Origin of the sequence: Yoonia sp., from assembly GCF_046498525.1 — a bacterium.
Classification (GTDB): domain Bacteria; phylum Pseudomonadota; class Alphaproteobacteria; order Rhodobacterales; family Rhodobacteraceae; genus Yoonia.
Window position 1 is genome coordinate 1 of record NZ_JAWOAN010000287.1, and the last position, 42,845, is coordinate 42,845.

Consider the following 42,845-nt stretch of genomic DNA (forward strand, 5'->3'; position numbering starts at 1 on the left):
TAATCAACTGTGTTCCAGTCAATTGCGTCTAACCTCGTGTTACTAGACCTTGACCAGGCATGTGTAAGCCCAGCGATTTCTCAGGCAGGATAACCCACTAGGAGGAATGGCTGCACACCTTGATACTGGCGAGTGCACGGGGCGTCCCTTGCGAAGTCCTAGAGGGGGTAGTTGGACGCGATGGGGATGCGTTGGTCCGCGCAGAACTGTCTGACGCCGAAGTCCACCACTATTTGCAGACTAAGTGACAGCACACTTGCTAATCGACCTGATACCGCGGCATTTGTTCGATCACCCGTTGTTTGGCAATCACACCAATGTTGCAGCAATCATCTCCTGTAGCGCGTGCTGTATGTCCACATATCGCTTCAAACACACGCTGCGAAACCCCCTGTTCACGTGCCACAGTCTTGAACCAATATCGCCAACCGTGTGGACCGCGGCAGCCGATGCAACAAGTGTTTCGCTGATCAGCATAACGGAACACACTTTAGATGTTCTGTGAATCCAGCAAAAGAACGGTCACAAGAGTTTATTTCATACTGATAGATCGTAGGCAGGTAACTTGGTGATTGCTGCAATGCGCGTTGCCGTAGTCACGTCGCCATAGGCATCACCAGCGGTCCGGCCCGCATGACCCTGTATTGCATCCATTACCCGATCAGATATTCCAAGCTCCATGCACTGCGTCTTGAGCCGATGCCGCCAAGCATGGTTTGGAGGCAATCCCTCTGGGCTTAACCCTTCTTTGCGTAACCAAGTCGCAAGTTGATTTGAGATTTGTTTGGACTTGCGCACATAGCTTTCTGGCGTTTTACCATTATGAAACAACGGCCCCTGCCCCGATGCGTTCAACAGATCCACAAAACCCTCTTCGATGATTTGTGGGTGCAACGGCACATCCCGAAAACCGCCGGTCTTCACGCTTCCTGCATCTGGTGTAATCCTAGCTACCCAAATACCATCTATCTGCCGAATGTCCTCTTTGCGTAGCTGCGTGATTTCTGTGACCCTTGCACCTGAAAACGCGCAGATCATTGGAACCCATCGTTTTGCGGTCACAAGTGCTGGCGTTTCGCGAATGTATCCATTTTCATCGGCGTGGGGCTGATAGGATCGTGAAGTCTTCAAGACCTTTACCGCTTCCGCGTTTGTGTAACCACGTTCGCGACTATAGACCTTTTTCGGTTTCGGTTGCTTCTCATTGCGCGCCGGATTTTCCGGTATGTGATCGTTATCAACGGCCCATTCAAAAAGGGTTCGCGCAGTGGAAAGGTAAACGTCGCTAATGGTTTTGGCTTGATACGATTTGAGCAGGTGATCACGCCATTCCAGCATGTTCTTCTTTGTCACTTTCAGCGCATCATCATGACGTAAGAATTTGCGCAAGTTTTCGATGACAGGCGTCTGCCGCTTGGCACCATCTTTCATGAAACCAGCTTGCTGGCGCGATGACACATAATCTGTCCACAGTTTTTTTATGCTCACTCGCTTCTGCGGCGTTTCAAGCGGTGTAGCGTTCAAAATGATAGGCGCTGTAGGCTGTCCAGCAAAATCACCTTCGTCGCGCTCTGCGGCCCTGGCTAGTGCTTCCAGCTCAGCACTGCACAATGCACGCGCAACCACCCGCCATTCATCCGTTCCAATTGCAGCGTCAAAATTTCCAGCGGTCCGAAACCGATGAAGTTGATCACCCGTCAAGTCATGCAGTTCAGCATCGGCTGCACGGCCTGCAATTGCATCGCGCAGCCTTTGAACAAGATGATCGTCAATGCCAGTGTTGGCGTATCGAGGGTCATTTCGCAGTTCGTCGTCAAAGGCCAACCTGCGCATATATTGCGCAAAAGCAATCTGATCGGCAGCAAGCGGATAGCGGGGCGTAGGGCCAACTTGCCCAACCCGCCGTTCAGCTTCGGCAATTTGATTTTGAAGGCCAGCCAAGGCGCCGGGCTGCATTTTGAGTGCCTCACGATAGTCAGCACCTAACGCGGTGCGCAATTCGCTCTTGCCGACGATTCCCCGCAAGTCTTTCGGCACAACCAACCTCGCGTGGTAGCGACCATTGCGGTTAACTAGATACCTAACTTTTCCGGCCATTTCAAAATCCATTTGTAACCAAAGTTGTAACCTTCAAACGGCCTACAGCCCTTTAATGCAAGGGTTTACTTTCTTATCAATAGGATAGAATGGTGGGTGATGAGAGGCTCGAACTCCCGACATCTTCCGTGTAAAGGAAGCGCTCTACCAACTGAGCTAATCACCCGATGCGGCATCGTTTAGACCAGCCGTGCGGGTTGTGCAAGCCTCATTCCAACAGGTTTTGTGCGCCATCTTTCAGATGATAGACGCACCCCTGCCCGCCATGGATCGTACGCACCGCATTGGCCTTTTCACCGACGACAAGACCCCGGATCATGCTGCTTGTGATGCCATGCGTTACAATGACCGCAGGCCCTCTCAAATCGGCCAAAAACGCGTGGCAACGCAGTTTGAGCCGTGCAAACCCCTCACCGTTCGGGGCAATCTCGTATTGTGCCATGAAAGGGTCTTTGCCCTTGGGCATCGGCAATTCGTCGCGTAACCGCCCCGACCAGTCACCCACGCCGATTTCACGCAGCCGGTCATCCGTCCGGATGTGGTCCGCGATCCCCGCCAGTGCGATCGCCGCCGTTTGAAAGGCGCGGCCCTGCGGACTGGTCAGAAAGGAAAATCCGCTCAGGTCCAAGGCTGCAAGGATGTTGCGCTGATGCGCCGCATCGCGCAATCCCTTCTCCGTCAGAGGCGAGTTCAACGCGCCCTGCATCCGGTTTTCGGCGTTCCACGTCGTTTCGCCGTGGCGCAGGATATACAATTCTGGATGCGACATGATTGGCTTCAGGCGGTCAACTGCAGTTCACGATATGGCTAGGCATCGTCGGCAATGACGATGGCGTGCGTCGCGTTATTCGGCGTCCGCAATTTCAACGTCATTACCAACGCACCACCATCCAATGCCTTTGTTTTCACGACACGCAGCTTTCCCAGTGGCGGCATGTTCACTTCCGCCCCTTCACGCAAGGCATCACCCAGCACGGCCAGAGCCGCCTCGACCGCCGGTTTGACATCGCGCTTCTTAAGGCCGGTGCGGGCGACGACCTCTTCCAGCAATTCCGGCTTCTTGATCAACCGGGGTTCATCGGCCGTTACGGGCTCTGTCTGGGTCGACGTGCGTTGCATAGTTAATTCCTTATCTGCTCCGCGCCATTACGCCCCCTGCAACAGCCAAGGTCAAGCAGTTAGCCAAAGCAAAAGGCGCCCCCCGAAGGGAGGCGCCCTTCATTTGATTACAGGCCGCCGGCTTAATGTGTGCGGGCAGTTGCTCCGCCGTTTTCAGCCTTGAGTGCTGCGGCGGCGGCTTCTTCTGCCGCCTCGTCCCACTCGATCGGCTCCGGCTTGCGCACCAGCGCACGTTCCAGCACCTCGGACACGTGACGTACGGGGATGATGGTCAGCCCCTCTTTCACGTTATCGGGGATTTCCGGCAGATCCTTGGCGTTGTCCTGCGGGATCAGCACCGTGGTGATGCCGCCGCGCAAGGCGGCGAGCAGCTTTTCCTTCAAGCCCCCGATTTGCATCGCGTTGCCGCGCAACGACACTTCGCCCGTCATGGCGATATCCTTGCGTACGGGAATACCCGTCAGGACCGAAACGATCGAGGTGACCATCGCAAGACCGGCACTCGGGCCATCCTTTGGCGTTGCACCGTCCGGCACGTGAACGTGAATATCCAGCGTGTCGAACTGGGGCGGCTTCACCCCGATTTCCGGTGCGATGGACCGCACATAGGACGATGCGGCATCAATCGATTCCTTCATGACATCGCCCAGTTTGCCGGTGGTTTTCATCCGGCCTTTGCCCGGCAGGCGCAGCGCTTCGATATTCAAAAGCTCACCACCTACAGAGGTCCATGCCAAACCGGTCACGACACCGACCTGATCTTCTTCCTCGGCCAGACCAAAGCGGAACTTTTCCACACCAAGGAAGTCGGAAAGATTGTCGGCTGTGACAGTGATCACATCCGCCTCTTTCTTGACGATCTGGGTCACCGCCTTGCGGGCGATCTTGGCCAGTTCACGTTCAAAGTTCCGCACACCTGCTTCGCGGGTGTAATACCGCGCGATCCCCGTCAGCGCCTCGTCGGAGACAGAGAATTCCTTATCCTTCAGACCATGGTTCTTCATCACCTTGGGCAGCAGGTGTTGGCGTGCAATCTCGCGCTTTTCATCTTCGGTGTAGCCGGCGAGCGAAATGATCTCCATCCGGTCCAGCAACGGCCCGGGCATGTTGTAGGAGTTCGCAGTCGTCAGGAACATCACGTTCGACAGGTCATATTCGATCTCCAGATAGTGATCGACGAATGTGCTGTTCTGTTCAGGATCAAGCACTTCGAGCATTGCCGACGCGGGATCGCCACGAAAATCCTGGCCCATCTTGTCGATCTCGTCGAGAAGGATCAGCGGGTTCGTGGTTTTCGCTTTTTTCAACGCCTGAATGATCTTGCCGGGCATCGAACCGATATAGGTCCGGCGGTGACCGCGAATTTCGCTCTCGTCACGCACGCCACCCAGCGAGATGCGAATGAACTCGCGCCCCGTGGCCTTGGCAACCGATTTGCCCAAGCTCGTTTTACCCACACCCGGAGGCCCCACAAGGCACATGATCGGACCTTTGAGCTTCCTCGAGCGCTGTTGGACGGCGAGGTATTCGACAATCCGTTCCTTGACCCTTTCCAGTCCGAAGTGGTCGTCATCCAGGACGGATTGCGCACGGTTCAGGTCTTTCTTGGTGCGCGATTTGACGCCCCATGGCACAGCCAGAATCCAGTCCAGATAATTGCGGATAACTGTGGCTTCGGCTGACATCGGTGACATGTTCTTGAGCTTTTTCAGCTCTGCATCCACCTTTTCGCGGGCCTCTTTGGACAGCTTGGTTTCGGCGATCTTCGCCTCAAGCTCCTCGACCTCGTTCTGGCCCTCTTCGCCATCGCCAAGTTCCTTCTGAATGGCTTTCATCTGCTCATTCAGATAGTACTCCCGCTGGGTCCGCTCCATCTGCGATTTCACGCGTGTCTTGATCTTTTTTTCGACCTGCAGCACGGACATTTCGCCCTGCATCATGCCAAATACCTTTTCCAGACGCTCGGACACCGAAAGCGTCTCCAGAAGCCCCTGCTTCTGGTCGACTTCAATGCCCAGATGTCCGGCAACCAGATCAGCCAGTTTTGCAGGTTCGGTCGCATCACCGACAGCGGCCATCGCCTCTTCGGGGATGTTCTTCTTGACCTTTGCATAACGCTCGAACTCGGCCGACACATTGCGCACCAGTGCCTCGATCTCGGCGGGGTCGCCGTCGGTTTCGGGCAGGTAAACACAAGCCGCTTCAAAGAAGCTGTCGTTCGGGACAAAATCAGTAATCTCGACACGCGCACGGCCTTCGACAAGCACCTTCACGGTGCCATCGGGAAGCTTCAGCAGTTGCAGCACATTGGCCAACACGCCTGTCTTGTAGATGCCGTCCTCTTTGGGGTCGTCCTCACCGGGATCGACCTGACTGGACAGCAGAATTTGCTTGTCGTCCTGCATCACCTCTTCAAGGGCGCGGACGGATTTATCACGGCCTACAAACAGTGGCACGATCATATGCGGAAAAACCACAATGTCGCGCAGCGGCAGGACGGGGTAAGATGAACTCAACGGTTCTTGCATGCTCTTTTCCTTTTTTGGCAAGACGCGCCGGTCCCGCTTGGCGGCAACATGGAGCGTCTCCTCTCGCGATCAATATGTGGGGTAAGGCGAAACGGGTTTCAACCAAACAAAATCATCAAGTGGCGGCAGATTGCCTGTCACGTTCCAGAGTCGCAAGGCGCGAATCCGCAAATGGCATCTCTATCGCGGCAATATGGATGTGTGTGTTGCGCCGAACGCGGCAAACATTTGATCACACCGGCTCTATATCACCCAAGGCACGTACCGCATGAAAATCCGCTTCCCAATCCGCAAAGCACCCTGCGGCAATCGCATCGCGCATACACTGCATGATCTCTTGAAAATAATGCAGGTTATGCCACGTCAGCAACATGCCGGAGATCATTTCCTGAGCGCGGAACACATGGTGTAGATAGGCGCGCGAATAATTGGAACAAGCCGGGCAAGTGCATTGCTCGTCCAAGGGTCGCGGATCATCGGCGTGGCGTGCGTTCTTGATATTCACGACACCGCGCCGTGTGAACAATTGCCCCGTCCGTCCCGACCGGCTGGGCAGCACACAATCCATCATATCAATGCCGCGCTTGACGGCACCGACGATATCATCCGGCTTGCCCACCCCCATCAGATAGCGCGGCTTGTCGGCGGGCAGTTGATCGGGGGCAAAGTCCAGCACGCTGAACATGGCCTCCTGTCCCTCGCCCACGGCAAGACCGCCGACAGCATAGCCTTCAAATTCGACCGCCTTCAGCGCCTCGGCACTTTGCGCGCGCAAATCCTGTTCCAGTCCGCCCTGCTGGATGCCGAACAGCGCGTGGCCGGGTCGGTCGCCAAAAGCGTCACGTGAGCGTTGCGCCCAGCGCATTGACAGTTCCATGCTTTCCTGGATCCGTTTGCGATCCGCCGGCAGTGCGGGACACTCGTCAAAACACATCACGATGTCAGAGCCGAGCAGCTTTTGAATTTCCATCGACCGTTCCGGGGTGAGCGTATGTTTTGACCCGTCTATGTGGCTTTTGAAGGTCACGCCCTGCTCTGACAGCTTGCGCAAATCCGCCAGACTCATCACCTGAAATCCGCCGCTGTCGGTCAGGATCGGTTTTTGCCAGTTCATGAACTTGTGCAGGCCACCCAAGCGGGCAATCCGCTCGGCTGTCGGGCGCAGCATCAGATGATAGGTATTGCCCAGCAAGATATCGGCACCTGTCGCGGCGACGCTTTCAGGCATCATCGCCTTGACGGTGGCGGCTGTGCCGACGGGCATAAAGGCAGGCGTGCGGATTTCCCCGCGCGGGGTCGAGATTACACCGGTGCGGGCCTTGCCGTCCGTGGCGTTGAGGGCGAATGAAAAGCGTTGGGTCATGTCCTCTCTTTCCCTGATCTGCGGTCGTTTGCCAAGGGGAGATCGGGGTCCGGCCATCCTTGTATCTTGCGACATCACGCCCGGCGCTTTGCCACTACAAAGTTACCCCCCCTTTACGGCACAATCCCTAAACCCTATATGTTTGCTCAGGAATAGCAGGGAACGACGCCATGACCGACAGCAACGCTCAGCTTGAAGGCGCACCAATGATTGCGCCTTCCACCACGGACCATCCTTTGTACGATGATGTCGTCAAGGCATGTCAGTCCGTCTATGACCCTGAAATCCCGGTGAATATCTATGATCTCGGTCTGATTTACACGATTGATATCAAGGAAGATAACGCGGTGAACGTGATTATGACCCTCACCGCCCCGGGTTGCCCTGTCGCCGGAGAAATGCCCGGTTGGGTCGCCGACGCGATCGAGCCGCTGCCCGGCGTCAAGCAGGTCGATGTGGAAATGACGTTCGAACCGCAATGGGGCATGGACATGATGTCCGATGAAGCCCGGCTTGAACTTGGGTTCATGTAGGTTACGGAAAACTGTCACCAAACGGTGAAAGCCCCGTTACAATCAGACCTCATATGCAGCTTCATTCGCAACAATGGAGCAGCACATGAAGCGCTTTACACTGACACTCATCGCCACCCTCGCGGGCACATCCGCCATTGCAGACGCGCATCTGACCTATGGTCCGCGCCCCGCGTTCCTGATTGCACAGATGGACGACGGCCCACTGAAATCAAAGCTGCAGTCTTGCGCGGCGCAAATGCCGCAAAGGACGGATTTTTCCATCGGGCATCGCGGCGCACCACTTATGTTCCCCGAGCACACAGTGGAAGCCAATGTCGCAGCAGCGCAGATGGGTGCAGGCATTCTCGAATGTGATGTCACATTCACGGCTGACGAAACACTGGTCTGTCGCCACGCACAGAACGATCTGCATACGACAACAAATATCCTCGTGACCGATCTGGCCGACAAATGCACAACGTCGTTCTCGCCCGCGACCACCGACAGTGCTGCCAGCGCCGAATGTCGCACCAGCGATCTGACATTGGCCGAGTTCCGCAGCCTGTCGCCCAAGATGGACGCCGCCAACAGCGCCGCCACAACAGCCGCCGACTATCAAGGTGGTACAGCGGACTGGCGCACCGATCTATTCGTCGCCGACACGACGCTTATGACTCACGCCGAATCGATCGCATTGTTTCGTGATCTGGGCGCGAAATTCACCCCCGAGCTTAAATCCGCCTCTGTCGAGATGCCGTTCAACGGCTTCAGCCAGGCAGACTATGCGCAAAAACTGGTCGATGAATACAAAACCGCAGGCGTGCCCGCATCTGACGTCTGGTTGCAGTCGTTCAATCTGGACGATGTTGTTTACTGGATCGAAAACGAACCGGACTTCGGCGCTCAGGCGGTCTATCTTGATGACCGCTACGAAGCTTTTGACGATGACGAGGGCGAAATCAATCCAAACGACCCGGCGACATTCAAGCCGACCATGCAGGAATTGTCCGACATGGGCGTGAACTATATCGCGCCGCCATTGTGGATGCTGCTGACGCTGAAAGATGGTGAAATGATGCCATCGGCCTATGCAACAGAAGCGACAGCCGCAGGCCTGAACATTATCACATGGACACTGGAACGGTCCGGTCCGCTCGGGAATGGCGGCGGCTGGTATTTCCAGTCAGTCACGGATGCCATCGACACCGACGGCGCGTATTTTGAGGTGCTGGATGTGCTGGCCCAACAGGTGGGCGTCAAGGGAGTATTTTCCGACTGGCCTGCCACCACGACATACTATGCCAACTGCATGGGCCTCTAAGCCCTGCCCGCCCCGGCCTGACTGCAGGTCGGGGCACCCAAGCTTCGGTCGATCCGCATCACAATCGTGCGGTATCCGGCACCCCCTCCTTGAGTGAAGGCCGCAACTGCCCTACATTGGGATCAAAGGAGTTCTACATGTTCGGCATCCCGGGAAAACAAGCGGTCAGCATCACTGACAAGGCGGCAGCACAGGTCGCCAAGCTAATGAAAAAAGACGGCCATCAGGGCTTGCGCATCGGCGTCAAGAAAGGCGGTTGCGCGGGCATGGAATACACCATGGACTATGTGACAGAGGTGGATCCTCTCGATGAAGTCGTCGAACAGGGCGGCGCACGTGTGATGATCGCCCCCATGGCGCAAATGTTCCTGTTCGGAACCGAGATCGACTATGAGGTCTCGCTACTTGAAGCCGGCTTCAAGTTCCGGAACCCAAATGTCGTGGATGCCTGCGGATGCGGCGAGTCGATCAAGTTCGACGAAAATATTTCGGCAACCTGACGGCCCGCACCTATGCAGGTCTTTTCGGCACCTTCGTGTCACAACACACCTTGGCGCCCTATGTCGGACACGGCCCTTGACGATCCGCCAGCGGCCTGCACATTAACGAGGCGTAATCTCGCGTCATTGATGTAAGGACCTGCCATGCCCCGTAAAATCCCCGCCGGTAACTGGAAGATGAACGGGCTCCAAAGTACCTTGTCCGAATTAAAGACACTTGAGGACAAACACGGCGACGCCGATATCGCGATCCTGATTTGTCCACCATTTACCCTGATCAGCGCCTGTGAGGACACTCCGTTCGATATTGGCGGTCAGGATTGCCATACCGCAGAATCAGGTGCGCATACCGGCGACATCAGCGCGGAAATGCTGGCGGATGCCGGTGCAAGCTATGTGCTTGTTGGTCACTCTGAACGGCGCACCGACCACGGTGAAACCGACGCGCTGATCGCAGCCAAAGCGCAGGCGGCCTACAATGCGGGCCTGATTGCAGTGATCTGCATCGGTGAGACGTTGCAAGAGCGCGAGGCTGGCAAGACGCTTGATGTGATTGATACCCAACTGGCAGGCTCCGTGCCGGATAAGGCCGACGCCCAGAATACCGTGATCGCCTACGAGCCTGTCTGGGCCATCGGGACCGGAAAAGTCCCCACAACGGCCCAGATCGCCGACGTCCACGCCCATATCCGCCGCCGGCTGCAAGACCGTTTCACTGATGGTGCCGAGTTTACGTTGCTTTACGGCGGGTCGGTGAAAGGCAGCAATGCGGCCGATATCTTTGCAGTGCCCAATGTCGACGGCGCGCTCGTCGGCGGGGCTAGTCTGACAGCGGCAGATTTCTCGCCCATCATCGTGGCGCTCGAGTCCGCCTAAGGGTCTTCGATCAAATGACGCAGGGTACTGACCGCAGTTTTGATATCCTTGATTGTCGCGTCGGCACCAACCAGCCCCAGAATATCGGGGTGATGATCAAGAATATTGCCTGCGACAACGAGATTGGCCAAAGGATGCGAAATACGGATCGCCAGAACGAGGCGGGCCAAAGCCTCTAGTCTGTCATCTGAGTTGGCGACCAAGACGATTGCGCGGTAATTGCGGCGGTCGGATTGATCTACCAGCATGTCGTGGTCCAGTCCGACCATCATGTCCACATCCCAACCTTCACGGCGGAAAATCTCGGTCGCAATCTCGATACCAAGCGTGTGCGTCTCACCGGGGACCAGCGCAAACATCGCCGGCCATTCATCACGCTCAGCCAGAATGCTGGGGGCAATCACATGACGCAGGCCCCTGATGACCCGGTAAAGCTTGCCGCAGGCCAGCGTGACGTCGATAAATGAAATCGCATCGTCGTCCCACATTTCGCCAAGGCGGCGCGCAGCCCCGGCAACATAACCGAGGTAAATCGCGTCCACCTCGACCCCGTCCCGACGCGCGGCAAGAATGAAGTTGTCGGCCGCATCATCGCTTTTTGACAGCAAAGCCGCGCATAGCTCATCAATGTCGGCAGGGCTTGGCAAATCTTCTTTTTTGACGGCCCGCGGCATTTTGAATGCGAGCCGTCTTACAGCTTCACGCGCGAGGGCTGCCACTGCATCTTGCGACAATTCCCGTTTCACCAACCGGAGTTGACGGTTGGTCTTTCTGTATTCTGTGCGATCGAACACGTCTTCGTTCATAGGCGCTTTGTCCATGAACGCTCCCCCCTTGTTGGTAAGTATTTACCTTTACTTCGTCTTCGAATGAGACATTTTTGTATCCAACTGCATACAGGCTAGCATAGCTCTGATTTGATTCCGGCGCGTCAGAACGTCGCGGTGGTGTGTCGCGCCGCAGTCGCTTTTTGAGGCAACTGGAAAGCTTCCGCGCTCTTGCAATAGCGCCGGACGTCGGACAAATGTGCGGCATGAAAAAGCTCAGCCAATCTCCGACCGAACCGGCCTTCGTCCAAGCGCCCTACCCCTTCTACGAAAAGGCCCGCAACGCGGGTGATTTCATCTGGTGGACGGATTACGACATGGCCTGCGCGGTTTCTCACAAGATGGTTCATGCTGTCTTGCGTGACCGGCGCATGGGCCGTGAATGTCCTGCCGAACTGGCACCAGCCATCCCCGAACACCTAACCCCGTTCTATAATGTCGAAGCACATTCGATGCTGGAACTCGAGCCCCCGCGCCACAGCCGTCTGCGCGCACTGGTGCTGCGTGCCTTTACCAGCCGCACAATTGCAGCACTTGCCCCTGATATCCGTGCGCTTTGTCATGACCTGATCGACAGTTTTCCTGATCAGCCCTTTGATCTGCTGACGCATTACGCACAGCCCGTACCCGTCGTGATCATCTCGCGCTTGCTGGGCGTGCCGGAAGAGCGCGCGGACGATCTGGTGCGTTGGTCCAACGCGATGGTGGCGATGTATCAGGCCCGCCGCACGCCCCAGATCGAGGCAGACGCGATCGCCGCCACAAACGACTTTGTCAGCTTCATGCGCGGCTATGTCGCCAAGCGGCGGAAAAGCCCGACCGATGACCTGATCTCGACCCTGATTGCAGCAGAGCAGGACGGCGAAAAGCTAAGCGAAGATGAATTGATCACGACTTGCATCCTGCTGCTGAATGCCGGGCATGAGGCCACGGTGCATACCTTGGGCAATGGCACCAAGACACTGCTGGAACATGGGGTGACCACCATCACCCAAGCAGCCGTCGAAGAAATCATCCGCTATGATCCGCCGCTGCATATGTTCAGTCGCTGGGTCTACGAGGATGTGACCCTTGGCGCGTATCACTTCAAACGCGGTGATCAAATTGCTTGCCTGCTGGGGGCCGCAAACCGCGACCCGCTGGCGTACGACCGACCCGAGGTTTTCGACCCCACCCGCAAGGGCCCGCAGAATACCAGCTTTGGCGGCGGCATCCACTTTTGCGTTGGCGCACCGCTGGCGCGGCTGGAATTACAGATCGCACTTGAGGTTCTGTTTGAACGGTGCCCTGACCTGATGTTGGCCGAGGCACCGCAATATGGTGATGTCTATCACTTTCACGGGCTGGAACGCTTGATGGTCCGGTCCGGCAGCTAAAGCGGCAAAGCCACCGTCGATTTGATCTCTTCCATCGACAAAAGTGCGGTGACGTTATGCACCTTCACCTCTGAAATCAGCGCCTGATAAAACGTGTCATAGGCCCGCGCGTTCTTTACCCGGACCTTCAGGATGTAGTCTATATCCCCTGCCAGACGGTGCGCTTCCTGCACCTCGGGGCGCGATTTCAACGCCTTTAGGAACCGGCCTTGCCATTCTGCGTCATGTTCGGACGTGCGGATCAAGACAAAGAAACAGGCTTCGAATCCCAACGCATCGGCATCCAGCAGCACTGTCTGTTGCCCGATGATCCCCGCTTCGCGCATCTTGCGAATGCGATTCCATACGGGGGTCTTGGACGACCCCACCGACTTGGCAATTTCGTCCAGTGATTGTGCTGCATCCGCTTGCAGGGCCGCCAAAATTTTCCGGTCTGTGGCGTCTATCCGTACTGTCATTCTCAATTCTCCAAAATCACAGGACATGTGGCCCTAAGTCAGATCAATGTGGAACATATGTTCTTAATCGGCGGCAACGGGAAGTAAATACCAGAACATTGTTCTACATTGAACCCAAGAAACAAGAGGTTCGCCATGAAGCATTTTCCCATATTCCTCGCCGTCGAAGGCCGCCGCATTGTTCTGTCGGGTGGTGGCGATGCCGCAATGGCCAAGCTGCGTCTGCTGATGAAAACCGAAGCGCATCTGACGGTGATCGCCGAGGACATCGCCGATGACATCCGCAAATGGGCGGATCAGGGCAAGCTGCGGATTATTGAACGCACGATGGAACCGGGTGATGCACTCTGTGCGGCCCTGTTCTATGCCGCCAATGAAGATGACGCCGAAGATACCCGCGTGTCTGCCATTGCCCATGCCGAAGGCGCGCTGGTCAATATCGTGGATAACCTGTCCGACAGTCAGTTCATCACCCCTGCCATCGTGGACCGCGACCCTGTGACCGTCGCCATCGGCACCGAAGGCGCGGCGCCGGTGCTGGCACGTGCGATCAAGGCCGATCTGGAAGAGCGCCTGCCGGCATCACTGGGCACCCTTGCCCGCATCGGCAAAACCTTCCGCCACGCGGTCGAGGTGCTGCCAATGGGCCGCAAGCGCCGTGATTTCTGGGCGGCTTTCTACTTTGGCGCGGGCCCCAATGCGCTGGCTGGAGCGGGCGAAGACTCTGTGATCCCTGCTCTTGAAACCCTGCTCGATACTCACATCATGCAAACCGCCAAGGCCGGTTCGGTCGACCTGGTAGGCGCTGGCCCCGGCGACCCTGAACTGTTGACGCTCAAGGCGCGCAAGGCGCTGGACAAGGCCGATGTCGTGATCCACGACCGTTTGGTCACCGGCGAAATTCTTGAACTTGCCCGCCGCGAAGCGATCATCATCGACGCTGGCAAAGAGGGTTTCGGCAAAGCGATGGCGCAAGCCGATATTGACGCGCTTATCGTTCAACACGCGCTTGACGGTCTCCATGTCGTGCGGCTCAAGGCTGGTGATCCGACCGTCTTTGGCCGTTTGGACGAAGAGATCGAAGCTATAGAGGCGCATAATATTCCCTACAGCATCATTTCCGGCATCACCGCCGCCTCTGCCGCTGCCGCCAATATCGGGCAAAGCCTGACCAAGCGGCGGCGCAATTCCTCGGTGCGGCTGATTACCGGCCACGATACCAAAGGCTATGCCGATCACGACTGGCGTGCGCTGGCGCAACCGGACCAGGTTGCCGCGATCTATATGGGCAAGAAATCCGCGCGCTTTATTCAGGGCCGTTTGCTGATGCACGGTGCCGATCCCGCAACGCCCGTCACTCTCATCGAAAACGTCAGCCGCGCCGATCAACAGATCATCGCGACCACGCTGGCAGAGCTGGAGCCGACGCTCACGCAGGCCAATCTGCAAGGGCCCGCAATCACATTCTACGGCCTCGCCCCAAGGGCGGCGCAGGCGAAAGCAACAAGCCTCAGGGAGTTCGCATAATGCCACGCGCATACACACCCAAAGTGATCACCGGCAATGCATTGCTGGAAGGCGATGCTGTCTGGCTGACCGAAGACGACACATGGACCCGCAATATCCGCGAGGCGGAGTTGATCACCAACGAGGCCCACGCCGATTTGCGTCTGCTGCAAGCGCAGGCGCGTTCGTCTGAAATTGCCGGTGCTTATCTGGCAGATGCCAAACCCGGCGCGCACGGCCCGGAGCCCATGCATTTCCGCGAAGCGTTCCGCACGCGCGGTCCGTCCAACTATGCCCACGGCAAGCAAGCGGAGCATTCATAATGTATACCTACACCGACTTTGACGAAGCTTTCGTTCGCAACCGTGTCGCCCAATTCCGTGGGCAGGTGGAGCGCCGCGTTGACGGATCGCTGACCGAAGACGAATTCAAACCGCTGCGCCTGATGAACGGTCTTTATCTGCAACTGCACGCCTATATGCTGCGGGTCGCTGTGCCATATGGCACGCTCAACCCTGACCAGATGCGTCAGCTGGCCTATATCGCGGACCGGTGGGACAAGGGGTATGGCCACTTCACGACACGCCAGAATATCCAGTACAACTGGCCCAAACTGCAGGATGTGCCTGATATGCTGGCGGCGTTGGCCGACGTCGGCATGCATGCGATCCAGACATCGGGCAACACGATCCGCAACGTGACAGCCGACCATTTCGCCGGTGCCGCAGCCGATGAAATCGAAGACCCGCGTCCCGTGGCCGAACTGCTGCGCCAGTGGTCGACGGACCATCCGGAATTCCAGTTCCTGCCGCGCAAGTTCAAGATTGCCGTGACGGGTGCCGCGCATGATCGGGCGGTGACCAAAGCGCACGACATCGGGCTACGCATGGTGCGCAACGACGCGGGAGAGCCCGGTTTCGAAGTGATCGTCGGCGGTGGCCTTGGTCGCACGCCAATGGTGGGCAGGGTGCTGCGCAGCTTCCTGCCCAAGGCGGACCTGCTGCCCTATTGCGAAGCGATCGTCAGCGTCTACAACCTGCTGGGCCGCCGCGACAACAAGTACAAGGCGCGCATCAAGATCACCGTGCATGAAAACGGGCTTGAGAAGATACAGGAGCTGGTAGAGGCGCGTTTCGCAGAAATCCGCAAAGGCTTCAGCGGACTTGATCAGGCCCTGCTTGCGGAAATCGAAAATGCCTTTGCGCCGCCAGCTTTCGAGAGCAAATCAACCGACAACTATGAGGCGGGCCGTCTGGACAACCCTGCATTCCGGTCGTGGACCGACACGAACCTGTCGGAACATAAGGCCGAAGGCTATGCCATCGTGTCGATCAGTATCAAGAAACACGGGGCCACGCCCGGCGATGCGACATCCGACCAGATGCGCGTGATGGCCGATCTTGCCGCGCAATACGGAAATGGCGAATTGCGCATCAGCCACGAACAGAACGTGATCCTGCCGCATGTGCATAAATCCGACCTGCCCGCAGTCTATGCCGCCCTGCGCGCAGCGGAGCTTGCAACCGCAAACATCGGTCTGGCCTCGGATATTATCGCCTGCCCCGGCATGGATTACTGCGCGCTGGCCACAGCCCGTTCGATTCCGATTGCGCAAGAGATTGCGACGCGGTTCGATGAACTGAAAATCGAACACGACGTCGGCCCGCTCAAGATCAAGATATCGGGCTGCATCAATGCCTGCGGGCATCACCATGTCGGTCACATCGGTATCCTTGGCCTTGATCGGGCCGGCGTTGAAAACTACCAGATCACGCTGGGCGGTGACGGGACAGAAACCACGACCATCGGCGAACGCGCAGGCCCCGGCTTCAGCGCGGACGAGATCGTTCCAGCAATTGAACGGTTGGTCACAGGATACCTTCACCTGCGCCATGACGCCGATGAGACTTTTCTGCAGGCCTATCGGCGTCTGGGCATGACGCCCTTCAAAGCAATCCTTTACCCAAGCGAGGACAAAGCAAATGCCGCTTAAGGAACTGGCCGCGCGCCGTAATATCCTGCACCGCAAATCCGACGCGCAAACCGTGCTGCGCCATGCATTGGACGACGTGCAGATCGGCAAGATCGCTTTGGTGTCGTCCTTTGGCGCCGAAAGCGTCGTATTGCTGCATATGGTAGCGCAGATCGCCAAAGACACACCGGTGATCTTTCTGGATACTGAAATGCTGTTTCCCGAAACGCTGACCTATCAGCGTGAGGTCGCTGCGGCCCTCGGTCTCAGCGATGTCCGTGTGGTCACGCCGAACCGGAATGCCGTGCTGACCGAAGATGTGGACGGGCTCTTGCATCAGGCCGACACGGATGCCTGCTGTGATCTGCGCAAAACACGGCCACTGGCCGATGCGTTGGAATGCTTTGACGGCTGGATTAGGGGCCGCAAACAGTTTCAGGGCGGCAAACGTGCCGACCTGCCGCTTTTTGAAAAGGACGGACGCAAGATCAAGATAAACCCGCTGGCAAACTGGACCGCGCAGGACTTGCAGGCCTATATCGCCAAGCACGATCTGCCACGTCATCCGCTTGTGGCAAAAGGCTATCCTTCGGTCGGCTGCATGCCCTGCACCACCCGCGTAAGCGATCATGAAGACCAGCGCGCAGGCCGTTGGCGTGGCAAGGACAAAACGGAATGCGGTATTCATTTCGGATCACCTCAGACGGCTGCGTCTGTGGTCACTGCGGAATGAGTTTTTTGGCCAAGATGAAGATGGAGCGCTGGCTCTCGAGGAAAATAAAATGAACATCATTGTGACAGACACAGGCTTTGCCGACGATGATTTCGCCTGCGGATTCGTGCGTTTGGACGAGGTCGCCGCGCATGATTACGCCTGTGGCATTGATTTGCCCTCGGACACCGCGCCAGAGGCCTTGGCGGGGCTGAACGACGCAGCGATGATCCGGATCGACTTCCCCTCATCCGCCGATGGGCGCGGGTTCACACTGGCTGCGATGTTGCGCCGCGCAGGCTATAAAGGACGCTTGCGGGCCAAGGGCCATGTGCTGGCCGACCAATACGCGATGGCGCGGCGGTCCGGCTTTGACGAAGTTGAAATCGACCCAACTCTTGCCGCCCGTCAACCCGAGGACCAATGGCAATTCCGTGCGGATTGGCAAAACCATCACTATCAGGCCCGCTTGCGGGGTTCGATCTAGAGAATTCGACCCACCCCCTTCCCCTGATCCAGATCAACGACTAAACCGGAGGGCGCCCCTATCAGGGCTGCCATGAATGATATGACCGAGCAGACCCCCGTGACCACAGATACCGCCAAAGCCGTGCCGACACTGCCAGACGCGCAGATGGTGACAGACGTCAAGCATTACACCGACAGGCTGTTTTCCTTTCGGGTGACGCGGCCTGCATCCTTGCGGTTCCGGTCGGGTGAATTCGTGATGATCGGCCTGATGGGTGATCCCGACCCGAAAACGGGCAAACAGAAACCGCTCTTGCGGGCCTACTCCATCGCCTCCCCGTCTTGGGACGAAGAACTGGAGTTCTACTCGATCAAGGTGCAGGACGGGCCGCTGACATCAAGACTGCAACACATCCAGCCGGGTGATGAGGTGATCTTGCGGCCCAAGCCTGTCGGAACACTGGTGCATGACGCCCTGCTGCCTGGCAAGCGGCTCTGGTTCTTTGCCACCGGTACCGGTTTTGCCCCCTTCGCATCATTGCTGCGCGAACCGCAAACCTATGAAGACTATGACGAGGTGATCATCACCCACACCTGCCGCGAAGTCGGCGAGCTGGCTTATGGCCGTGACCTGATCGCGGCGCTCAAAGAGGATGAACTTCTCAACGAAGTCATTGGCGAGGGCTTTTGGAAAAAGATCAAATACTACCCCACCACGACCCGCGAAGAGAGCCCCAAGATGGGGCGGATCACCGATTTGATGCGCTCGGGAGAGGCCTTTGCAGATTTGGCCGTACCGCCGCTGTCACCCGATACCGACCGCGCGATGATTTGCGGCAATCTGGCGTTCAACCTCGAACTGAAGGGCATGCTGGAGGAATACGGGCTGGTCGAAGGGGCCAACTCGAACCCGCAACACTATGTGGTCGAGAAGGCGTTTCTCGACTGACAGCGCAAACGAGAACGGCCGCACCTTGTCCGGTACGGCCGTTTTATTTTCAAGCGAAGTAACGGCGGTGCCTTGCCGCGTTACTCAGTGACTTCTTCTTCTGTCGTACCGTTGAGGCTGTCCAGCGCATCGCCAACGGCACCTTCGATCGAATCAGTGACATCATTGAGAGTCTCTTCGGCGGCTGCCGCAGCTTCTTCGGCAGTCGCAGCAGCTTCGGCAGCGGCTTCTTCAGCAGCGGTAGCAGCTTCGGTCGCGGCTTCCTCGGCAGCGTCCGCCGCTTGCGCAGCGGCTTCTTCAGCCGCAGCGGCAGCTTCGGCGGCGGCGGCTTCGGCAGCTTCGGCGGCAGCTTGTGCTTCGGCTTCGGCGGCAGCTTCAGCTTCAGCGGCAGCTTCGGCAGCGGCGGCGGCCTCTGCCTCCGCGGCGGCTGCAGCCTCGGCGGCTGCACGTTCCGCTTCTTGAGTGGCACCGGTCAGAACGCCGATTGCTTCACCCGGGCCGCGCCCTTCGGCCGCGTACTGGTAGCCGAAGAAGCCAATAATCGCGACGACGACGAGAATGATAATTGCACGCATGGTAATATCCTTGCATTTTTCGTTGATTGAGGCCCTATCTGACCTTGATTTTGGATATGTCAGAAGACTTACGAAAGAGAAAGTGTAATCGCGAGGTGCAAATCGGCAGAAAACCGCATCTTTTGCGGGTTGAAGCTGCGCATTGTGGCGTTTACTTTGGCTAACACCGAGACGGAACAATCAAAGGATAAAGATCATAGGACGCAGACCTCATAACGCGCCACCACAACGAGACACGGGCCCCCGGATCAACGAACGGATCAGGGCACCGGAAATCCGGCTTATTGGCGCTGACGGCGAGAATGTCGGTGTTGTGACACCTGAACGTGCGATGGTCATGGCAGATGATGCCGGCCTCGATCTGGTAGAGATTTCGCCCAACGCAAATCCGCCGGTCTGCAAGATCATGGACTATGGCAAGTTCAAATACGAGACTCAGAAAAAAGAAGCTGAGGCCCGCAAGAAGCAAAAGATCATCGAGATCAAGGAAGTGAAGTTCCGCCCGAATACCGACAGCCACGACTATGAAGTGAAGATGCGCAACGTCTTCAAGTTTCTTGAAAACGGCGACAAGGTGAAGATCACCTTGCGGTTCCGTGGCCGTGAAATGGCACACCAGCAGTTGGGCCGTGAATTGCTGGAACGTGTGGCCGAGGACACCAAGGACATCGGCAAGGTGGAAAACTTCCCCAAGATGGAAGGTCGCCAGATGGTCATGCTGATCGGGCCGGTGACAAAATAGCGATGTGATACAAAATCATTCCGAAGGGCCCTCACATCTGTGAGGGCTTTTTCATTTCCAGCTTCGCGATGATCGAAAGGCGACAGGCTTCATCATTTCTGACGCAGGATCTGAGTCACCTGCGCCATGATGCTGACGGCGATTTCAGCAGGCTGACGCCCGCCCAGATCAAGGCCGATCGGGCCATGGATGCGTCCGATTTCCGCTTCGGTGAAACCGACACCCTTTAACCGCTCGACACGTTTGGCGTGGGTCCGGGTGGACCCAAGACAGCCAAGATAGAACGCTTCTGATTCCAGCGCCGTCACAATCGCCGGATCGTCAAGCTTTGGATCATGTGTCAGGGTCACCACCGCCGTGCGTGCGTCGATCTTCAGTGCGCGCAGGGCCTCGTCGGGCCAGTCACCGCGTATCGTTTCGCCCGGAAAGCGCGCTTGCGATCCGAACGCGGGGCGTGGGTCGATCAGGATCGTGCGGTATCCACAGGCGCGTGCCATGCCGACCAGATACTGGGCGATATGGACAGCCCCTATGATCGCCATCCGCAAGGGCGGGTTATGGACGGCAACAAATGTGCGGCCATCCTCTTCGAGCCCGGACGTATCGGTGCGGTGTCTTTCGGGATAAGTGGATGCGGCCTGCAGCCGTGGCCGGCTTTGCTTGATGTCGGTGACATAGACAACCGGCTGCGACAGATAGCGGGCGTCGGTCAGCCTCTCCAAAATCTCGACCGGCATGACGGAGCCGACCGGTTCGACCAGCACCTTTATCTCGCCCCCGCAGGCCAGCCCGACGGCAAAGGCTTCGTCATCGCTGACACCAAAGCTCAGCAAGCGCTGCTGTCCATCGGCAATGGCGTCGATGGCATCTGTCACCACCGCCCCTTCGACGCAACCGCCAGAGACAGAGCCTTCCATCGCCCCGTCAGCGTCAATCACAAGCTGACTGCCAACCGGACGCGGGGCCGACCCCCAGGTTTGAACCACGGTGGCAATTGCCACGCCACGGCCCGAGCGGTGCCAGTCAAGCGCGAGTTGGGGAAGGTCCGTGATTGTATCTGTCATAATGCGGGCAATTTCTTGAAGGTCTCCATTCTTAACACGGCCGAACGGATACCGCATTATCAACGCAAGGCCAACAGCATCATATTGATCGCACTGGATATTGATCGTACTGGGGATTTCACATCCCCAGACCCCTGTGAGGTATTTTTGAACATAAGAAGCATGAATTGATTTGCATAAAGATCATACCCAGCCATCCATTGCCCCGACACATCAGAAGGCATAGCTTATGCAGCAAAAGCTGGGAGCAGATACAATGAACGAGTCCACACCGATGAAAGCCGCAGGTTTCGGCCCTGATCTGGGTCCTTTTGACTGGGCCGACCCCCTGCGGCTGGAAGACCAGCTGACCGAAGACGAACGGATGTTGCGCGACGCGGCAAACACCTTTGCGCAAGGGACGTTACAGCCCCGCGTGATTGATGCTTACCGCGAGGCGACGGTCGATCCGGGGATCTTTGCCGAGATGGGTGCCGCGGGCCTTCTGGGGCTGACGATCCCCGAAGAATTTGGCGGGCTTGGTGCTGGATATGTCACCTACGGCCTTGTCGCGCGCGAAATCGAGCGTGTGGATAGCGGTTATCGGTCGATGATGTCGGTACAGTCGTCATTGGTCATGTACCCGATCCATGCCTATGGCAGCGACGCGCAGCGCCGGAAATATCTGCCCGGACTTGCGGCAGGCACGCTGATCGGCTGTTTCGGCCTGACCGAACCGGATGCGGGCAGTGATCCGGCCGGCATGAAGACCACCGCCAAGAAGACCGCCGACGGCTATGTGCTCAGCGGGTCCAAGATGTGGATCAGCAATGCGCCAATCGCGGATGTCTTCATCGTATGGGCGAAGTCCGAAGCGCATGGCGGCAAGATCCGCGGCTTTGTGCTGGAGAAGGGCATGAAGGGGCTTTCCGCGCCAAAAGTCGGTGGAAAGTTGAGCTTGCGCGCATCTGTGACCGGCGAGATCGTGATGGACGCTGTCGCGGTGGGGGAAGATGCTCTGTTGCCCGGTGTTCAGGGCCTCAAAGGGCCGTTCGGCTGTCTGAACCGGGCGCGGTATGGCATTGCCTGGGGCGTGATGGGTGCTGCAGAGGCTTGCTGGCATGCGGCCCGTCAATACGGTCTGGATCGCAAGCAGTTCGGCAAACCGCTGGCACAGACACAGCTTTTCCAGAAGAAACTGGCCGATATGCAGACCGAGATCGCGCTCGGGACACAAGCTGCCCTGCAACTGGGCCGTTTGATGGAGCAAGGCAAAGCCGCACCCGAAATGATCAGCCTGATGAAACGCAACAATTGCGGCAAGGCGCTCGATGTGGCGCGAGCCTCACGCGATATGCATGGGGGCAATGGAATCAGCGAGGATTTCCAGATCATGCGCCATATGGTCAATCTGGAGACGGTAAATACGTACGAGGGAACGCATGATGTGCATGCATTGATCCTTGGCCGTGCACAAACAGGGCTCCAAGCTTTCTTTTAGGCTATCCAGGCAACATTAAACACATGATTGGTGTCTAGCTGTCGCCTTAAATGCTATGTATTTCTGAGTGTACGGTCGGTTGTGTATCCGACCTCGGAGTAATGAGTATGGAAGACCGGCAACTAGCCATCGATGTTAATTTCAGAGACCTTGGAGCCAATGACTGGCTTGCGCAGGTCGATGATGTTTGTGAAGACAACGGATTTTTCGAACAGCTTGGGCGGGAACATTTCGCCGGCTTTCTGGAGGCCGGCAATGACCTGCTGGTGACATTCGAGAATGTTCAATCCGTCCGCGAAAACAATGTGGACGCAGAGCCGCGTGGATTTGCATACGCCCGCCATGACGGCTGGTCGCATCTGTCACTTTTCTCATTGAGGGAAAGCTGGTTTCGCGACCACCACGTTTTTGCGTTCTTTGACCGTCTGGTCGATGAAGGCTTTTTTGATGATTTCGAACGGATCATCTTTCATGGTGGTGGCGGTGGCGCATCCTATGCAGCCGCTGCGTTTTCAGTGGCCGCACCCGGCGCGACAGTGATTGCCCTGCGCCCGCAGGCGACGCTCGATACTGAAATGGCTGGCTGGGACCAACGCTATAAATTCGCCCGCAGGAAAAACTTTAACGACAGATACGGCTATGCGCCTGAAATGATCGACGCGGCCGGACGCGTGTTTGTCGCTTATGACCCGGTCGAGCGGCTTGATGCTTGCCATGCCGCCTTGTTTCGCAAGCCGCATGTGACCGCGCTCCCCTGCCCTTTGATGGGGGACGATCTGGATCAGGCCTTTGACCGGATGGGTATCCATGATGTGCTGATCAAGCTGGCGATGGATGGGGTACTCGACCGGCGCCGGTTCTTGCAGCTTTTGCGCGCGCGGCGGTATGACCCTACCTACGTTCGCGCTCTTGTCCGCCGGCTGGTCGTCACTGGCCATCCAAAGCTGGCCCGCATCATTTGCGCCTATATGATCAGACGGGGGCACAAGGCGTTCTTTGTCGATAAATACGAAGAACTCAGCCCGACCCAGAGTATTTTGACGCTATAGGTGCGACGGTCGACGTGGCGCATGATCCCGTCTTGGGTCAGGCGAACGTCGGCCGGGGCGTGTGCAACACACCGGTCGCCACAGAAACCGCCAGAGCCAAATCAACCTAATCGTTATCGCGTCGGCCTTCGATGACTTTTTTCAAAACATCAAGAATACGCGTCCCGAAGTATCCCAGTATTGCGCCGAAGATTATCCCGAACACAGAGCCGCTATCGAATGCGGCTGCCAATACAGCTGCCGCCAAAAGGGCGAGCATAAAGGCGATCAGCCGTCTTTCATTCGCAGCAACTGGAAAATACGTCTCAAGCACCTTGACGACAGGACCGGCCACGGGCCCTTCGAGTTGTGGTGTCAGATACCCCGCAACGGCGGCAATCAGAAATCCCAGCATAACGTATCGCTCCCTTGATCCAACGACTACAATGGAAATATCGGGAAATGCCGCTTCTTCTGCAAGGACAATTGCAAAACCTATGGTGTCTGCTCCGGCAAGGGTGTAATCCGAACTCATGCCGGAGAGAAATTTGACAAGCCTGACCATGCGTCGCCCCGATGATTGGCATTTGCACCTGCGTGACGGTGAAATGCTCAAAGCGGTGTTACCCGAAACCACCCGTCATTTCGCCCGTGCGATCATTATGCCGAATCTGGTACCGCCGGTCGTGACCTCGCAACAAGCGGTCGCGTACCGCGAGCGGATCATCGCGGCGGTCCCTGAAGGGGCCGACTTTACACCGCTGATGACGCTCTACCTGACCGAAGCGACCGATCCCGAAGATGTGCGCGCCGCATATGCCGCAGGTATTGCAACTGCCGTAAAGCTTTATCCCGCCGGCGCTACCACGAACTCTGCGTCTGGCGTGCGCGACTTTGACAAGGTCCGCCCTGTTCTTGAGGTGATGGCCGAGATCGGGATGCCGCTTTGCGTGCATGGCGAAATGACCAACAACGATATTGATATCTTCGATCGCGAGGCTGTGTTCATCGACAAGGTCCTGAAGCCGCTGCGCAAGAAAGTCCCGGATCTCAGGGTTGTGATGGAACACGTCACAACACAGGATGCCGTCGATTATGTGCGTGACAGCCACAAGAACCTTGCTGCGACAATCACGACGCATCACCTGATCATCAACCGCAACCATATTCTGGCAGGCGGGATCAAACCACATTTCTATTGCCTTCCAGTGGCCAAGCGCGAGGCCCATCGCATTGCCTTGGTGCAGGCTGCCGTGTCCGGCGACAAACGGTTTTTCCTTGGCACCGACAGCGCGCCACATACCGACCCGAACAAGCTGCAGGCCTGCGGATGCGCGGGGATCTTTACCGCGCCCAACACGATGTCTTGTCTGGCAGAGGTCTTTGATGTCGCAGGTCGGATTGCAAAGCTCGAGGATTTTGCCTCGCTCAACGGGCCACGCTTCTATGGGCTGCCGCCGAATGACGAAACGATCACGCTGACAAAGGGCGATCCGGTGCATTATCCAGCGCAAATCGAGACAGTGGACGGCCCCGTAACCGTGTTTGATCCGGGGTTTGATCTGCACTGGCGTGTCGCGGACTGAGAGACCTGATGCCTCCGGCGGAGGTATTTTTGAACATGAGAAGATGAAGGCCTTTACCATGATCCCCACCTCGTTTCCTGCAAAAGAAGAAATCGCAAGGCTGACCGCCGGGATGCTGATCGAGATCGGAGCGATTGATTTCAACGCAAGCGAACCATTCACCCATGCCTCCGGCAAGCAGGCCCCGACCTATGTCGACTGCCGCAAGCTGATCTCTTTCCCGCGCATCCGGTCTACCCTGATGGATTTTATGGCCGTGTCGATCATGCGCGACGCCGGATTCGAGGCATTCGACAACGTGGCCGGTGGTGAAACCGCAGGCATCCCTTTCGGTGCTCTGGTTGCAGAGCGCCTTGCGCTGCCGATGACCTATGTGCGCAAAAAGCCCAAGGGCTATGGCCGCAATGCCCGCATCGAAGGTGTCATGACCGAGGGTCAACGGGTGATCCTTGTCGAGGACCTGACTACCGATGGCGGGTCCAAACTATCGTTCGTCGATGCGATCCGCGACACGGGGGCAACGTGTTCGGCAACCGCCGTAATCTTTTATTATGGCATCTTTGAGGGTGTGGAAGAAACTTTGGCAGACCACGGAGTGCAGCTTATTTCGCTGTGCACATGGTGGGATGTGCTGGCAGAAGCCAAAGCGCGCGGTGCGTATGATCAGGCGACTTTGGACGCGGTTGAAGCATACCTCAATGATCCGGCAGGCTGGACGCCAGCCTGATTTTCTTTTCCACAGCTGTGTATAAAAGCGGCATGAACAACCGCTTATCATGCGCAACAGCATCGGCGCACTACAAGATGTTGATTGAGGCGACCAAATCCGCGATACTGCGCAAAGTTATCCTATGATATCCACAGACTTGGAACTGGTCTGCCGTGCGGGGCGACTGCTAAGACCCCACGGGCAACAGGTGAGTAGCAATGAACGAACTGACAGCATTTAACGCGACAGGCGTCAAAGAGGCCGACGCCGATGTGATGCCGCACTCGATCGAGGCCGAACAGCAGCTATTGGGTGCTATTCTGACGAATAACGATGTGTTTGATCGCGTGGCTTCCATCATTGGCCCCAAGCATTTCTATGATCCCGTCCATGCGCGTATCTTCGAGACCGCAGCCAGCCGGATCGGGCGCAACATGCTGGCTAGTCCGGTGACGCTCAAGACCTTCATGGAGGAAGACGAAGGCCTCAAGGAGTTGGGCGGACCGCCCTATCTGGCACGTCTGGCCGGTGCCGCGATTTCAGCCTTTGCGGCCCGCGATTATGCCCAGATGATTTATGATCTGGCCACACGCCGCGAATTGATCAAGCTGGGCCGCGACATCACTGACAAGGCCGCCAAGGTCGATGTCGAGCATGAGCCCAAGGAACAGATCGTCGAGGCAGAACAGGCGCTCTATACGCTGGCCGAACAGGGCGTGTCCGAAAAGGGGTTCCAGTCTTTCCTCGCCGCCGTCACCGAAGCCGTCAATGTCGCCAATACCGCCTATCAGCGTGATGGTGGTCTGGCTGGTATCTCTACCGGCCTGACGGATATGGATAAAAAGCTGGGTGGCTTGCACAAGTCCGACCTCTTGATCCTTGCCGGGCGCCCGTCGATGGGCAAGACGTCGCTTGCAACCAACATTGCGTTCAACATCGCCAAAGCTTATCGCAAGGGCCAAATGCAGGATGGCAGCGAAGGGGCGGTCGATGGCGGCGTTGTCGGCTTCTTCTCGCTCGAGATGAGCGCCGAGCAATTGGCGGGCCGTATTCTGGCCGAAGCCTCGGAGATTTCGTCGCACAAGATTCGTCAGGGCGACATGACCGAAAGCGAATTCCGGCGTTTCGTGGATGCCGCCAAGCAACTGGAATCCTGCCCTCTTTATATCGATGACACTGCCGCGATCCCGATTTCGCAACTTTCCGCACGGGCGCGCAGGCTCAAGCGGACCCATGGCCTTGATGTGCTTATCGTGGACTATTTGCAGCTGGTGCGTGGCACATCCGAAAACCGCGTGCAGGAAATCGGTGAGATCTCGATGGGCCTCAAGGCCATCGCGAAGGAACTCAATATTCCCGTCATCGCCCTGTCGCAGCTTTCGCGTCAGGTGGAAAACCGCGAAGACAAGCGCCCGCAGCTGTCAGACCTGCGCGAATCCGGCTCGATCGAGCAGGACGCCGACGTCGTGATGTTCGTCTATCGCGGCGAATACTACGTGGAGCGGGAAAAGCCCGAAGATCACAACATGGAAGCCATCGCTGCATGGCAGGAAAAAATGTCGAGCCTGCATGGCAAGGCCGAGGTGATCGTGGGCAAACAGCGCCACGGCCCGATCGGCACGATCGAGCTGTCTTTCACCGCCGAGTTCACGCGCTTTGGCAATCTTGTGAAACCGTGGCAACAAGGGTCAGAGCAGCAGTTCTAGCAGGGCGGCCAATCCGCTCTGCTCAGGCTTAATCGCGCATCTTGCTGTAAATCACTTGCCCAGATTGCTGGTGCCTGCCAAAAGGTCGCCATGAGTACCGGACGCCTGATTATTGACCTTGACGCCGTCGTCGCCAACTGGCGTGCGCTGGACGCTATGACCGACTGCAAGACGGGCGCGGTGGTCAAGGCTGACGGCTATGGGCTGGGGGCGGCCAATGTGGCCAAGGCGCTGTTCAAGGCCGGTGTGCGGCAATTCTTTATTGCCGTCGCCGAAGAAGCGATCCCGATCCGCGCAGAACTGGGACCAAAGCCTGAAATCAGCGTGTTTTCCGGCCATATGGCGGGCGACACCGATTTGATCCGCGAATTGGGCCTGACTCCGATGATCAATTCAGTCGAGCAATTGACGCACCATCTCGAGACTTTGCCGGGCCATCCCTTTGGTATCCAGCTGGATACTGGCATGAACCGTCTGGGCATGGAAATGCAGGAATGGGCAGCCGTTGCTGAGTTGGCACTGGCGCAGAAGCCACGCCTTGTGATGTCGCATCTGGCCTGCTCGGACGAACCGGATCATCCGATGAACCCCTACCAGTTGGCCCAGTTCAGGAAGATGACGGATGGCATTCAGGTGCCCCGCTCACTGGGTGCAACGGGTGGTATTCTGCTGGGACCCGACTATCATTTTGATCTCACCCGTCCGGGGATCGGCCTTTATGGCGGCCTGCCCTTCGCGCAGGCGGCACCAGTGATCGAGGTAGACTTGCCCGTCATCCAAATCCGCGATGTGGCCGAAGGCGAGGTCGTGGGATACGGCAATACATGGCAGGCACCGCGACAATCCCGGATCGCGACCGTGTCCGGCGGCTATGCCGACGGGATCATGCGCATCCTGTCTGACAAGGCCACGCTGTATCACGGCTCCACGCCTTGTCCGTTGGTCGGGCGTGTGTCGATGGACCTGCTGACCATCGACATCACAGACCTGACAGAAACACCAAAGAAGCTTTCACTGATTGGGCCGCATCAAACCATTGATGACGTCGCGCAGGATGCACGGACAATCGGATACGAAGTACTGACCCAACTTGGCACGCGCTACCAGCGCAAGACTTTTGGCAAATAAACCTCACCGATCAGATGAGTTTCAATCTCTAAGAGATTGCCTTATATGGGTTTTCTTATGATCACTTTTCTACGCATCGCTAATCTGTCGCTCCTCGCGCTGTTTCCGATCGCGTGGTTTGCGCCCCTTATGCGGGCAGGTCTGCTTCCGATTTTCGGGTTGAGCGAGATCAGCGTGATATCTGGCATGCAGGCGCTTTGGGGTAGCGATGTGGCGCTGGCGCTACTTGTCACGGCCTTCGCGCTCTTTGCACCCTACCTCAAGACGATTGGTCTGGCCTTGGTGCATTTCGATCTGTTGAAGGACAGAACACTCCCGGTATTGTCGTGGATTGGCAAGCTGGCAATGGCCGATGTCTTTCTCATCGCCCTCTATATCGTGGTTTTCAAAGGCGTCGGTATCGGCAAAATCGAAACCGGTTGGGGGCTTTATCTGTTCACCGCCTGCATTCTTGCGTCCATCGTGATTTCGGCGCTCACACCGCACGCCAAGGCAAATGCCTGAACGATCATTGCCAAGGTTCCCCTTTTGGTCCAAAAGGTGAACATGGCCAAAGACCTTTCCTTTTCCTGCTCTGAATGTGGTGCGTCGTTTCGCAAATGGTCGGGGCAATGTGATGCCTGTCAGGCATGGAATACCATCAGCGAATCCAAAGCGCTGTCCAGCGGCCCCAAGGGCAAGTCGCTTGGCGCGATCCGGGGCAAGACGATCCCGCTGACCGATCTTGAAACGCAGGAAAAAGAACCGCCCCGCACCGAGGCCGGCGTTGGTGAACTGGACCGTGTGCTGGGTGGTGGGCTGGTCAAGGCTTCGGCCCTCTTGGTGGGTGGTGATCCAGGGATCGGCAAGTCAACCTTGCTGCTCCAGGCCGCTGCAAGGTTTGCGCGTAACGGATTGAAAGTCATTTATATTTCCGGCGAAGAATCAAACGCGCAGGTGCAGATGCGCGCCCGCCGTCTGGGGCTTGAAAAAAGCCCTGTCATGCTCGCCTCGGAAACCAACCTGCGCGACATCCTGACCACGCTCGAGGCTGAAAAACCCGATCTGGCGATCATCGATTCCATCCAGACCATGTGGGCCGATAACGTGGATAGCGCGCCGGGCAGTGTCAGCCAGGTACGCTCCTCTGCGCACGAGTTGACAACATTTGCCAAGCGCAACGGTATGTCCGTCGTCATGGTGGGCCATGTGACCAAAGACGGCACGATTGCAGGCCCGCGCGTTGTCGAACATATGGTTGATACCGTTCTGTATTTCGAAGGCGAACGCGGCCATCAGTTCCGTATTCTGCGGTCGGTCAAGAACCGTTTCGGCCCGGCGGATGAGATCGGCGTCTTTGAAATGACCGGCAAAGGACTGGCCGAGGTCAAGAACCCTTCGGCCCTGTTCCTGTCAGAACGCGGCGCCCCTGCCCCCGGATCGGTCGTCTTTGCCGGTATCGAAGGCAGCCGCCCCATGCTGTGCGAGATACAAGCACTTGTGGCACCTTCGCCACACAGCCAACCGCGCCGGTCCGTCGTCGGATGGGATGGCGGGCGGCTTGCGATGATCCTTGCGGTGCTTGAATCGCGATGTGGTGTGCCTTTCACCGGATTGGACGTTTATCTCAACGTAGCAGGGGGTTTGCGCATCTCGGAACCGGGTGCGGACCTTGCTGTCGCCGCCGCTTTGGTATCGGCGCGCGAAGACGCGGCACTGCCGTCAGAGGCCGTCGTGTTCGGCGAAATCAGTTTGTCGGGTGCGCTACGTCCTGTGGTGCAAACGGAAAATAGATTGAAAGAGGCGCAAAAACTTGGTTTTACAACTGCGATACTGCCACGACAGGCCAAACAGCCCAGTGTGGCGGGCTTGGGTCTGCGGTACGCCGACGATCTGGCCGGTTTTGTAGAAGAGGTATTTGGCGCAAGATAGCGTCAATCGCAGGAGACGGACCATGGAAGGTTTCACACTTGTCGACGCTGGCGTCGCGATCATCGTTTTGCTGTCGGGCGTCTTGGCCTACAGCCGTGGTTTTGTCCGCGAGACGATGGCCATCGCCGGATGGATCGGCGCGACAGTCGTTGCCTTCATATTTGCCGATCAGGTCGAGCCGCTTGTGCGCCAAATCCCGATCTTGGGTGATTTCATCGGCGACAGCTGCGAATTGGCCATCATTGCTGCCTTTGCAGCGGTGTTTGCGGTGGCTCTTGTGGTCGTTTCCATCTTCACCCCGCTCTTTTCCAGCGTGATCCAAAGGTCCGCCCTTGGGGGCGTTGACCAAGGGCTGGGCTTTTTCTTCGGCATTCTGCGTGGCATCCTGCTGATTGCAGTCGCATTTTTTGTCTATGATACGATCTTTGCAACCCAGCAGATCGCGATGATCGACGACAGCCGTTCGGCGGATGTCTTTGCGCAGTTGACCGGCCAGATCGAAGAACAGAACCCCGAACAGGCACTGGGCTGGATTACAGAACAGTACCAGCAGCTTGTCGGCAACTGCGGCGCCCCGGCGGAATAACGCAGCCGTCCCGCCGCATCCGGTTCGGTCATCGCAGATCAGTGGTGGTCGCGTTGCACTTGTGAAGGTAGCGTGCGCGACTATTTAATCCTGATGTTACTTTGCATCAGGGTTTATGATCGTTTCGTGACACTCGCGCCCGGACCGACTAAGACAGGACCAACCCACACCAACGGATTCGGAGCTGCCCTTGTCCACCTCGATGCCCCCCGCCCATCCATTTGACGATGACAAACTGCGGGAGGAATGCGGCGTATTTGGCGTGGTCGGCGTGACCGACGCATCAAATTTTGTCGCGCTCGGCCTGCACGCCCTGCAACACCGCGGTCAGGAAGCAGGCGGGATCGTCACCCACGACCCCGAAACAGGGTTCAACCAGCAACGCCGCATGGGGCTGGTCCGTGACAACTTTACATCTGCTTCGATGATGGCCCAATTGCCCGGCACGATCGGGATCGGCCATGTGCGCTATTCCACTGCCGGATCGAAAGGCCAGACCGCCCTGCGTGACGTACAGCCCTTCTTTGGCGAATTTGCGATGGGCGGTGCAGCCATTGCCCATAACGGCAATATCACCAACGCACTGTCGCTGCGGCGCGAATTGATCGAACGCGGGTCCATCTTTCAAAGCTCGTCCGACAGTGAATGCATCATCCACCTTATGGCACGGTCCATGGGCCGCACCATTCCCGACCGCATGGAAGAAGCCCTGCGCAAGGTCGAAGGTGCGTTTTCCATCGTCGCCATGACGCGGACCAAGCTGATCGGCTGCCGTGATCCGCTGGGTGTACGCCCACTTGTGCTGGGCAAGATCGGCGATGGTTGGGCGCTGGCCTCGGAAACCTGTGCACTGGATATCATCGGGTCAGAATTTGTCCGCGAGATCGAACCGGGCGAAATGGTCGTCATCACTCAGAACGGCGTCGCCAGCCACTTTCCGTTCCGTCCGAAACGCGCGCGTTTCTGCATCTTCGAACATGTCTATTTCAGCCGCCCCGACAGTATCCTTGGCGGGCGCTCTGTCTACGAAACCCGCGAAAACATCGGACGCGAACTGGCGAAAGAAGCTCCGGTCGACGCCGATCTTGTTTGCCCCGTCCCAGACAGCGGAACACCCGCCGCGATTGGCTATTCCCTGCAATCCGGCATTCCCTACGCGATGGGCATCATCCGCAATCAGTACGTGGGGCGCACCTTTATCGAACCGACAGAAAGCATCCGCAACATGGGTGTGCGCCTGAAACTCAACGTCAACCGTGCGCTGATCAAGGGCAAGCGCGTGATCCTTGTCGATGACAGCGTTGTGCGCGGCACTACCAGCCGAAAGATCAAGGAAATGATCCTTGATGCCGGTGCAGCCGAGGTGCATTTCCGTATCGCGTCGCCCCCCACCGCATGGCCTTGCTTTTACGGTGTCGACACTCCGCAGCGCGAAAAACTGTTGGCCGCGACAATGAGCGAAGAGGAGATGCGCGATCATCTTGGGGTCGACAGCATCAAGTTCATCTCGATCGATGGTCTCTATCGCGCTGTCGGCGAAGCAGGCGGTCGCGACCCCAAGGCTCCGGCCTATTGCGATGCCTGTTTCACGGGGGAATATCCGGTCGCACCATCGGATATGATCGAACAAGGTTTTAAGGCCAAAACCGCCGCAGAATAACGCGGCCGTGGCGTTAACGATAATGTGAACGCCTTTGTCCTGCGTTGTGCGCATTAGACAGCGTCAGGGTGGTCCATGCCCCTATCGCTTTCCCGTATTCTCTGACAAGAGCACGCAAAACATAAACATCGATGCGGTTTTCAAAATGTCGGACGAACAAGCAAACGCCGGTCAACCCGGCGTCACAGCAACAATGCCCAACGCGCTAGACCTAAACGGGCTTGCCGTCATCGGCGTGATGGAGGCCCATGACGGCACATCTGCCTTGCTGCGATCCTCGCGCGGGCAGATTGCACGGGTCCATGTCGGGGACGAAGCCTTTGGCGTGCGGGTGACCGCGATTGGAAATGATCAGGTGCTGTTGACCGACCGCTGGGGGCGCTCGCAGTCACTTGCATTGCCACGCAGCTAGGACTTGACCTCTAACGCTGTTCGGCACATCACGCGGCCTATGACAAAAACTGCACTCATCACTGGCGCCTCACGCGGCCTTGGGGCGGCATTGGCCAAGGCCCTTGCGCCCACCCATCACATTATCGCCGTTGGCAAAACCGTCGGCGCGCTGGAAGAACTGGATGATGCGATCCAGGCGGCAGGCGGCCAAGCGACGCTTGCACCGATGGATATTACCGTTGACGAGGCGATGCAGCAGCTTTGCCGTGGCATCTACGACCGCTGGGGTAGCCTCGATCTTTGGCTACACACAGCCATTCACGCAGCCCCGCTTGCCCCCGCAGGCCACATCGGTCCCAAGGACCTTGCCAAGTCCATGATGATCAACATCGAAGCCACATCGCGTCTGATTGCCTACGTCAGCCCTTTGCTGGGGCAGACAGGACAAGCGGTCTTCTTTGACGACCCACGCGGCGGGGCGCAGTTCTTTGGCGCTTACGGTGCCACCAAGGGCGCGCAAATCGCCCTCGCCCGCAGTTGGGCCGCCGAGAGCGTCAATACCGGGCCGAAGGTGCAAATCCTGACACCACAGCCCATGCCCACGGCGACACGCGCCCGGTTCTACCCCGGCGAGGATCGCGCGGCACTGAACGACCCGGCGGCAGAAGCAGCGCGACTGTTGCCCATGATCCTCGGCTAGGGCCATCCGATAATGCGCCATGTCCCGATACTTGCCGCCCGTCGTTTCTGCGCATAGGAACAGGGCACAAGCAAAGGGGGCGGCTTCATGCGTATTCTGATCACCAATGACGACGGCATAAATGCACCGGGCCTGAAGGTCTTGACGGAGATCGCGCAAGAGCTTGCCGGTCCGAATGGCGAGGTTTGGACCGTCGCCCCCGCGTTCGAGCAATCCGGTGTCGGGCACTGCATCAGCTACACCCACCCGACGATGATCGTCGAAATGGGGCCGCGTCTGTTCGCTGCCGAAGGATCGCCCGCCGACTGCGTGATCGCGGGGCTTTACGATGTGCTCAAGGACAATCCGCCCGATCTGCTTTTATCTGGTGTGAACCGGGGCAACAACGCCGCTGAAAATACGCTTTACTCCGGCACGATTGGTGCCTGCATCGAAGGTGCGCTGCAAGGCGTGCGGTCAATCGCGCTGTCACAGTTTTACGGCATGGACAACAAGGACCTCGAAAATCCGTTCGAGGCCGCCGCCGCCCATGGCGCGGCCACCGTGCGCGCCCTGTTGAACGAAACGCTTTGGGATCAAGCCCATTACAGGGTTTTCTATAACGTCAACTTCCCGCCGGTTCCCGCCGCTGCGGTCAAGGGCATGGCCGCAACGACACAAGGCTTTCGCCTGAACACCCGCTTCCGTGCAGAGGCCCAGATGTCACCTTCCGGACGCAAGTTCATGTGGGTCCGTGGCGGCCCGCAACATGAACCCACGGCACCGGGCACCGATGCGGCGGCAAATCTTGACGGCTATATATCGATCACACCGATGCGGGTGGATCTGACGGATTATACGATGGTGGACAAATTGAAGGACGCGCTCAAGTGACCTTTGACGCGGCAACGAAGATGCAATTCCTCTACGCCCTGCGGAGCAAGGGCGTAACCGACGCGCGTGTCTTGACGGCCATGGAGCAGGTTGACCGCGCCGACTATATCAAAGGCACGTTCGCTGACCGCGCCTACGATGACATGCCCCTGCCCATCGCCTGCGGCCAAACCATCAGCCAGCCCTCCGTTGTTGGCCTGATGACGCAAGCCTTGCAGATCAATCCGCGTGACAAGGTTCTCGAAATCGGGACAGGCTCGGGCTATCAGGCCGCCATCCTCAGCAGGCTGGCCCGGCGTGTCTATACCGTGGACCGCTACCGCCGCCTTGTGCAGGCCGCCCGCGCGGTGTTCGAGGCCAATGACATCACCAATATCACCACTTTCACGGCAGACGGCAGCCACGGATTTGCGGAACAGGCCCCCTTTGACCGCATTCTGCTGACCGCCGCCGCAGAAGACCCGCCCGGACCCTTGCTCGCGCAGTTGCGTGTCGGCGGTATCATGGTCTTGCCTGTCGGACAGTCGGACGCGGTACAAAGCCTGATCCGTGTCACGCGCACCGAAACCGGCCTGGAATATGATGAATTGCGCTCTGTTCGGTTTGTGCCCTTGCTAGAAGGGCTCGGACAAGAGTAAAGTACCACAAAATATGGTACGACCTCATAGATAAGGGGCGGCTTGGCAAAGGAGCGGTAGGATGGCGAACGGGCAAATCCCTGTAAGGCGCGGTATGATGACGGGTGTGGCAATGATCGCACTCGCGGCATGTGCGGACTTTGATCTCGATATGCGTGATATCGGAAACGGGTTCGATACATCCACCGCTGTCCAGTCACTTTCCGGACGGCCGCGCCCTGATGACCGTGGCGTAATCTCTTATCCCAACTACCAAGTTGTCGTGGCCCGCCGCGATGACACCATCCGCGGGATTGCGATACGTCTCGGGCTCGATGCCGATGTACTGGCCGAATACAACGGGATCGACCCGGATGTGATCCTGCGCCGGGACGAGATTATCGCCCTGCCCTCACGGGTGACGGAACCGTCGCCTGCCACCGGTGCGATTGCCACCGGACCGATCCAACCGCTTGATGTGGCAGCCGTGGCCACCACCGCGCTCGACCGCGCAGATGCGCGCAACACCGGCGTCGTGGCAGCACCTGCGCCGACACCGGTCCCGACACCCCCTGTCGTGCGTGGCAACGAACCGATCCGTCACCAGGTCAATCGCGGCGAGACAGTGTTCTCGATCTCGCGCCTTTACAATGTGCCGGTCACAAATATTGCCGAATGGAACGGGCTGGATGCCGAATTCACCATCCGCGAAGGGCAGTACCTGTTGATCCCGCAAGGCGGGACCGCGCCCGCACCAACCACAGCGACAGAAGTAACGGCACCCGGCGACGGGTCGGCAACGCCGGTACCACCCAGCGCCGCCCTGCCATTGCCAGCCGATGCGCCAGCGGCACCACTTGCAGCAGCTGCAGTCCCCGCGACACCCGACCTCGGAACTTCGGCGGCACAACCGGCCAGCAGCGGCGCACGCTTCGTGATGCCGGTGCAGGGCTCTATCATTCGGGCTTATTCACCTGGATCGAATGAAGGCATCGACATTGGCGTGCCTGCGGGAACGGATGTGAAAGCCGCCGGATCAGGCACTGTGGCCGCAGTCACGACGGATACCAGCGGAGGTGCGATTGTCGTGCTCAAGCACAGCGACGGTCTGTTGACAGTCTACACCCAGATGGACGCGCTGACTGTTGAAAAGAACGACAGCATTTCGCGGGGCCAGACAATCGGCAAGGTCCGTGCCGCTGACCCAAGCTTCTTGCACTTTGAAGTGCGGCGCGGTTTGCAAAGCCTCAACCCAGACGATTTCCTGCAGTAAAAGGCCATCATATCGGGCGGGTTGGCGGCCTATGCCAATGGCACGCACCGCCTGCCCGCCAGATCGGTGAAATACTGCCATGCCACACGACCCGAGCGGCTGCCGCGTGTTGCTTGCCACTCGATTGCTTCCGCCCGCAGGGTGGCGTCATCAATATCGACGCCGTAGGCATCGCAATACCCCCGGATCATCGCCAGATACTGATCCTGATCGCAGGGATGAAAGCCCAGCCAAAGGCCAAAACGGTCTGACAGAGAAACCTTTTCCTCGACCGCCTCGGATGGTGAAATCGCCGAAGACCGTTCATTTTCGATCATATCGCGCGGCATCAGGTGGCGGCGGTTCGACGTCGCATAAAGCACCACATTGTCGGGCCGCCCTTCGATCCCACCATCCAGCACGGCCTTCAACGACTTGTAGTGCGCATCATCGTGGCCAAAGGACAAGTCATCGCAAAACAGGATAAACCGCTCTTGTGCGCCACGCAGCAGGTTCAGGCAGCGCCCGATCGTCGGCAGGTCTTCACGCTGCACCTCGACGATCTTCAGGCTCGGATGAGCCACATTTACTGCGCCATGTATAGCCTTGACAAGGCTTGACTTTCCCATGCCTCGCGCGCCCCACAACAGGGCATTATTTGCTGGCAGTCCGGCCGCAAACTGCACCGTATTCGCCATCAGCGTATCGCGTGACCGGTCCACCCCGACAAGCATATCCACACCCACGCGGTTGACCCGCGCAACAGGCGCGAGGCGGTCAGGATCGGCATGCCAGACAAAAGCAGATGAAGCGGCGAAATCAGGCGCATCTTCCGGCGCCGGGCTCAGCCGCTCCAACGCCGCCGCAATGCGATGCAAGGTTTTCTTGCTCACGCCTTGGGGTCCTCGGCATCTGGGGCATCTGCTGCGGCTTCACCGTCGCTGACATCATCATCATCAATGTCAAAGAGGCTTTCATCCTCGCTGATGATCCCTTCCGCACGTGCAGCGCGGTCTTTCTTGCGTTCGACTGCCGCGACAAGGTGGATCGAAATTTCATAAAGACCGAAAACGACCACGAACAGGATAAGCTGCGTCGTCACATCAGGTGGCGTGACAAGGGCCGCGACAATCAGGATACCCACGACGGCATATTTGCGCGTGCTGCGCAGGCCGCGGGAACTGGCCAAACCGGCAGAGCCCATCAAGGTCAAAAGAACGGGTAGCTGGAAGCAAACACCGAAAGCCACGATCATCTTGAGCGTGATATCAAGCGTTTCATTCACCTTACCGTTAAAGACGATATCAACGCCTTGGGATGTGGCAGGAGCAACGCTGGGCAGCGCCAGTCCACCCGGAGCACCCGGCAAAAGATCGGCACCCGGCGGGGGCGGCACAGCGCCGGCCATGATCGCCGAAACAAAGGATGGCAGGTCTGCGAAGCCAAGGAAAAAAGCCATCGCCAACGGCACGACGATGTAATGTGCAAAGGCCGCCCCGATCAGAAACAGCACTGGCGAGGCAACGATAAACGGCAGGAACGCGTTTTTTTCGTTGCGGTAAAGGCCGGGCGCTACAAAGCGCCACAACTGGTACGCAATGACCGGAAAAGACAGCGTCAGGCCGCCGACCACCGAGATACGGATCAGGGTAAAGAAATACTCTTGTGGCGCGGTGTACTGCATGACGGGGTTCGGATTACCCAGGTCACGCATGGTTTTCTCGATCGGGTTGAGCAGGAAATCAAGAAGCGCGCCACCAAACGAGAAACAGATGATCATGCCAACAAGAAAGGCCATCACCGAATAGATCAGGCGCGTTCGCAGTTCCGCCAGATGCTCCAGCAGCGGCGCAGAGCTGTCTTCGATGTTGTCATGAGTGCTCATGGTTTTGCCTCTGGCGCAGGGCTTTCGGTGGCTGCTGCTTCGGCCGCTTTCGCGGCGGCGTCTTCGGCCTCACGGCTCTTGCGCGCAACAGCGGCATCGCCCATCGCCTTGCTCATTTTTTCTTTTGCCGCCTGACGCTCTGCGGACAGTTCAGTGGTTGCAGGACCCTTGGACATGCCCGTCGCTTCCTTGATCTTGTCAGTACCGAATTTCTTGGGGTTGGCAGCGGCGTTCAGAGACTTTGACACGTCCTTTATGCCGGACTGATCAGCAGCCTGGTTCATGGCGTTCGTAAACTCCCGCGCCATCATGCGCGCCTTGCCAGTGAATTGCCCCATGGTCCGGAACAGACCGGGCAAATCCTTCGGGCCGATCACAATCAGCGCCACGATGCCGACAACCAGCATTTCGCTCCAACCAAGGCCAAACATCAGGCGCGGTCCTTTCGCTCAGGCAAGGTGATCAGACTTTGTCTTTTTCTTCTTCAGGGGTCACATCTTTGGCTTCGGCCATACCCTCTTCGATCTCTTTCTTGCCGTCATCCACGCCTTTCTTGAAGGCAGTGATCCCTTTGCCGACTTCGCCCATCAGGCTGGAAATCTTGCCGCGGCCAAATAGAACCAGAACCACGACAGCGATCAGTAGAAGACCGGGAAGGCCAATATTGTTAAGCATGTGTTTTCTCCTATGGAGGGCGGGCGCGCCGCAAGTCAGTTGATCTTTCTAAGCTGACAGATAGGGCTGGAATGGCATCAATGGAAGCATGAAGTGACAATTTTGAACGCTCCAAGGCCCTTTTTTTCATGGGTTTCCTAAAACTCGTGACAAAAACTTGTCAGTTGCCAGAAAATTGACAAAACTACACCGAATCAAAAGGAAAACCATGCGCCGCGCCGACCGCCTGATGCAGCTTGTTCAAATTCTGCGCGATGGATCACTCCACCGCGCCTCGGATCTGGCTGAAGCTGTCGATGTATCCTTGCGCACGATCTATCGCGATATGGAAACGCTCGCTGCGTCGGGTGTACCGATCACCGGCGAGCGCGGGATCGGCTACCGTGTCACAGCCGCAGTCACCCTGCCCCCCTTGAACCTGACCATGACCGAGATGGAGGCGCTGCATCTGGGGCTGAGCGCCGTGCGCCATACCGATGATGCCGAGCTTTCCGCCGCCGCCCGCACCCTTTCGGACAAGCTGGACGCCGTGATGCCAGAAGACCGCAGCCGCGCACCCAGCGGATCGGGCTTTGCGATCTACCCCTTCGCCGATGCCGCGCGCGGTTTCCAGCATCTGCCGATGTTGCGACAGGCGGTCCGGACCCGCCAAAAGCTGGAGCTTGTGATACAGGACTCCAAGCGCACGGTCAGGCCCCTGCAACTGGATTATTGGGGCCGCCTTTGGACATGCGTTGTCTGGTGCGAAACGACCGGTCAGTTCGACGAAATCCGCGTCGACCAGATCACCAGCCAGCGGATTTTACCCAGCCTTTTTGTCGATGAGGCCGGGAAAGGGTTGGCGGACTACAACCGACAAAAGGCCTAGAGCCACGCAGCCGGATCAACCAATGGCGGAAATACGCAATCATCCGCATATCCCCCGACGCATCGTCAGCCCAAGGTGCCACCCCGTGCAAGAGATGCCGGTGCAGCAATATCGCCTGCCCCGGTCCGGCGATAATCTCGATACGTTCACAGGTATCGAACACCTCTTGGCGCGCAGTCTTGTAGGTATCCGTCACATCGACATCGCCCCATTGCTGGGAAGGCAGACCTTCAAACGCCCGCTGAAACGCCGCCCGCATGAGTATGTGGCTCCCCCGCCAGACGACGAGCGGACTGGCCCTGACCGGATCAAGCGGTAGCCCCAGAATGAAACTATGCGGTTCGCGCAGATGCCTGCGTTTGTCAGGCCCCTCCGGCAAAAGCCCGTCGACATGCGCGGCATCCCGGTTCCGGCGAAACCGGTGTGCAGCGTCACTTTCGCCCGCGTCTTGCTGCGGGTAACCAGGGAAAACGACGGAAAGCTGCGCGCGATGCCATTGCGGCGGGGCATTGACATGCAAGCGCCATGTGCCCGCCAAAGGAACACCATTCACGCTGCCATCAGGGGCATTCGGCAAAGCGTCGACGCCAACAAACCACGTGCTCCCATGGCGGCGTTCTCCGCCTTGCGCCAAAACCTGCAATGCAACGCCGCGTGCTTGCACGGCCCAGGCCGCCACATCGGGATCATGCCCGAAAATGACGTACCCTTGCCGTGCAAGCCTGCGTGCTACCATCCCAGCGCCTTACGGAGCATGTTCAGTGCAACCAGCAGCAAGAACACTCCGAACACCCGTTTGAGTGGCCGCGGATCCAACCGGTGCGCCAAGGCAGCGCCCCAAGGGGCCGTCACAAGTGTCATGGCGACGACCAGACCGAATGCCAGAAAATTCACCGCACCGACGGTAAAGGGCGGTGCCACTGTGATATCCACAAACAGGAAACCGATGACCGATGGCACCGCAATGATCACCCCGAAACCAGCAGCGGTTGCCACCGCACGGTGGATCGGCACGCCATAAAGCGTCATGATCGGAACCCCGAATGACCCGCCGCCAATGCCCATAAGCACCGACAGGAAGCCAACGATCGGTGACAGGACAGCACGTAGAATGCCACGGGGCATCTTTGGGCCCAGTCGCCAATGCGCGCGGCCAAGGGTCATGTAGACGCCCACAACGATCGCCAGTATCCCAAAGATTGCCTGCAATATCTCAGACCGCAGTGAAGCAGCCACCAACACACCAACCGTCGCGCCCACTGCGATGCCAATGACCCATCCTCTGAGGATCAGCCAGTCAACGGCCTCTCTCTTGTTATGGGCTGCAACGGAACGTAACGAGGTCACGATGATCGTGGCCAGGGATGTGCCGAGGCAAATCTGCATCAGTTGCGGGCTGTCGAAACCCAGCGCGCTGAAAACATAGAAAAATCCGGGAACGAGAACGATCCCTCCCCCCACGCCCAAAAGCCCCGCAAGCACCCCCGCAAAGGCACCGAGCGCCAAAAGCACAGTGGCCATCATGGCCATCAACATCATGTCTTCCATTTCGCGTCCCTAAGCTGCCAACTGCGTGACATGTTCCAGAGCGGCCAGCACAACCTCTGGTCCTGCACCATCGGCATGGGCATTTTCAGACAAATGCCTGCGCCACCCCCGTGCACCCGGTCGTCCCTGAAACAGTCCCAGCATATGACGTGTGACTTGCCCCAACCGGCCGCCCTGCGCAAGGTGGTCTGCGATATAGGGCAGCATCCGATGCACAACGTCTTCCGCGCTGCGCCCCAACGGATCGTCGTAAATGCGTCCATCCGCCTCCAAAAGGATAGCGGATGGCGTATGATAGGCCGCGCGCCCGATCATCACCCCGTCAAGCCCGCGCACTAGGAACGCCTCAGCTTCGTCCAGCGACCCGATGCCTCCGTTCAGCGAAAGATGAAGATGGGGAAACAAGCCCTTCATTTCCATTACCAAATCATAATCCAGAGGCGGGATATCCCGATTTTCCTTGGGCGACAGCCCTTGCAGCCATGCCTTGCGCGCGTGCACAGAAAACCGGTCGACACCTGCAGCCGACACCTGCGCCAGAAACTCCGGCAGCACCTGCTGCGGGTCCTGATCATCGACGCCGATCCGGCACTTGACGGTCACAGGTACGCTGACCGCCTTGATCATCGCCGTCACACAATCCGCTACCAGCGCAGGATTTTCCATCAAGACGGCACCGAAGCTGCCCGACTGCACGCGGTCCGAAGGGCACCCACAATTGAGATTGATCTCGGCATAACCGTAATTTTCGGCGATCCGCGCAGCTTCGGCGAGTTGCGCTGGCTCAGAACCGCCCAACTGCAAAGCAACCGGCTGTTCTTGCGCGTGAAACCCCAGCAAGCGATCCCTGTCACCGTGAACGATTGCCGGTGCCGTCACCATTTCGGTATAAAGAAGCGTGTGCCGCGTCATGAGCCGGTGCAGATACCGGCAATGCCGGTCCGTCCAGTCCATCATCGGTGCAATAGAAAGTCTTGCGTGTTGATTTATCTTCATTTCTCTTTTATCTTCAAACTGCTGCAGGGCAAAGCTGCCTGCAGGAATACGCCGCTATATCCCCGAATTTGCCCCTCTACGATGACCCATAGCCCACTTGGGCCGCGTATGAAAATAGCCTCAATCATCAAACTTCCCTCCGGTGCCCGACCCGCGTCCGGATCAGACGAGAGGGCCGCCAAAGTTCATAAGGTCCGACAATGGGGCGCACAAGCAATTGTGCGATCTTCAATGCAACTGGTGACTGACGCAATCAGCGCTCGTAGGGCACCTTTG

Annotated in this window: 45 protein-coding genes and 1 tRNA gene; 28 read left to right on the forward strand and 18 right to left on the reverse strand. The window is 57.9% G+C overall.

Going from position 1 to position 42,845, the window contains the following annotated elements; all coding sequences use genetic code 11:
• Positions 1-537: 537 nt before the first annotated feature.
• The 6 genes from R6T97_RS16650 to tgt form a co-directional block, all read right to left on the reverse strand.
• Entirely contained in the window at positions 538-2,097 is a 1,560-nt protein-coding gene (locus R6T97_RS16650; protein WP_410350400.1) for a DUF6538 domain-containing protein, read from the reverse strand.
• A 90-nt stretch (positions 2,098-2,187) separates the two neighbouring features.
• A tRNA-Val gene (locus R6T97_RS16655) sits at positions 2,188-2,263 on the reverse strand.
• Between the two features lie 42 nt (positions 2,264-2,305).
• Positions 2,306-2,866, reverse strand: coding sequence for a histidine phosphatase family protein (locus R6T97_RS16660; RefSeq protein ID WP_410350401.1), 561 nt, complete (start codon positions 2,864-2,866; stop codon positions 2,306-2,308).
• A 38-nt stretch (positions 2,867-2,904) separates the two neighbouring features.
• The gene (locus tag R6T97_RS16665) at positions 2,905-3,216 is read right to left on the reverse strand and encodes an HU family DNA-binding protein (protein WP_410350402.1); all 312 of its coding nucleotides are present in this window, start codon (positions 3,214-3,216) and stop codon (positions 2,905-2,907) included.
• A 122-nt stretch (positions 3,217-3,338) separates the two neighbouring features.
• The gene (lon, locus tag R6T97_RS16670; RefSeq protein ID WP_410350403.1) at positions 3,339-5,744 is read right to left on the reverse strand and encodes an endopeptidase La; all 2,406 of its coding nucleotides are present in this window, start codon (positions 5,742-5,744) and stop codon (positions 3,339-3,341) included.
• A gap of 232 nt (positions 5,745-5,976) precedes the next feature.
• Positions 5,977-7,107, reverse strand: coding sequence for a tRNA guanosine(34) transglycosylase Tgt (tgt, locus tag R6T97_RS16675; RefSeq protein ID WP_410350404.1), 1,131 nt, complete (start codon positions 7,105-7,107; stop codon positions 5,977-5,979).
• Positions 7,108-7,277: 170 nt separating this feature from the next.
• Here tgt and R6T97_RS16680 point away from each other — a divergent pair, with 170 nt between their 5' ends.
• From R6T97_RS16680 to tpiA, 4 genes are all read left to right on the forward strand, one after another.
• Positions 7,278-7,640, forward strand: a complete 363-nt coding sequence (locus R6T97_RS16680; RefSeq protein WP_410350405.1) for an SUF system Fe-S cluster assembly protein — start codon at positions 7,278-7,280, stop codon at positions 7,638-7,640.
• Between the two features lie 85 nt (positions 7,641-7,725).
• Positions 7,726-8,943 (forward strand): glycerophosphodiester phosphodiesterase family protein, encoded by a 1,218-nt coding sequence (locus R6T97_RS16685; RefSeq protein WP_410350406.1) that lies wholly within the window; start codon positions 7,726-7,728, stop codon positions 8,941-8,943.
• A 137-nt stretch (positions 8,944-9,080) separates the two neighbouring features.
• Entirely contained in the window at positions 9,081-9,443 is a 363-nt protein-coding gene (locus tag R6T97_RS16690) for a HesB/IscA family protein (protein ID WP_410350407.1), read from the forward strand.
• Positions 9,444-9,587: 144 nt separating this feature from the next.
• Positions 9,588-10,319: a triose-phosphate isomerase gene (tpiA, locus tag R6T97_RS16695; RefSeq protein ID WP_410350408.1), complete on the forward strand. Its 732-nt coding sequence runs from the start codon at positions 9,588-9,590 to the stop codon at positions 10,317-10,319.
• On the opposite strand, the gene R6T97_RS16700 is transcribed toward tpiA, so the two are convergent.
• Positions 10,316-11,140: a B12-binding domain-containing protein gene (locus R6T97_RS16700; RefSeq protein WP_410350409.1), complete on the reverse strand. Its 825-nt coding sequence runs from the start codon at positions 11,138-11,140 to the stop codon at positions 10,316-10,318. The genes tpiA and R6T97_RS16700 overlap by 4 nt on opposite strands.
• 212 nt (positions 11,141-11,352) lie before the next feature.
• On the opposite strand from R6T97_RS16700, the gene R6T97_RS16705 reads away from it, so the two are divergent.
• A complete protein-coding gene (locus R6T97_RS16705; protein ID WP_410350410.1) occupies positions 11,353-12,522 on the forward strand; it encodes a cytochrome P450 in 1,170 nt (389 codons plus the stop codon).
• On the opposite strand, the gene R6T97_RS16710 is transcribed toward R6T97_RS16705, so the two are convergent.
• Complete coding sequence (locus R6T97_RS16710) at positions 12,519-12,980, reverse strand: Lrp/AsnC family transcriptional regulator (RefSeq protein WP_410350411.1); 462 nt, start codon at positions 12,978-12,980, stop codon at positions 12,519-12,521. The genes R6T97_RS16705 and R6T97_RS16710 overlap by 4 nt on opposite strands.
• A gap of 135 nt (positions 12,981-13,115) precedes the next feature.
• Here R6T97_RS16710 and cysG point away from each other — a divergent pair, with 135 nt between their 5' ends.
• The 6 genes from cysG to R6T97_RS16740 all read left to right on the forward strand — a co-directional run bounded on the left by cysG (position 13,116) and on the right by R6T97_RS16740 (position 18,587).
• Positions 13,116-14,507 (forward strand): siroheme synthase CysG, encoded by a 1,392-nt coding sequence (cysG, locus tag R6T97_RS16715; protein WP_410350412.1) that lies wholly within the window; start codon positions 13,116-13,118, stop codon positions 14,505-14,507.
• Positions 14,507-14,809 carry a DUF2849 domain-containing protein gene (locus R6T97_RS16720; RefSeq protein WP_410350413.1) on the forward strand — a complete coding sequence of 101 codons (303 nt, stop codon included), beginning with the start codon at positions 14,507-14,509 and terminating at the stop codon, positions 14,807-14,809. The genes cysG and R6T97_RS16720 overlap by 1 nt, the downstream gene beginning before the upstream one ends.
• The gene (locus tag R6T97_RS16725; protein ID WP_410350414.1) at positions 14,809-16,479 is read left to right on the forward strand and encodes a nitrite/sulfite reductase; all 1,671 of its coding nucleotides are present in this window, start codon (positions 14,809-14,811) and stop codon (positions 16,477-16,479) included. The genes R6T97_RS16720 and R6T97_RS16725 overlap by 1 nt, the downstream gene beginning before the upstream one ends.
• On the forward strand, positions 16,469-17,191 hold the full coding sequence (locus R6T97_RS16730) for a phosphoadenylyl-sulfate reductase (protein WP_410350415.1): 723 nt from the start codon (positions 16,469-16,471) through the stop codon (positions 17,189-17,191). Before R6T97_RS16725 ends, R6T97_RS16730 begins: the two co-directional genes overlap by 11 nt.
• 49 nt (positions 17,192-17,240) lie before the next feature.
• Positions 17,241-17,657, forward strand: a complete 417-nt coding sequence (locus tag R6T97_RS16735; RefSeq protein ID WP_410350416.1) for a DUF934 domain-containing protein — start codon at positions 17,241-17,243, stop codon at positions 17,655-17,657.
• 72 nt (positions 17,658-17,729) lie between these two features.
• Positions 17,730-18,587: a ferredoxin--NADP reductase gene (locus R6T97_RS16740; protein WP_410350417.1), complete on the forward strand. Its 858-nt coding sequence runs from the start codon at positions 17,730-17,732 to the stop codon at positions 18,585-18,587.
• A gap of 80 nt (positions 18,588-18,667) precedes the next feature.
• Here R6T97_RS16740 and R6T97_RS16745 read toward each other — a convergent pair whose 3' ends face one another.
• A complete protein-coding gene (locus R6T97_RS16745; RefSeq protein WP_410350418.1) occupies positions 18,668-19,162 on the reverse strand; it encodes a hypothetical protein in 495 nt (164 codons plus the stop codon).
• Between the two features lie 196 nt (positions 19,163-19,358).
• Between R6T97_RS16745 and infC the strand changes: the two genes are divergently transcribed.
• Positions 19,359-19,904 (forward strand): translation initiation factor IF-3, encoded by a 546-nt coding sequence (gene infC, locus R6T97_RS16750; RefSeq protein ID WP_410350441.1) that lies wholly within the window; start codon positions 19,359-19,361, stop codon positions 19,902-19,904.
• Positions 19,905-19,996: 92 nt separating this feature from the next.
• On the opposite strand, the gene R6T97_RS16755 is transcribed toward infC, so the two are convergent.
• Positions 19,997-20,968 (reverse strand): XdhC family protein, encoded by a 972-nt coding sequence (locus tag R6T97_RS16755; protein WP_410350419.1) that lies wholly within the window; start codon positions 20,966-20,968, stop codon positions 19,997-19,999.
• Positions 20,969-21,224: 256 nt separating this feature from the next.
• Between R6T97_RS16755 and R6T97_RS16760 the strand changes: the two genes are divergently transcribed.
• Positions 21,225-22,448 carry an acyl-CoA dehydrogenase gene (locus R6T97_RS16760; protein WP_410350420.1) on the forward strand — a complete coding sequence of 408 codons (1,224 nt, stop codon included), beginning with the start codon at positions 21,225-21,227 and terminating at the stop codon, positions 22,446-22,448.
• A 107-nt stretch (positions 22,449-22,555) separates the two neighbouring features.
• Entirely contained in the window at positions 22,556-23,497 is a 942-nt protein-coding gene (locus R6T97_RS16765) for a phosphoadenosine phosphosulfate reductase (RefSeq protein WP_410350421.1), read from the forward strand.
• A 106-nt stretch (positions 23,498-23,603) separates the two neighbouring features.
• Here the strand turns inward: R6T97_RS16765 and R6T97_RS16770 are convergent, their stop codons facing one another.
• On the reverse strand, positions 23,604-24,041 hold the full coding sequence (locus R6T97_RS16770) for a hypothetical protein (RefSeq protein ID WP_410350444.1): 438 nt from the start codon (positions 24,039-24,041) through the stop codon (positions 23,604-23,606).
• Here R6T97_RS16770 and pyrC point away from each other — a divergent pair.
• The 13 genes from pyrC to R6T97_RS16835 all read left to right on the forward strand — a co-directional run bounded on the left by pyrC (position 24,010) and on the right by R6T97_RS16835 (position 36,618).
• Complete coding sequence (pyrC, locus tag R6T97_RS16775; RefSeq protein ID WP_410350422.1) at positions 24,010-25,062, forward strand: dihydroorotase; 1,053 nt, start codon at positions 24,010-24,012, stop codon at positions 25,060-25,062. The two genes, R6T97_RS16770 and pyrC, sit on opposite strands and share 32 nt — an antisense overlap.
• Positions 25,063-25,120: 58 nt before the next feature.
• A complete protein-coding gene (locus tag R6T97_RS16780; protein ID WP_410350423.1) occupies positions 25,121-25,789 on the forward strand; it encodes an orotate phosphoribosyltransferase in 669 nt (222 codons plus the stop codon).
• A 200-nt stretch (positions 25,790-25,989) separates the two neighbouring features.
• Complete coding sequence (locus tag R6T97_RS16785) at positions 25,990-27,477, forward strand: replicative DNA helicase (RefSeq protein WP_410350424.1); 1,488 nt, start codon at positions 25,990-25,992, stop codon at positions 27,475-27,477.
• A 90-nt stretch (positions 27,478-27,567) separates the two neighbouring features.
• Positions 27,568-28,605 (forward strand): alanine racemase, encoded by a 1,038-nt coding sequence (alr, locus tag R6T97_RS16790; RefSeq protein WP_410350425.1) that lies wholly within the window; start codon positions 27,568-27,570, stop codon positions 28,603-28,605.
• 57 nt (positions 28,606-28,662) lie between these two features.
• Positions 28,663-29,109, forward strand: coding sequence for a paraquat-inducible protein A (locus R6T97_RS16795; RefSeq protein WP_410350442.1), 447 nt, complete (start codon positions 28,663-28,665; stop codon positions 29,107-29,109).
• Positions 29,110-29,151: 42 nt separating this feature from the next.
• Entirely contained in the window at positions 29,152-30,516 is a 1,365-nt protein-coding gene (gene radA / locus R6T97_RS16800) for a DNA repair protein RadA (RefSeq protein WP_410350426.1), read from the forward strand.
• A gap of 22 nt (positions 30,517-30,538) precedes the next feature.
• Positions 30,539-31,102, forward strand: coding sequence for a CvpA family protein (locus R6T97_RS16805; RefSeq protein ID WP_410350427.1), 564 nt, complete (start codon positions 30,539-30,541; stop codon positions 31,100-31,102).
• Positions 31,103-31,304: 202 nt separating this feature from the next.
• Positions 31,305-32,762 carry an amidophosphoribosyltransferase gene (purF, locus tag R6T97_RS16810; protein WP_410350443.1) on the forward strand — a complete coding sequence of 486 codons (1,458 nt, stop codon included), beginning with the start codon at positions 31,305-31,307 and terminating at the stop codon, positions 32,760-32,762.
• 145 nt (positions 32,763-32,907) lie between these two features.
• Entirely contained in the window at positions 32,908-33,174 is a 267-nt protein-coding gene (locus R6T97_RS16815) for a hypothetical protein (RefSeq protein ID WP_410350428.1), read from the forward strand.
• Positions 33,175-33,213: 39 nt separating this feature from the next.
• Positions 33,214-33,855, forward strand: coding sequence for an SDR family NAD(P)-dependent oxidoreductase (locus R6T97_RS16820; protein WP_410350429.1), 642 nt, complete (start codon positions 33,214-33,216; stop codon positions 33,853-33,855).
• A gap of 87 nt (positions 33,856-33,942) precedes the next feature.
• The gene (gene surE / locus R6T97_RS16825; RefSeq protein ID WP_410350430.1) at positions 33,943-34,728 is read left to right on the forward strand and encodes a 5'/3'-nucleotidase SurE; all 786 of its coding nucleotides are present in this window, start codon (positions 33,943-33,945) and stop codon (positions 34,726-34,728) included.
• Positions 34,725-35,366: a protein-L-isoaspartate(D-aspartate) O-methyltransferase gene (locus tag R6T97_RS16830; RefSeq protein WP_410350431.1), complete on the forward strand. Its 642-nt coding sequence runs from the start codon at positions 34,725-34,727 to the stop codon at positions 35,364-35,366. Before surE ends, R6T97_RS16830 begins: the two co-directional genes overlap by 4 nt.
• A gap of 61 nt (positions 35,367-35,427) precedes the next feature.
• Positions 35,428-36,618, forward strand: coding sequence for a peptidoglycan DD-metalloendopeptidase family protein (locus R6T97_RS16835; protein ID WP_410350432.1), 1,191 nt, complete (start codon positions 35,428-35,430; stop codon positions 36,616-36,618).
• 29 nt (positions 36,619-36,647) lie between these two features.
• On the opposite strand, the gene R6T97_RS16840 is transcribed toward R6T97_RS16835, so the two are convergent.
• The 4 genes from R6T97_RS16840 to R6T97_RS16855 are packed head-to-tail and all read right to left on the reverse strand — an operon-like array spanning position 36,648 to position 39,157.
• Complete coding sequence (locus tag R6T97_RS16840; protein ID WP_410350433.1) at positions 36,648-37,490, reverse strand: ATP-binding protein; 843 nt, start codon at positions 37,488-37,490, stop codon at positions 36,648-36,650.
• The gene (locus R6T97_RS16845; RefSeq protein WP_410350434.1) at positions 37,487-38,482 is read right to left on the reverse strand and encodes a twin-arginine translocase subunit TatC; all 996 of its coding nucleotides are present in this window, start codon (positions 38,480-38,482) and stop codon (positions 37,487-37,489) included. Before R6T97_RS16845 ends, R6T97_RS16840 begins: the two co-directional genes overlap by 4 nt.
• On the reverse strand, positions 38,479-38,913 hold the full coding sequence (gene tatB, locus R6T97_RS16850) for a Sec-independent protein translocase protein TatB (RefSeq protein WP_410350435.1): 435 nt from the start codon (positions 38,911-38,913) through the stop codon (positions 38,479-38,481). Before tatB ends, R6T97_RS16845 begins: the two co-directional genes overlap by 4 nt.
• A 31-nt stretch (positions 38,914-38,944) precedes the next feature.
• Positions 38,945-39,157 (reverse strand): twin-arginine translocase TatA/TatE family subunit, encoded by a 213-nt coding sequence (locus R6T97_RS16855; protein WP_410350436.1) that lies wholly within the window; start codon positions 39,155-39,157, stop codon positions 38,945-38,947.
• 208 nt (positions 39,158-39,365) lie between these two features.
• Between R6T97_RS16855 and R6T97_RS16860 the strand changes: the two genes are divergently transcribed.
• Positions 39,366-40,025 (forward strand): helix-turn-helix transcriptional regulator, encoded by a 660-nt coding sequence (locus R6T97_RS16860; protein WP_410350437.1) that lies wholly within the window; start codon positions 39,366-39,368, stop codon positions 40,023-40,025.
• Here R6T97_RS16860 and R6T97_RS16865 read toward each other — a convergent pair.
• Genes R6T97_RS16865 through dusA form a run of 3 tightly spaced genes read right to left on the reverse strand, consistent with a single transcriptional unit; the run spans position 39,943 to position 42,569 of the window.
• Positions 39,943-40,761: a hypothetical protein gene (locus R6T97_RS16865; RefSeq protein WP_410350438.1), complete on the reverse strand. Its 819-nt coding sequence runs from the start codon at positions 40,759-40,761 to the stop codon at positions 39,943-39,945. The genes R6T97_RS16860 and R6T97_RS16865 overlap by 83 nt on opposite strands.
• Positions 40,755-41,573, reverse strand: coding sequence for a sulfite exporter TauE/SafE family protein (locus R6T97_RS16870; RefSeq protein WP_410350439.1), 819 nt, complete (start codon positions 41,571-41,573; stop codon positions 40,755-40,757). The genes R6T97_RS16865 and R6T97_RS16870 overlap by 7 nt, the downstream gene beginning before the upstream one ends.
• Before the next feature lie 9 nt (positions 41,574-41,582).
• Positions 41,583-42,569, reverse strand: a complete 987-nt coding sequence (gene dusA, locus R6T97_RS16875; RefSeq protein WP_410350440.1) for a tRNA dihydrouridine(20/20a) synthase DusA — start codon at positions 42,567-42,569, stop codon at positions 41,583-41,585.
• Between the last annotated feature and the right edge of the window lie 276 nt (positions 42,570-42,845).

Coding starts and splice junctions, on each gene's coding strand:
- R6T97_RS16650 (WP_410350400.1), bottom strand. CDS start 2,097: ATGGCCGGAAAAGTTAGGTATCTAGTTAACCGCAATGGTCGCTACCAC.
- R6T97_RS16660 (WP_410350401.1), bottom strand. CDS start 2,866: ATGTCGCATCCAGAATTGTATATCCTGCGCCACGGCGAAACGACGTGG.
- R6T97_RS16665 (WP_410350402.1), bottom strand. CDS start 3,216: ATGCAACGCACGTCGACCCAGACAGAGCCCGTAACGGCCGATGAACCC.
- lon (WP_410350403.1), bottom strand. CDS start 5,744: ATGCAAGAACCGTTGAGTTCATCTTACCCCGTCCTGCCGCTGCGCGAC.
- tgt (WP_410350404.1), bottom strand. CDS start 7,107: ATGACCCAACGCTTTTCATTCGCCCTCAACGCCACGGACGGCAAGGCC.
- R6T97_RS16680 (WP_410350405.1), top strand. CDS start 7,278: ATGACCGACAGCAACGCTCAGCTTGAAGGCGCACCAATGATTGCGCCT.
- R6T97_RS16685 (WP_410350406.1), top strand. CDS start 7,726: ATGAAGCGCTTTACACTGACACTCATCGCCACCCTCGCGGGCACATCC.
- R6T97_RS16690 (WP_410350407.1), top strand. CDS start 9,081: ATGTTCGGCATCCCGGGAAAACAAGCGGTCAGCATCACTGACAAGGCG.
- tpiA (WP_410350408.1), top strand. CDS start 9,588: ATGCCCCGTAAAATCCCCGCCGGTAACTGGAAGATGAACGGGCTCCAA.
- R6T97_RS16700 (WP_410350409.1), bottom strand. CDS start 11,140: ATGGACAAAGCGCCTATGAACGAAGACGTGTTCGATCGCACAGAATAC.
- R6T97_RS16705 (WP_410350410.1), top strand. CDS start 11,353: ATGAAAAAGCTCAGCCAATCTCCGACCGAACCGGCCTTCGTCCAAGCG.
- R6T97_RS16710 (WP_410350411.1), bottom strand. CDS start 12,980: ATGACAGTACGGATAGACGCCACAGACCGGAAAATTTTGGCGGCCCTG.
- cysG (WP_410350412.1), top strand. CDS start 13,116: ATGAAGCATTTTCCCATATTCCTCGCCGTCGAAGGCCGCCGCATTGTT.
- R6T97_RS16720 (WP_410350413.1), top strand. CDS start 14,507: ATGCCACGCGCATACACACCCAAAGTGATCACCGGCAATGCATTGCTG.
- R6T97_RS16725 (WP_410350414.1), top strand. CDS start 14,809: ATGTATACCTACACCGACTTTGACGAAGCTTTCGTTCGCAACCGTGTC.
- R6T97_RS16730 (WP_410350415.1), top strand. CDS start 16,469: ATGCCGCTTAAGGAACTGGCCGCGCGCCGTAATATCCTGCACCGCAAA.
- R6T97_RS16735 (WP_410350416.1), top strand. CDS start 17,241: ATGAACATCATTGTGACAGACACAGGCTTTGCCGACGATGATTTCGCC.
- R6T97_RS16740 (WP_410350417.1), top strand. CDS start 17,730: ATGAATGATATGACCGAGCAGACCCCCGTGACCACAGATACCGCCAAA.
- R6T97_RS16745 (WP_410350418.1), bottom strand. CDS start 19,162: ATGCGTGCAATTATCATTCTCGTCGTCGTCGCGATTATTGGCTTCTTC.
- R6T97_RS16755 (WP_410350419.1), bottom strand. CDS start 20,968: ATGACAGATACAATCACGGACCTTCCCCAACTCGCGCTTGACTGGCAC.
- R6T97_RS16760 (WP_410350420.1), top strand. CDS start 21,225: ATGAACGAGTCCACACCGATGAAAGCCGCAGGTTTCGGCCCTGATCTG.
- R6T97_RS16765 (WP_410350421.1), top strand. CDS start 22,556: ATGGAAGACCGGCAACTAGCCATCGATGTTAATTTCAGAGACCTTGGA.
- pyrC (WP_410350422.1), top strand. CDS start 24,010: ATGCCGGAGAGAAATTTGACAAGCCTGACCATGCGTCGCCCCGATGAT.
- R6T97_RS16770 (WP_410350444.1), bottom strand. CDS start 24,041: ATGGTCAGGCTTGTCAAATTTCTCTCCGGCATGAGTTCGGATTACACC.
- R6T97_RS16780 (WP_410350423.1), top strand. CDS start 25,121: ATGATCCCCACCTCGTTTCCTGCAAAAGAAGAAATCGCAAGGCTGACC.
- R6T97_RS16785 (WP_410350424.1), top strand. CDS start 25,990: ATGAACGAACTGACAGCATTTAACGCGACAGGCGTCAAAGAGGCCGAC.
- alr (WP_410350425.1), top strand. CDS start 27,568: ATGAGTACCGGACGCCTGATTATTGACCTTGACGCCGTCGTCGCCAAC.
- R6T97_RS16795 (WP_410350442.1), top strand. CDS start 28,663: ATGATCACTTTTCTACGCATCGCTAATCTGTCGCTCCTCGCGCTGTTT.
- radA (WP_410350426.1), top strand. CDS start 29,152: ATGGCCAAAGACCTTTCCTTTTCCTGCTCTGAATGTGGTGCGTCGTTT.
- R6T97_RS16805 (WP_410350427.1), top strand. CDS start 30,539: ATGGAAGGTTTCACACTTGTCGACGCTGGCGTCGCGATCATCGTTTTG.
- purF (WP_410350443.1), top strand. CDS start 31,305: ATGCCCCCCGCCCATCCATTTGACGATGACAAACTGCGGGAGGAATGC.
- R6T97_RS16815 (WP_410350428.1), top strand. CDS start 32,908: ATGTCGGACGAACAAGCAAACGCCGGTCAACCCGGCGTCACAGCAACA.
- R6T97_RS16820 (WP_410350429.1), top strand. CDS start 33,214: ATGACAAAAACTGCACTCATCACTGGCGCCTCACGCGGCCTTGGGGCG.
- surE (WP_410350430.1), top strand. CDS start 33,943: ATGCGTATTCTGATCACCAATGACGACGGCATAAATGCACCGGGCCTG.
- R6T97_RS16835 (WP_410350432.1), top strand. CDS start 35,428: ATGGCGAACGGGCAAATCCCTGTAAGGCGCGGTATGATGACGGGTGTG.
- R6T97_RS16845 (WP_410350434.1), bottom strand. CDS start 38,482: ATGAGCACTCATGACAACATCGAAGACAGCTCTGCGCCGCTGCTGGAG.
- tatB (WP_410350435.1), bottom strand. CDS start 38,913: ATGTTTGGCCTTGGTTGGAGCGAAATGCTGGTTGTCGGCATCGTGGCG.
- R6T97_RS16855 (WP_410350436.1), bottom strand. CDS start 39,157: ATGCTTAACAATATTGGCCTTCCCGGTCTTCTACTGATCGCTGTCGTG.
- R6T97_RS16860 (WP_410350437.1), top strand. CDS start 39,366: ATGCGCCGCGCCGACCGCCTGATGCAGCTTGTTCAAATTCTGCGCGAT.
- R6T97_RS16865 (WP_410350438.1), bottom strand. CDS start 40,761: ATGGTAGCACGCAGGCTTGCACGGCAAGGGTACGTCATTTTCGGGCAT.
- R6T97_RS16870 (WP_410350439.1), bottom strand. CDS start 41,573: ATGGAAGACATGATGTTGATGGCCATGATGGCCACTGTGCTTTTGGCG.
- dusA (WP_410350440.1), bottom strand. CDS start 42,569: ATGAAGATAAATCAACACGCAAGACTTTCTATTGCACCGATGATGGAC.